This is a genomic window from Paenibacillus sp. NMA1017, assembly GCF_058895805.1.
This window is the reverse complement of sequence record NZ_JBZXYR010000015.1, coordinates 1-57,671: the sequence shown is the minus strand read 5'-3', so window position 1 is coordinate 57,671 and position 57,671 is coordinate 1. Positions and strand designations below refer to the sequence as shown.

Genomic DNA, 57,671 nt, shown 5'->3' with positions numbered 1-57,671 from the left:
GTATGAGATTGCTACAGGAGTAGCTAGTGCCGCAAAAGGAGGCGATTTTTTCTCAGGAGACAGCTACAGCATGATGGAGCTAGGGAATGGGACTTTTGCAGTCTCTTTAAGCGATGGGATGGGGAACGGAGAGCGCGCGCAGCAAGAGAGCAGTGCAGCACTTAACATTTTGGAGGAATTACTGCAATCGGGTATGGACGAAAAGTTGGCAATCAAGTCGGTTAACTCTGTCCTGATGCTGCGATCACCTGAGGAAATGTATGCTACGGTCGATATGGCGCTGATTGATCAGTATACGGCCCAGACAACCTTTATGAAGATTGGGTCTACGCCAAGCTTTATTAAAAGAGGGGAGGAGGTCATTCCCGTATCTGCCAGCAACTTGCCGATTGGCATTATACAGGATATTGAAATTGATTTGGTATCCCTGCAGCTTCAGCCGGGTGATATTCTCATTATGATTACAGACGGTATATACGACTCACCGGGTTATGCGGTTAATAAGGAAATATGGATGAAACGCATGATTCAGGAAATTGAAAGTGAAGATCCACAGCAGTTGGCTGACTGTTTACTAGAAAGGGTTATTCGATACCAACAAAATCAAATCTATGATGATATGACAGTAGTCGTTAGTAAAATAGATCACTTCCGCCCAGAGTGGGCAACCCTTCATGTACCTGGCATGAGCTGGATGGAGCGTCCACGGACGGTGAGTTAAGCCGCCATTGCCCGGGAAATTCCTTATTCGTTTTTAAAAATCCGCATCCTTCGTTTGAATCGTTCCGGATTAGGCAAAGATAGAATCTATCGGGATAGATTAAGAGGAAGCGGAGGTCAAAAAACGATGAAGCAAATTTTGATCATTACAGACGGATGCTCAAATGTAGGTGTTAGTCCAGTCATGGCGGCTGCCCAAGCTTTACGGGAAGGTATTACAGTGAATGTCGCCGGAGTCATAGATTATGGAACTATTGGCGAGCTTGGCAGCGCGGAGATTCAAGAAATTGCTAAAGCAGGGGGAGGGTTTAGCCAAATCGTAGGGACAAAGCAGTTGGCACAGACCATGCAGATGATGACGCGCAAAACGGTGGTTCAAACCATTCAGCAGGCGGTTAATAGAGAGTTAACGCACATTCTGGGTGAGGGTGGCGCCAAACATATCGGTGAACTTCCTCCGGCAAAACGAGCCCAAGTGGTTGAGGTGATGGATGAGCTGACAGAAACAAGTACCCTGGAGATTGCCTTGCTCATTGATGCAAGTGCGAGCATGAAGCCCAAGCTACCTGCTGTAGAGGACAGCATTCGCGATTTGCTGCTCAGTTTACAGTCCAGAAGCGGGCACAGCCGTATATCTGTATTTCATTTTCCGGGCGGCAAAATGGGAGAAGACGCAGTCATGGATATCGGTTGGACCTCTGAGCTTAACCAGATCAAATCGATATTTGGACGCTTGCGGATGAAAGGGGCGACGCCGACAGGTCCTGCCATTTTACAAGTGATTGATTATTACCGATATGTTACACTAGGAGAACAGAAAGATCTGGAAGAATCCTATGGCAAAGGAGAAGGGATGCTCGGTGACTACGTCGTCTGATCCCGTTCTTGCACCCGGAACGGTCATCAAGGGCAAGTGGAAGCGGAGCAGCTATGTCATCCAGCGCTTGCTGGGCCGGGGAGCGAACGGAACTGTATATTTGGTAAAAGAAGCACAGGCCGATCGGCAATTTGCTCTGAAAATGGGGAAGAACACGCTTGATCTGCAATCAGAGATTAATGTGCTGACCACATTGCAGTCTCAGGGGACTCAGGCCGCCCTTCAGCGAAATGGAAATCCTTCCTTTTTGTTTGAGGTGGATGATGTTGTGTTACGCAGCGGAGAAATCCCCTTTTATGTTATGCGATATGTTAAGGGTGATCCGCTTCATCGTTTTGTAGCAGCCAAAGGGCCGGAATGGTATGGTGTGGCTGGGACTGGCATACTGAATCGCCTAGCGGATCTCCATCAGGCAGGATGGGTGTTTGGCGACCTGAAGCCGCAGAATATTTTGGTCAATGCCTATGGAGAGGCTGAATTAATTGACTACGGTGGGGTCTCTCTTGCTGGTCGGAGTGTTAAACAATTTACAGAATGGTATGACAGGGGATTCTGGAATGCTGGCAGCCGAAATGCCGATTCCCAGTATGACCTGTTTGCCTTCGCTCTTCTAACGATTCATATATTGGAGAGCGAATCGTTAAAGGCGGCTGCGAGCAGGCTGCCACAGCTGCGTAATACGGCAGAATTGACGGTCATCATTCGCCGCAGCCGTGTATTACGTCCCTATGCCGAATGGCTGCTGGGTGCAGTGCGTGGAGAATATTCCGATACTCGTGCAGCTGCCCGATCTTGGTCACGTTTGGCTTCCGCACATGTCAGGCAATCGTCGGTCAAAAGAGGGAACCCACGCTGGTTGGGATATGCTTTCACGGTATCGCTTTTGCTGCTTGCCGGAGCGCTCTGGATTGCGTTAAGGTAGCAGCATGACTTACATAAGATAACAGATGATGATCATTTTTACGGTCGGGAGAAAAGAGGGTCGTGAATGGGAACAACAAAACCGACCGGTGTTGTACAGGAAGTACTCGCCTTGGCGCGAGATCATTCACTGTGGAGCCCCGGAGACCGCATTGTGGTTGCTGTATCCGGTGGGCCGGATTCGGTGGCCCTTTTGCACATTTTACACGAAATATCCGTTATACATATGCCTTTACAACTCGTTTGCGCTCACGTTCATCATGGCTTCAGACCAGAGGAATCGGATGCGGAGGCTGAAGTGGTACGCAATATCGCCCGAAAGCTTGAACTTCCATTTGAAATGACTCGGGTGGATGTACCCGCTTATATGAAGGAGAGCGGGAAGGGGCCACAGGAAGCAGCCCGCGAGATGCGCTATAGCTTTTTACATGATATGGCTACAAAATGGGAAGCGCAGCATATTGCAATGGCCCACCACGGTGACGATCAAGCCGAAACGGTTCTCTTGCACTTGCTGCGTGGTAGCGGCCCAGCAGGTTTGGCGGGTATGCGTTTGGTGCGCAGGGAAAAAAATGTGCAACTCATTCGCCCGTTGCTACGTATGTACAAGGCTGACCTGATTGAGTTTTGTAATTTTTATGGTCTTTCCTATGTGATAGACAGCACTAATTTATCATCCAAATACCGCCGTAACGCCATTCGCATGGATGTGCTTCCTTTTTTGGGGCAATATAATGAGCGACTGACACCGTCCCTGAACCGGCTGGCCGAAACGATGGCTGACGAAAATGACTTTATGGAGGCATCTACGCTGTCGGCATACGAGGAAATGGTGCGCTTGGATAATGGCAGGTACATGTTTCCCATCGCTTCATACCGTAAGCTATCCGTTGCTTTACAACGGAGGTTGATTAAACTAATATTAAATTATCTGCCTTCGGACAGTGAAAATTTTGATTTTCGTAAAATTGAGACCGTTCGACTAAAACTTCTCCAAGAGGCGTCGTCTACATGGAGTTTGGATTTGGGAGGCGGTGCGGTTGGAGTCCGCGAATATGACCAGGCGGTTTTGTTTGACCGTACGCAAGTCGTTATGGGCGAATGGTGCTATGGACTGAGCGTATTGCCTATTTCCGGTGAGCTAGAGTTGCCTGAGGCAGGTGGTATACTGCGGTGGCGAAGGGCTTCCTATTCCAATGGATATCATCCGACGAACAAGGAGGAAGCTTGGTTCGACGCAGAACAATTGAGTCTGCCTTTGACTGTACGCTCGCGATTACCTGGAGATACCATGTATGTAATGGGATTAAACGGAAGAAAAAAGGTTAAAGATATTTTTATTGATGAAAAAATACCTCCTTCAATGCGTTCCGTTACTCCCATCGTCTGCGACCACTCTGGAGCTATTCTCTGGATTCCGGGCGTACGACGTTCTGTACATGCCACGGTGCAAGAGCACACGTCTTCGGTTATATATATGTCATGGCAAAGACGAGAGAGTCCGGGGCACCGGTAATTGCGCAGGAACGGCTTTCATAGTATAAACTTAGGAGGTTTACACCGTTGCAAAATGATATTCAGGAAATATTGATCAGCGAAGAAGAAATTCAGAGTAAAATTAAGGAATTGGGTGCACAGCTCAGCGTAAAATATGAAGGTAAAAATCCATTGGTGATTTGCGTACTGAAAGGTGCGTTTATCTTTATGGCTGATTTGGTTAAATCCATTACAGTGCCGTTGGAGCTTGATTTCATGGCTGTGTCAAGTTATGGAGCGTCCACAAAATCCTCAGGTATCATCAAAATCATTAAGGATTTGGATGCATCTGTGGAAGGACGCGACGTTCTGATTGTCGAAGATATTATCGACAGCGGCCTGACGCTGACGCATTTGATTGAATTGCTTAAGAACCGTAATGCCAATTCGGTATGTGTCGTAACCTTGTTCGACAAGCCTGCACGCCGGACGGTTAATCTTGAAGCGGATTATACTGGATTTACGCTTCCAGATGCATTTGTTGTCGGCTATGGTCTGGACTATGCCGAGCACTACCGGAACCTCCCATACATAGGGATTTTGAAGCCGGAAATCTACACCAGCTAATCTCAGCCTCCAGTCCTAGGACTAAATAAGGCCCTTTGTTGAGAAGGACTTACAGGCTATGGTAAAATAACTTAAGTGTCTCGAGAGGAGGTAGGGGATGAATCGGTTCATCCGGAATTCTGGTTTTTATTTGATTCTTTTTTTAGTTGTGGTGGGTATCGTTCAGTTTGTTAGCAACAGTAACGAAGCCTCCGATCTCCCTAGATATGACCAATTACGGCAAGAGGTTAAAGCTAATAACATCTCTAAAGTAACGGTCCAATTTGACGGTTACGCCTATCTTGTAACCGGTGCATATAAGAAGCAGCCGGCTAATGCTAAATCGACCAATTTTTCCGTATATGTTCCACCAACGGATCAAGCACTAAGTGAACTGGTAAATGCCAGCGAAACGAACGGGTTTGAATACGTGCAGAAGAAAATGGAAGGCGAAAGCATTTGGCTGACGTTTTTGACTTCTATCATTCCTTTGGTGATCATGTTCCTGTTGTTCTTCTTCCTGTTTAATCAGGCACAGGGCGGTGGCGGCAAAGTTATGAACTTCGGCAAGAGCAAAGCCCGTCTGTATAACGAAGAGAAGAAGAAGGTTACGTTTGAAGACGTGGCAGGGGCTGACGAAGAGAAGCAGGAGCTTGTCGAAGTCGTAGAATTCTTGAAGGACCCACGCAAGTTTGCAGCTGTGGGCGCTCGTATTCCAAAAGGTGTTCTGTTAGTGGGCCCTCCAGGTACAGGTAAAACACTCTTGGCAAGAGCTGTTGCAGGCGAGGCCGGAGTACCGTTTTTCAGTATCTCGGGTTCTGATTTTGTAGAAATGTTCGTCGGGGTCGGTGCTTCCCGTGTTCGCGATTTGTTCGAGAACGCGAAGAAGAACGCACCTTGTATCATTTTCATTGATGAAATTGATGCCGTTGGACGTCAACGTGGCGCTGGATTGGGTGGCGGACATGATGAACGTGAGCAGACGCTCAACCAATTGCTCGTAGAGATGGATGGATTCGGCGCAAACGAAGGTATTATCATCGTAGCTGCTACAAACCGTCCGGATATTCTAGACCCGGCGTTGCTTCGTCCAGGACGTTTTGACCGTCAAATTACGGTTGACCGTCCAGATGTTAAAGGCCGTGAAGCAGTATTGTATGTACATGCTCGCAACAAGCCATTAACGAAGGATGTTAAATTGGACGTAATTGCGAAACGTACAACAGGCTTTACAGGTGCTGATCTGGAAAATCTGTTGAACGAAGCTGCCTTGTTGGCGGCTCGTCGTAACCGCAGAGATATTTCGATGCGAGAAGTAGATGAAGCTATCGACCGTGTTATCGTAGGTACAGAAAAACGCAGCCGCGTAATCAGTGACCGCGAGAAACGAATTGTTGCTTATCATGAAGCAGGCCATACGATTATTGGTTTCTTCTTGGAAAATGCCGACATGGTTCACAAGGTAACGATTATTCCACGTGGACGTGCAGGCGGATATGTCATCATGCTTCCGAAGGAAGACCGTATGCTGACTACCAAGCAGGAATTGCTGGACAAAATCACTGGATTGTTGGGTGGACGCGTATCCGAGGAACTGTTCATTGGTGAAATCGGAACGGGAGCCTATAGCGACTTCCAGCAAGCTACAAGCATTGCACGCAGCATGATCGTAGAATATGGTATGAGTGAGAAGCTTGGTCCGATGCAGTTCGGTACTTCACAAGGCCAAGTATTCCTTGGACGCGATATCGGTCATGAGCAGAACTACAGTGATCAGATCGCTTATCAGATTGACCAGGAGATGAATCGCTTCATCACTGAATCTTATGAGCGTGCTAGAGAACTCCTGACCAAGTATTCCAAAGAGGTTCATTTGATTGCTCAAACCTTGCTGGTAGAAGAAACCTTGGAACTTGAACAAATCAAACGTTTGATCGAGACAGGTTCTTTGGATGGTGGCACGACTGAGGGAGAAGGAACACCGGAAAACGGTGAGCCTGTGATCGACAACATTGGCGACGTCCGTGTACGTATTCAAGGTAAGGATGACGAGCCTAAGAATACAACGGATCAACCGAATGATATCCCTAATCTGCAAAAGCCAGAGGATGATAACAATTCGGGCAACTCCGGTGGTACTCCACCGACAACAACCTAATCATTCAATGGATAGTTGAATAAGCGTATATGCAAGCTCCGGGGAACCAGGTATTATTGGTTTTCCGGAGCTTTTTAAATGGAAGATTATTGCTAACGTGATTTGACAGACACCGGAACGTTGTGTACATTTATTGTTAAATAAACGGCTGTCGTCTTCTTAGCTTATAAAAGCCAACAGCCGCTGCAATCGACTTTCTATCATTTTGAACATATACGTGAGCGCATACTGTAGAACCTATGGTGTGCGCTATTCTTCTGTGAAATCAGGTGAAGGCATGATTCCAAGATATCTAGTTGATTTTGATGTAGCGGAATTGACCCGATTGGAAGCCGACGTGTTAATTATCGGCTCCGGCATTGCGGGCTTATATACGGCGATTAAGGCTGCGGAGAATCGGAAAGTGTTGTTAATCACCAAGAGGGCCTTGATGGAAAGCAACACACGTTATGCTCAAGGCGGCATTGCTGCTGTCACATCGGACGAGGATACACCTGCTTATCATATGCAGGACACCCTGATCGCTGGGGCAGGTTTGTGCGAACCAGAAGCGGTTAGAACGCTTGTCCATGAAGGTCCAGAGAATATTCGGGAGTTAATACGTATGGGGACGGCCTTTGATCGTGTGGATGGCGAACTAGCGTTGACACGGGAAGGAGCGCATAGCCATCGGCGTATTTTGCATGCGAATGGAGATGCTACGGGTTATGAAATTGCTCGTGCGTTGTCTAAACAGGTTGCTGCCCATCCCGCTATCGAAATATGGGAAGAGTGCATGGTAATTGATCTGCTGACGGAGCATGATGAGTGCATTGGAGCCCTCGTCCAAAAGCCGGATGGGGAAAGGTCGTATATAACTGCTAATGCAACGATATTGTGCTCAGGAGGCAGCGGACAATTATACCGTTATACGACCAATCCGGATATTGCAACCGGGGATGGTATCGCTATGGCATACCGTGCTGGGGCGGTTGTACGGGATATGGAATTCATACAGTTTCACCCTACGGCGTTGTGCCATCCAGGTGCTCCAAGGTTTCTAATTTCCGAAGCTGTACGGGGGGAAGGAGCCGTGTTACGGAACATTCATGGAGAACGTTTCATGGAACAGTATGATTCGCGGCAGGAGCTTGCACCCAGAGATATTGTAGCTCGTGCTATCATTCATGAGATGGAACGCACCCAAGCTACATATGTATACCTGGATATTACGCATGAGCCACCTGAGCGGGTGAAGCAACGTTTTCCAACCATTTATCGGACATGTCTGTCATTTGGTTTGGATATGACGACAGACTGGATTCCCATTGCGCCTGCTGCCCATTATATGATGGGTGGAGTTCAGACCAATTTATACGGCGAAAGCTCCATTGGGCGTTTGTTCGCCTGCGGGGAGACCTCTTCTACAGGTGTTCACGGAGCTAATCGTCTAGCGAGCAATTCATTATCTGAAGCTATTGTATTCGCCAGCAGGATTATTGAGCGACTGCATTCATTGCCACCGCTGGTCGGTCATACGTTGATTACTTATAGCGATAACCGTATAGAGTTCCTGGCATCGTCCGTCGTGGAGCAGCGGCATAAGCTGCAGGAAGCAATGGTTCGTTATGCTGGGGTTCGTCGGCACGGCGAGGGGCTGCAAGCAGCATTAGATGAGCTGCAAGGGCAAATGCCTATTTTTGAGACTATGATCGCCAGTCGGGAAGAGATCGAACTTGCCAATTTGCTCACCTGTGCTTTATTAGTAACAGATGGGGCGTTGCTGCGTGAGGAGAGCCGGGGAGCACATTATCGCGAGGATTTTCCTGAGAGAGATGATAGCGTCTGGCGAAAGCATGTTCAGCAGCGACGTGAGCAAGGCACAACGGAGGAGTACGTTCATGACATCTAACAGCGAGCTTTATGGAGAGTTTAGTGGATATCAGGAAGAACTGACGGCACAAATTCGCAGCTGGCTGCGAGAAGATACAGGCTCCGGCGATGTGACCACGCGCTGGACGATTGAGCAGGGCCATCAATCCAAGGCTGTCATTCATGCCAAGGAGCGCGGCGTGGTTGCCGGTTTACCCGTAGCTGCCCTTGTATTTCAAGTGGTGGACCCTTCCTTATCATTCGTTCCGCTGGTGACCGATGGACAGTGGATTGAAAAAGGAAGCGTTTTGGCGGAAGTGACGGGGAGTACTCATGCGATTCTGACTGGAGAGCGACTGGCATTAAATTTGCTCCAACGGATGTCTGGCATTGCCACGCGGACTCAAGCTTTTATAGATCAATTGCATGGTTTGTCCACCCGCTTGGTGGATACACGTAAAACAACACCGGGACATCGGCTGCTGGAGAAGTATGCTGTTCGTGTAGGCGGTGGCTCGAATCATCGCTTTGGCCTGTACGATGCTGTTATGATTAAGGATAATCATATTAAGGGCGCAGGTGGGATTGAACAAGCTGTGAGTCGAGCGCGCGCTAATATACCGCATACGATGACGATTGAAGTAGAGACGGAAAACATGAAACAAGTTCAGGAAGCCCTGGAAGCTGGGGCGGATATCATTATGCTGGATAACATGTCTGCCCCAGATATGAAGGAAGCCGTTCGGTTCATTCGGGAACGGGCCCCACATGTCAAAACAGAAGCCTCGGGCAATGTATCGCTGGATACAGTGCGTGAGATGGCTGAGAGTGGCGTAGATGTGATTTCTGTAGGCAGGCTGACATACTCTTTTCATAGTCTGGATATCAGTCTTGACCTTAACGCAAAGAAAGATAGGTGACACCCATTGATTCTTGTAGTGGATGTAGGTAATACCAATATTGTTCTGGGGATGTACGAAGGGCGCGAGCTGTTGCACCATTACCGGATTAGTACCTCCAGACAAGCAACCGCAGATGAATACGGCGTACTCATACATAATCTGTTTAGTATGGGTGGCGTATTAAAAGATGACATCCAAGGAGTTATTATTTCCTCTGTCGTTCCGCCATTGGTCCGTGTATTAGAAGAAATGTGCGATAAATACATAGGCAGAACGCCGTTAATCGTCGGACCGGGAATCAAGACCGGTCTTAACCTGCGTTATGAGAATCCGCGTGAAGTAGGTGCGGATCGGATCGTGAACGCTGTTGCGGCTGTCGAACGGTTTGGCGGGCCGCTGGTTGTGGTGGATTTTGGAACAGCGACGACGTTTGATTGTATTGACGATAAGGGAAACTACCTGGGTGGTGTCATTGTGCCGGGTATCGGGATTTCAACAGAGGCACTGTATCAACGGGCTTCCAAGCTGCCTCGCATCGAGTTGGAGAAACCCAAAAAGGTTATTGGTCGTAATACGGTTCATGCCATGCAAGCTGGGATTATCTTCGGTTATGCTGGGCAAGTGGATGGTATTGTGAGGCGCATTAAGGAAGAAATGCAGGCGGAGCCTACGGTTATTGCTACCGGAGGTCTTGCAGAGCTAATTGCATCAGAGACAGAGAGCATTCAGAAAGTGTTGCCGATGTTGACGCTCGAAGGATTACGTATCATTTACCAACGTAACGCTGAATAAAAAAGTAGATATAAGCTGCCGCTGAGTCCAACCGATGATCTTATCGGTTTGGATTAGCGGCGTTTTTCGTCTATACTGAAATATGTTACGTTTTTGAACAATTCGCGTGATCGGTCGATCAGGTTGTTTATATAGTAGGAAATTATGCTTCAATGATGAGCAATACTAACGAAAATGAGCAGCATAGCTGTCCAGGAGAATAGGGGAGGATATCAGTATGGAAAATAAGCAGGATCGACTTATTCGTGGCACAGCCATGGATGGGAGGGTTAGAGCTTTTGCTGTTCGGACAACTCAATTGGTAGAGGAATTGCGGAGAAGACATGATACGTATCCAACGGCTACCGCTGCTTTAGGGCGAACCCTCACAGCAGGTGCTATTATGGGTTCTATGCTAAAAGGCAAAGAGCGATTGACCATTCAAGTTAAAGGTGATGGACCGATTGGGCAAATCATCGTTGATGCCAATGCTGTAGGGGAAGTGCGAGGTTATGTTACTGAACCGCATGTGCATTTGCCGAGCAATAATATGGGCAAACTGGACGTAGCGGGTGCCGTAGGTACAGAGGGGTTCATTCATATCATCAAGGATTTGGGGTTAAAAGAACCGTATCGCGGCAGTACTCCGATTATTTCCGGCGAACTGGGTGAGGACTTTACCTATTATTTTGCCAAATCGGAACAGACCCCGTCAGCGGTGGGCTTGGGTGTGCTAGTAGATACTGATAACTCGGTTATTGTGGCTGGTGGATTTATTATTCAGTTGCTTCCAGGTTTGAATGATGATGAGATTACTGCGATCGAAAATGCAGTCAGCTCCATTCCACCCGTTACTGCTTTGCTGGATCAAGGGTTAGAACTTGATGAAATGCTGCGCTGGATGCTGCCGGACGTTCGGATTCTCGATGAATTGGATATCCATTTTCAATGTGAGTGCTCACGTGAGCGCGTGGAAAAAACATTGATCAGTTTGGGAGAAAGCGAATTAGAGCAGTTAATTGAGGAAGAAGGACAGGCTGAGGTCGTATGTCACTTTTGTAATGAGGCTTATCAATTTAATAAAGATGAGCTGCAAAATCTGTTAGATCAAGCCAAATCCTAACCGGATGGGCGGTGTAAGCGATGACTATACGGGAAAAAGGATTATGGACAGCTGTCATTATTCTGACCGTTAGCGTCGCCGCCTTGGGTGGTCTTATCATGCTTCGGGGGCTGTCAAAGCCGGGTGATGTAAGCAAGGATGACGGCGATCATACTGTGGCGGAGATGGGTCAGGAAGGCATATCGGAGGAACAGTGGGTAGCGGAACTGAAAAAGCGATATGGAACCAATACGCTGTTGCAAATGTTGAATCGTAAAGCCGTGCAGGCTGAAACCAAGCGTCTCGGTATCAAGATCACCCAAGAGGATTTACAGCAGGTGCTGGAGCAGGATAGTAAAGGGTATGACTCAGATCATGTCTACTTTGATGAAATGCAGCGACAGTTTGGCTTAGATCCGGTTGACTTGCGGAATGAAGCAGAATACCGGATTGGTTTGGAGAAAATAGCCACGCAGGGTATTCAGGTTCAGGAAGCTGAGATTGACGAGTATTGGGAGCAGCACCCCGAGGAGTTTGCCGTCGGTAGGCAGATCCAATTGGCAGCTCTTTATGTGGATAATGCGGAGGAAGCAGAAGCGTTGCTAGATCGGGTTAAGCAGGGGGAGAGCTTCGATATGCTAATTCAAGAGCATTCAGGTAAGCCTTTCGACAAAGATAGCAGTGGACAGCTGGGATGGGTGGATGAATATGATCCATTGCAACCGGAGGCGATCATGAAGGCGGCGAGAGAGCTAAACTCCGGGGATGTTGCAGGTCCGATCTCTGTTAACGATGGCTATGCTGTCATTTATGTACAGGATGTCCGGTTGAAAAATTCTCCGGATAAGCAGCAGATCCGGCAGCAAATTCGTCGATCTCTTGCGCTTGCACAAGCCGCTCCTTTGGAAGAGGTTGAGAAGAGTCTGCGTGATAAGTATGGAGCGCGTATTTTATCTGGAAAGAATGCATCCTCCGCTTCTCTGTAACGTAGTGAAAGAATATTGGTTCAAAGGAAGCGCGATGCTGATAACGCGGGTTGACAGCATCGCAGCTTACTCACTCGTATTGACATTGGAATTGAAGATTGTTATGATTAGCGTATAAAACCCACTATTTTTATCGGAAATTAAATGAACGGTACAAAATGAAAGTGATTGACTAAGAATGATCTACAATATGATTTCGCATTTTTTAATATATCATCTACAGTCAGGGAGGAATTATCATGGCTAAAGTTGTTAATAACATCACCGAACTTATCGGGGAAACACCCCTCGTTCGCCTCAACCGGATCGTACCGGAAGATAGCGCCGAAATCTATTTGAAACTGGAATATCAGAACCCAGGCTCCAGTGTAAAAGACCGTATTGCGATTAGCATGGTAGAAGAAGCTGAACGTGAAGGTCTGCTTAAGCCAGGCGGTACCATTATTGAAGCAACTAGCGGTAATACAGGAATCGGCTTGGCTATGGTTGCTGCTGCGAAGGGCTATAAGGCAGTCATCGTTATGCCAGAAACGATGAGCATAGAGCGTCGTAATTTGTTGCGCGCTTATGGAGCCGAACTTGTGTTAACACCAGGATCAGAAGGCATGAACGGGTCCGTTAAGAAAATGGAAGAATTGCTGAGTGAAAATCCGGATTATTTTGCTGCTGAGCAGTTCAAGAACAAAGCTAATATCAAAATTCACCGTGAAACGACTGGTCCTGAGATTGTGGAAGCCATTCGTTCCATTGGCGGAACTCTGGACGCTTTTATAGCGGGAATAGGTACTGGCGGAACCATTTCTGGTGCCGGTGAAGTGCTTAAGAAAGAATTCCCTGATATTAAAGTTGTGGCCGTAGAGCCTGCCTCTTCCCCGCTGTTAGCAGGCGGTAAGCCAGGACCCCACAAAATCCAAGGGCTGGGTGCCAACTTTATTCCTGAAATTTTAAACCGTGATATCTATGATGAAATTATTCATGTAGAAAACGATGAAGCTTTCGAGGTAGCACGTAGAGTGGCCAAGGAAGAGGGCATTTTGTCCGGTATTTCATCTGGCGCGGCGGTTCATGCGGCTTTGAAACTTGCTAAGCAATTGGGCAAGGGTAAACGGATCGTTGTCATTGTTCCAAGTAATGGAGAACGTTACCTGAGTACACCACTATACAATTTCGAGCTGTAATTATGTCGTAATTGTGTATACTATACGTAAGGATTCCCTCATTTCCCTGTTGCAGGGGGGTGGGGGTTTCTTTTTAAGGAGAGAATGTAGACTTATTGAAAAGTAGGGAAGGGGAAGCACACACGGATGAAATCGACAGCTAGAGTGACGGAGGCGCAGTGGCAGGTTTGGCAGGAGGAAGGTTGGAGCATACTTCCCTATATTGCTGAGTACCCATTACCCGTAGGAGGGCTACCGTCATCGTGGCGGAAGGCTTGGGAGGATTCGTCGCCATATGCCTTTTTGCTGGAGAGCGCTAAAGGTGGGAGGTACACCTATCTGGCCCTAAATCCGGTTGCTATATTGGAAGGCAAGGGAGAACATGCCGTTTGGACTGATTTGCAAAGTGGGAAGCATGGAGATATACATGGTCAACCTTTGAAAGTCATGAACAACTGGATCGCTCCTTACCGTGCACCGCGTGTACCTGGCATGCCTTTTTTCTCTGGAGGATTTGCGGGTTATCTTGGCTACGATGTAGCTCGCTCGTTGGAGCGTTTGCCATCCCAAGCTGCAGACGATACGGGCATACCTGATTATGTATGGATGAGGGTGGATGAGCTATGGATTTACGATCACGAAAAATCCTGCATATATTGTGCTGTTCATATGCCTGCTCCTGCGCATTCCGATAAAGTTAGCAGTGATGCCGATTTGACCAATCGCGTTATACTGGATGGGCTAAATCCCATACTTTGCAAGCATTACGCGGAGGCTGCCCAACGTGCAGAACGTATGCTGACTCAGTGGAATAACATCATAAATGCAGGAGAGATTGATCCTGCGTACCCTCGTCGTTGTGCTAGGCTTGCCGAAGAGGGGTTAGAGGCTGCTCATCAAGAATCTGAAGGTTGGACAGCGGCATTCAACCAACAAGATTTTGAACATGCCGTGAAACGTGTGCAGGAATACATTGCCCAAGGGGATGTATTCCAGGTTAACTTGTCGATTCGTCAGCAACGTGCGCTTACAGCCCTCCCTGAAAATATATATGAATGGCTTCGTCTGCTGAATCCTTCCCCTTATATGGGTATGCTGCGTATGCCAGATTTACGGATCGTCAGTGGTTCGCCAGAATTGTTGGTGAAGCTGGAGGATGGACGTGTGAGCGCCCGACCTATTGCAGGTACGAGAAGAAGGGGACTAACACCAGATGAAGATGCCGCTATGGCAGCAGAGCTTCTATCAAGCGAAAAAGAACGCGCCGAGCATATTATGCTCGTCGATCTGGAGCGTAACGATATCGGACGGATTGCCGAATACGGATCGGTCCATGTGCCTGAACTGCTAACTGTCGAATACTATTCGCACGTTATGCACCTGGTTTCTCAAGTTGAGGGAAAATTAGCCCCGGGTCGTACAGCTATAGATGTAATTGCTGCTACCTTTCCAGGCGGAACCATTACCGGGGCACCCAAGGTGCGCACCATGGAAATCATTGAAGAATTAGAGCCCGTTCGTCGGGGGCCTTATACAGGGTCCCTTGGATGGATTGACTATAACGGCAATATGGAATTAAATATTATAATAAGAACACTAGCTGTTAAAGGCAGCACTGCCTATTTACAGACAGGTGCGGGGATCGTCATTGATTCAGACCCGTACAGGGAATATCGGGAATGTCGGAACAAGGCCAGAGCTGTCATGAAGGCGGTACAATGTGGTGAAGAAGAAGCCGCTTTGAGCAGAAGCGGTATCACAGGAGGGTGAGTCGTATGATTTTGGTGATTGATAATTATGATTCGTTTACGTACAATCTTGTTCAATATTTGGGTGAACTTGGCGAAGAAGTAACCGTAAAACGGAATGATGAGATTGATGTGAAAGGCATAGAAGAGCTGGCACCAGAGCATATTTTGATCTCACCGGGTCCATGCACGCCGAATGAGGCGGGGATATCACTGGATGTGATCAGCCATTTTAAAGGTCGCATTCCGATTTTTGGCGTTTGCCTCGGCCATCAGGCCATCGGACAGGCTTTTGGCGGTAAGGTTATCCGGGCTGAACGACTCATGCACGGTAAGACATCACCGATTCTTCATCACAATACGTCAGTATTTGAAGGCTTGCCTTCTCCGTTCACAGCAACCCGGTATCACTCATTGCTGGTGGAGCGCGAGAGTCTGCCTGAGTGTCTAGAGATTACCGCTGAAACCGCAGAAGGTGAAATTATGGGTTTGCGGCATAAAGAATTTGCCGTAGAAGGAGTTCAGTTCCATCCAGAATCCATTATTACGGATTACGGTCATCAACTGTTACGCAATTTCCTAAAACGCAAGGTAGGCGTCTGATTCATGAAATATATCGGAGTCAACGGCGTCCTCACGGAAGCCGCAAAAGCCGTGATTCACGTAAGTGATCACGGCTTTTTATACGGAATGGGCCTGTTTGAAACATTCCGGACCTATAAGGGTGTTCCGTTCTTGCTGGATCGGCATCTACGTCGACTGGAGGAAGGCTGCCGAATGCTCGGCATTCCTTTTCAACCGGATGAGGAGCAACTTACGACACACATCCAACATCTGATGGTGGCGAATGGACTGGATGAAGCCTATATCCGCTACACCGTATCAGCGGGTGAAGAGGCGCTAGGCTTGCCGACGGGTGACTATACGCGCCCCAACCATATTTTGTTTGCCAAACCGTTGCCCTCTACCAATACACAAACCGGGCAATCCACTTCCCCATCGGCGCTTCAGTTGTTGCGAACCCCCAGAAACACTCCAGAGGGTGAGGTTCGCTTAAAGTCGCTCCATTATATGAATAACATTCTTGCGAAGCGGGAACTTCAGCAGTATGCCGAGGCTGTCCGTTATAAGGCTGAAGGAATGATGCTTACGGCGGATGGTTTTCTGGCAGAGGGAATGGTCAGCAATTTGTTTTTTGTGCGGAATAATACGCTGTATACCCCTGACTTGTCTACAGGGATTCTGCCAGGCATTACACGTGAATTCATTTTGGAGCTGGCGCATCTGCGAGACATTCCTTGTGAGCAAGGCTTGTACCGCTGGGACGAGCTGAAACAGGCTGATGAAATTTTTATGACCAACTCTATACAAGAAATACGGCCCGTGGATTTGTTGTTGGAGCCGGGAGGAGCAACCAACCATGTATCGGTTCTCTTGACGCACCCCAAGTCCATAACAGCTTTGCTGTTGCACGATTATAGACAGAAAGCAGGGATCAAGTGAACATACCGACCCTTTATCAACGTAGTTACCGAATGGGGGATGCCGAGCTTACGCTCGGACATTCTACACAGATCATGGGTATACTGAATGTGACCCCAGATTCATTTTCCGATGGAGGATTACATTATAACCCGGAGATTGCTGTTTTACATGCATTGAAGCTGGTGGAAGATGGAGCTGATATCATTGACATTGGCGGGGAGTCTACCCGTCCGGGTCATGATCCAGTAGGTGTGGAAGAGGAGCTGGCTCGGGTCATACCGGTCGTCGAGGCCATCCATCGTATCGCACCGCACATTCCGTTATCTGTAGATACTTACAAAGCCGAAGTAGCAAGAAAGGCACTTGAGGCTGGTGCACATATCATTAATGATGTGTGGGGGTTTAAGGCAGACCCTGATATGGCACGTGTAGCTTCGGAATTCGATTGCCCGGTCATTTTGATGCATAATCGTCATGACCGTAACTATAGTGATTTGGTTTCTGATATGCTGTCCGATTTAAAAGAAAGTATCCGATTAGCACTGGATGCGGGGGTACGTGAGGAACAGATCATTTTAGACCCAGGCATCGGTTTTGCCAAGGATTACGCTGAAAATATTCATGCCATGACTTCTCTCGATACATTGAGTCAGCTGGGCTTTCCGCTGTTATTGGCTACGTCGCGCAAAAGATTTATTCGTACAGCACTGGATTTGCCTGTGAATGATGTGGTGGAGGGCACGGCAGCTACTGTTGCTTTTGGCATTGTTCAAGGGTGCCAGATTGTGCGTGTACACGATGTGGCACAAATCAAGCGCACCGTACGTATGTGTGACGCGATGGTGTACGGGTCTAAAAATGCACTGAGTTATGGTGGTTAATAGACGCTCCACGAATGATTTGATCCTACGATCGCTGTTGCAACGGGATTCTTTGAATTGGTAAACATGTGACTGTTAGAATCCCGTTAAGTATATGCTTACGATGTAGCTTTTCCTTGAAAAGCTTTCAGGCGAGCGCTTCGCTTCTCCAGATTCAAATCCTTCGTTCCGCTACCACCAGCATAAAGTCACTGTATTTTTAGAGAGAAATGTATGTAAGATGAACGAAAAAAAGAACGAGAACGAAGTGGACGGAATGGTGCTGTACAAGCAAAGCGGTCGCTTTAAAAGCTTTCCGTAGGAGAGCTGGCTTCGGAAGCATCACTTCCCCGGGTTTCTACCTTGGTTATGGGTTTTATTCAAGAAATCTGGGGGGCGGTGGCGATAGGAAGCACCATCCGACTGCGCAGTGGCACGATATGAGACTTTTAAGTTGAGCTTATATAGAAAAAACCAAGTTAAAAAACAGGGGGTCTATCCACGATGGATAAAATGGTTTTGCATCGTATGGAGTATTACGGATATCATGGCGTTTTTCCAGAGGAACGTAAGCTGGGACAACGTTACTATATTGATTTGGAACTGGAGCTTGATCTGCGTGAAGCGGGTGAGCAGGATGCTTTGGACAAAACGGTTAATTACGCCGAGGTGCATTACACCGTTAAAGATATTGTAGAAAAGGAATCTTACCAATTGATTGAAGCTTTGGGCGAACGTATTGCATCTTCCCTACTGGACACTTATACTAGTGTCAATGCACTGACTGTCAAAGTCACGAAGCCGCATCCGCCGTTTGATATTCATTTTCAAGGCGTGACGGTTGAGCTTTATCGCGCAAGAAAGTAGGAACGATACATGAATGCACATTCGACCTCTGAGGCATCAGAGGCTTATATTGCTTTAGGGGCTAATTTGGGGGAGCGCGAGCATACCCTGTATGAAGCCATTACGGCGCTGGACGAACATCCGGGTATCCGGGTAATACGGTGCTCCAGCCTGTACGAAACAGAGCCTGTTGGGTATCTGGATCAACCTTCTTTTTTGAACATGACGGTAGCCGTATCTACAACACTTGCTCCGGAGGAGCTTCTGGTATATATGCTGGAGGTGGAGAGTCGTCTGGGGAGAGTAAGACATATTCCTAATGGTCCACGAACCATTGATCTGGACTTGTTATGGATGGGAGCGGCACAACTGGCTACACCGGATTTGGAGCTTCCTCACCCTCGTATGTTGGAGCGTGCTTTTGTGCTGGTTCCTTTGGCAGACATCGTTCCGAACCAAGATCCGTCCGGTCTGTACAGTATCGTGCATACTGCATTGAATTCTGTGGATGGAAAGGACGGCATACAGCTTTGGAAAACATGCAGCTGGCGCAACGACTCCGCGCCTTTCGGAAGCTAAAAGGGTTCACACAGCAGGAGTTGGCAGAGCGTACTGGTATATCTTTGACTGTATTAGGTGCTGTGGAGCGAGGCAATCGTACAATAGACTTAGACATGCTGAACATTATCGCCCAAACGCTAGAAATTGAAGTCCGGGAACTGACGGAATGACGATAAATAATGATACAAAAGAAAGAATAAAGGGGTGAACAGATATGTTGAAAATCGGCGGTATTGAAATGAAAAACCAAGTCGTTCTGGCTCCGATGGCAGGCGTGTGCAACCCTGCTTTTCGCCTGATCGCCAAGGAATTCGGTACAGGTCTGGTATGTGCAGAAATGGTTAGTGATAAAGCGATCATTCACGGCAACAAGCGTACGCGCGAGATGCTGTTTGTAGATGAGCGTGAGAAGCCACTTAGCTTGCAAATTTTCGGGGGAGACCGCGAATCTTTGGTGGAAGCAGCGAAGGTCGTAGATCAGGAAACGAATGCAGATATTATTGATATTAATATGGGTTGCCCGGTTCCCAAAGTGACCAAATGTGATGCAGGTGCTCGTTGGCTGCTCGATCCAAACAAGATTTATGAAATGGTATCGGCGGTAGTGGAATCAGTAAGCAAGCCGGTTACTGTGAAAATGCGTATTGGTTGGGACAGTGAGCATATTTATGCCGTAGAGAACGCTCGCGCGGTTGAACGTGCCGGAGGACAGGCCGTTAGCGTACATGGCCGTACACGGGAGCAACTGTATACGGGACATGCGAATTGGGATATTATAAAAGAAGTTAAAGAAGCAGTTTCCATTCCTGTAATTGGAAATGGCGATGTGGCATCACCGGAAGATGCTCGCCGTATGCTGGATTTGACCAATTGTGATGGCGTTATGATCGGACGCGGTGCTCTGGGGAATCCGTGGATGCTCTACCGTACGATAGAGTACTTGCAATCAGGCGAGCTGTTGCCCGATCCTTCACCGGAAGAAAAAATTCGTATTGCCATTCTGCATATGGATCGTCTGGTTGCGTTGAAGGGTGAAGCGGTAGCTGTCCGTGAAATGCGCAAGCATCTGGCTTGGTACCTCAAGGGCCTTAAAGGCTCTGCACGTATTAAGGATGTCATTATGGAAGAAACAAAGCGCGACGATATGGTACGTATTTTGGATCAATTTGTATCTCAATTGCACATGGTAGAAAACGATGAGCCTTCTACAAGCGCTGCTTCTCCTGCTGCTGTTGCGCAATAAGGTAAGCTGTTCCGGCCTGTGCACGCGATTGACTTTTCCAATTGCTTGCCCTATAATCGTTCAGTATAAAATCTTGATGTATGCTACAAATTGTGTGCAGCTCTCAAGACAACAGCAGGAAATGTTCTCATTCCCTCAGAGTGGCATATTATGTTTTGAAAGCGTGCATTCCGATGCACTTTTAAACTTTTCCCATGACAGGAGAATCGGTTAAGATGAGCGATAAAGAAGTCATTCTGACACAGGAAGGTCTTAGAAAGCTCGAAGATGAGCTTGAGAACTTAAAGTCTGTCAAACGCCGCGAAGTGGCTGAACGGATTAAGGTAGCCATCGGATACGGAGATATCAGTGAAAACTCCGAATATGAGGATGCGAAGAATGAGCAGGCCTTTATTGAAGGCCGTGTAATTACGTTGGAAAAGATGCTACGCAATGCCCGCATTATCAATAGTGATGAAATTGACACCGATGTTGTGGGAGTAGGCGCAACTGTGACTGTTGAAGATTTGGAATTCGGAGATATTACAGAGTATGCTATTGTAGGTTCTGCCGAATCCGACCCGCTACAGAACAAGATTTCGAATGAAAGTCCGGTTGGCAAGGCAATTCTCGGTAAGAAAAAGGGAACTGTAGTGGATGTCACCGTTCCAGCAGGCGTTATTCAATATAAAATCGTGGATATCAAGAAATAAGACACGGACTTTGGAATTTAATGTAAAAGCTTCCTGGTGGAAGCTTTTTTTCTCTACACCCGGACGGACCCCGGCCCGTCTATTCATATTGAAGGAGCTGATTTAGCACCATGTCGGATGAAACTACTAACCAGGAATCACAAGAAAATCGCGAGGAATTAAGTGAATTATTGCAAATTCGTCGTGCCAAATTGGACGAGCTTCGCTCATTGGGCATTGATCCTTTTGGACGCAAATACATACGCACGGCTGAAGCGGGCGTACTACTGAGCAAGTATGACAGCTTGACCAAGGAAGAACTGGAAGAAAAGAATATTGAAGTTAGCATAGCAGGCCGTATTATGGCTAAACGTGTGATGGGGAAAGCCAGCTTTGCTCATATACAGGATCTTAGCGGACGTATTCAAATTTATGTTCGTCAAGACACGGTACCTGAATCCAAATATAAAGCATTTGGTATTTTGGATCTGGGCGATATTGTTGGTGTTAAGGGTGTACTCTTTAAGACCAAAACAGGCGAAACGACAATCAAAGTGCTGGATATTGAGGTCTTGTCCAAATCCTTGTATCCATTACCGGAGAAATATCATGGTCTGAAGGATGTTGAATTGCGTTACCGTCAGCGCTATGTCGATCTAGTTATGAACCCTGAAGTACAAAAAACGTTCATTACACGGTCCCGTATTATTCAATCCATGCGTCGTTACCTCGATTCGCTCGGCTATCTGGAAGTTGAAACCCCAACATTACATTCCATTGCTGGCGGAGCGGCGGCGAAGCCATTTGTTACGCACCATAATGCATTGGACATGCAGCTTTATATGCGTATTGCTATTGAACTCCATTTGAAACGACTAATTGTCGGCGGAATGGAGAAAGTATATGAGATCGGACGTGTATACCGTAATGAAGGTATCTCGACCCGCCATAACCCTGAGTTTACGATGATTGAGCTGTATGAAGCGTATGCTGATTATAAAGATATCATGCAATTGACGGAAAACATGGTTGCACATATTGCGCAGGAAGTACTGGGCACACAGCACATTCAATATCAAGGCCAGGAAGTGGATCTGACGCCGCAATGGCGCAGAGTCTCCATGGTTGATGCTGTTAAAGAAGTAACAGGCGTAGACTTTAGTGTGCAGATGAGTAATGAAGAAGCTCATCGCCTTGCGAAAGAGCATAAAGTTCCGGTTGAACCACACATGACATTTGGCCATATCCTGAATGCATTCTTTGAGCAGTTCGTAGAAGAAACGCTCATTCAGCCGACCTTTATTACTGGACATCCAGTTGAAATCTCGCCGTTGGCTAAGAAAAACGAACAAGATCCGCGGTTTACGGATCGCTTCGAGCTGTTCGTGGTTGCTCGTGAGCATGCGAATGCGTTCACCGAGTTGAATGATCCAATCGACCAGCGCCAACGTTTTGAAGCACAATTGCTGGAACGTGAGCACGGTAACGACGAGGCACATGAAATGGATGATGACTTTATCCGCGCCTTGGAATACGGTATGCCACCAACAGGCGGACTGGGCATCGGCATCGATCGTTTGGTTATGTTGCTGACAGATGCGCCTTCCATTCGCGATGTGCTGCTTTTCCCGCATATGCGTAACCAACAGTAGAATAACATTATGAATACAGAGGATCAGCCGGGCTTCCCGTGCTTTGTTCCTCTTTTTCATAAGAACGGATGGAGAGAATACTTCTAATGAAACGCAGCGTCAAGCTTAGTCGGTTCGCATCGCCTCCTTTTATATTGGTCATCGGATATTTATTGATTATTGCATTAGGTACTTTGCTACTGATGCTTCCTGTTGCCAATCATAGTGGACATGCTCCGCATTGGATTGATTCGCTTTTTACGTCCGTCTCAGCCGCTTGTGTCACAGGACTGGTCGTTGTTGACGTGGATTCAACGTATACGATGTTTGGCGAAACCGTCATTTTGGTGCTGATGCAGCTAGGCGGGCTGGGGTTTATGACCTTAGCGACCTTGTTTGCGCTGTTGTTGGGGCGGCGATTATCGTTAAAGGATCGGTTGCTGCTTAAGGAAGCTATTAATGCCGATAGCATGGAAGGGATCGTGCGCATTATTCGCAAGGTGCTGATCTTTTCTTTTACCATTGAGGCGATAGCTGCCGTCGTCTTAGCTTTGCGGTGGATGCGAGAAATGCCTGTCGGACAAGCGATCTATTATGGAATATTCCATTCCGTATCCCTCTTTAATAACGGGGGATTCGATCTGTTCGGGACTAGCTTTCAGCAGTACGCTGGAGACTTTGTTTTCAATATGATTGCATCAGTGCTCGTTATATCAGGAGGCTTGGGTTTCCTTGTACTTAGCGACCTGTTCGATTTTCGCCGTACCCGAAGACTGTCTCTACACTCCAAAATGGTGCTTAGCGTGTCGGGAGTGCTCATTGTGATTGGTGCGCTGGTTATATTTATTTTTGAGTTTACCAATGCACGAACCTTGGGTGCGTTGAACTGGGAAGGCAAAGTATATGGAGCTGTCTTTCAATCGGTGTCCACGAGATCATCAGGTACGAGCACAGTCGATATCAGCGGGTTAAGGCAGGCAAGTCAGTTTTTTATTATGTTGCTGATGATTATCGGTGCTTCTCCGGGCTCCACGGGAGGAGGAATTAAAACGACAACGTTTCTGCTTATGGTAGGTGCGCTAATCGCCGTCATGCGAGGACAGAAGGAAATTGTGTTTTTCCGTCATAGGGTCCCCAAAGATATCATGATGCGGGCGCTGACCATTATTGTACTGGCCCTATTTATATTCTCGATTGTGGTTATACTGCTCTTAATGACAGAGGATGCCCCATTTCTCTCCCTTGCATTTGAGGCTGCTTCCGCAATCGGAACGGTAGGCTTGTCCGTAGGAGTGACGCCAGGATTGTCTGACGCAGGCAAGCTGATTATTTGTGTGACTATGTTTATTGGTCGGATTGGTCCTCTTACGATTGCCTATGCCATTCGTCCACGCTCGACCAAGACATTGTACCGTCGTCCCGAAGGGCATATTGTAATTGGATAGTGTATCTGTAAAAAAAGGTGTACCCGTGCTAATTAGCATAGGTACATCTTTTTTCATTTCAGATCATCATAATTCTTTATCGGTAGCATATCATGTAAAATGCCCATTTTGAGAACAAAACGAAATGATCTGAACAGATACTGTTTTTTGCAGAAAAAACGGCTATTTGTTTCCTTTTATGTAATTATAGACAAAATACTAGGAATATTATGTATAATATTGTATGATAGTGGGCATGAAAGGGGGATAGTTTTGGTAAATACCAATTTCTAATTTGAAAGGAATCATCTATTATGTATTTGTTTATTATTAGTGCTGAAGTTTTATTTTGGGTTTTTGTTGTTGCAGGCTTGATCGCAAGGTATATGTTTGGCTTGAAGAAGTTAGGCGGTCTTCTTTTACTATTTACCCCCATTATTGATATCCTGTTACTGATTGCGGTGTTCATCACGGTGAAAAGTGGCATGGAGATTACGACTGCTACTGGCTTGGCGGCCTGTTATTTTGGTATTACAGTAGCATTTGGTCATAGGTTAATTAAGTGGGCGGATGTACGGTTCTCCCATTGGTTTGGTAAGGGACCCAAGCCTGAACGCAAGTATGGTGCTGCTCATGCAAAAGAGGAACGGATAGGTTGGTTGCTTCACCTTTTGGGCTGGGCTATAGGTAATGCTTTGTTGCTCGCCATCATTGTGTATGTTGATGATCCGCAGCGTACTGTATCTTTGCAGGGCATTATGCAAACATGGGCGATCGTTCTGGCAATCGACTTTGTTGTCTCCTTTAGCTATACTTTAGCTCCCAAAAAACAAAAGCGTAGTCTATAAAGGTTAAAGCTTTACACTTAGATGATATCTGGCTGGTCACTCAGGATGTTCAAATCGGGAGAGTCATTGTTGGTGAAAATGAAGTGGTTACTTCCGGTAGTGGGGTGAGTCTGTCATCGGAATGTAAATATTTACAAAAATATGCGGATTTTATGTTTAACTCGCTTTGACAGTCACCTTATTTTTGCCGCGCTACCTTTTTTCACACACATGTATCCCTTTCGATTTGAACACAGACCAACAGAAGCAACACAACTATTTTTTGTGAGATGACAGACAGCATACATGATGTGTTACACAAATTTTAAAATAAATTTTGTGATTTGCCTAAAACGTCGCCTATCCAAGTTTGGCAATTAACGCGATAATATTCCAGGAAAGATTACATATGTCTATAAATGTAGACATACGCAATTAAGTTGTTATTTTGTTTAAAAATGTAAAAAAGAAAGGTGGTTTCTGTGGCAGTACTACTGAGCGGTAAGAACATTTTGATTATGGGCGTGGCTAATAACAGGAGTATTGCCTGGGGGACAGCTCAATCTTTAGCTGCTGAAGGAGCACAGCTCATTTTTACTTACGAAAATGAGAGGGTTGCAGAGCGGGTACTAAAGCTCGCTGAAACCATTCCGGGAGCACTGGTCTGTCCTTGCGATGTACAAAGCAATGAAGAGCTTGATGCATTGGCGGATTTTCTAAAAGAAAAAGTAGGCGTGTTGCATGGTTATTTTCACAGTGTGGCCTATGCTAAGGCTGAGGATTTGGATGGCTTATTCGTTGACACTTCTCGCGAGGGATTCGCCGTTGCACAAGAAATCAGTGCCTATTCTTTGGCTGCTGTCTCCCGTCGAGTATACCCACTGATGACAGAGGGTGGAAGTATCGTCACCATGACGTATATTGGCGCAGAAAGAGCGATCAAAAATTACAACGTTATGGGTGTGGCGAAGGCTTCACTGGAAGCCAGCATGCGTTATCTGTCGAATGATCTGGGCACATATGGCATTCGCGTAAATGCGATTTCCGCTGGTCCGATACGGACCCTGGCTGCCTATGGCATTAAAGATTTTAACACAATGCTCAAACATATTGAAGAAACTACGCCCCTACGCAAGACGGTTGATACGTCGGAAGTCGGAGATACGGCGTTATTCCTATTTTCCCATTTATCGAGAGGCATTACGGGTGAAGTTATCCATGTAGATGCTGGATACCATATTACGGGGATGTAAGGAGGGAACGTTGTGCTTATTACGCATACGGATTGCCGTATTATCTCACCTGAAGGAATTATGACTAGGGAGCGTCTGGAGCGAGATGTTACGATCTTCTCCCGGATGTTGACGCTCAGAGGAATTCCCGAAGACGGTAGAGTGATTCTAAAAGCGGCCAATTCCTATTGGTTTGTTGTGTCTCTGTTCTCCCTGTGCAATATCGCTGTTTCGGTGACTGTGGTGGACGAGCAGACTGTGCTCGATGAGGTGGCCCAAATCTATGATGAAGCGGGTGCCTGTTGCATCCTTACGGATTCCGATTTAGAACTTCCTCATGCACTCGTTATTCTGATTCAAGATCTGATTCAAGAAGAAACAGTACACCCGGATTGGGTGGGAGAGCCAAAGCTTGAAGCCCTCGACTTTAACAAGTGGTGCGAGAGGCCAGATGCGCTCATTCTGTATTCTTCAGGTACGACGGGAAAACCCAAGGGAATCGTGAAAGCTGGTTCAGCTTTTATGGAGAATATCAGGCATTCCATACACGCCATGAACTACCTACCGTCTGACCATATGCTCCCCGTTGTGCCTTTCTCTCATTTTTATGGAATCTCACTTATCTTCTCCTGGTGGTTAACCTCATGTTCTCTCATCATCTGCAATCCAAAAAACCTCTGGAGCGTCATTGCAAGTATTACGAAAGACCGGGCGACGGTCGTAGACGCTAACCCCTCTGCTTTTTACACCTTGTTGCGTATGCTAAACCGAAAACCCGAACAACTGGAAATGGTCAAGGAAGCTCCGGTGCGCATGTGGTGCGTAGGCGGTTCTCCACTTACCCAAGACCTTGAAGAGAAATTCAACAACATATTTGGACAGCCCCTGCTGAATGGTTACGGCCTTTCTGAACTGGGCAACGTTACGCTGGGGACGCTAGAGTGTCCTAAGGGTTGTGGTCTACCATTACCTGGTGTGGATTTGAAAATACTAGATTCTACAGGCAACCAGCAGGCGGACGGTATCGTAGGCGAGGTGTGGATACGCAGTGCTGGATGCATGGAAGGTTATCTGAATCGTCCAGACCTGACGCAATCCGTTCTACAGGACGGTTGGTTCAAGACGGGGGATCTGGGCTATCTGGATGACGGAATGCTGTATGTCATTGGACGCAGCGGCAAGACGGTCAACCGGATGGGCTATATGGTATCTCCGGTCTATATTGAGGACCGAATTGGTTCGCTAGGTTACCGATCCTGTGTGATCACCTTGGAGGATGAGGCTAAAGGGACATTGCTTGTTGCCTTCATCGAAGGCGAATCCTCGCAAGCCTTGTCTGTACTCCGCAAAGAAATAAATCGTGTACTCCCTTCATACATGTTTCCCGATCTTTTGCTTCCGCTCGACCACTTTCCTTTAAACCGCAATGGAAAAGTGGATCGTCTGGAGATGGAGCATATTGCCCTGGAAAAAGTTGCTTCTCGCAAGGTATAGCAAGATATTTACCAAAACCGCATATAGGAAAGGGAGAATGTGCCATGAATATAAATCCAGAATTGGCAGAAAACAAACTGTTTTTGGAAAGGCATGAATCTATTCTGAAATGCCTCAATTATTTGATTGAAAATCGGCAGGAAGTGATGGATATTCTCACGCAATTTTCATCCTATCGGGCCGCCAATGCAGAAATTGACTCCACGATCCTCACACTTCAAGGTGCTCTGCAAGAAGTGCAGACCTATCAGCCAAGCTGGCAACGATCTATGGCTGTATTCATGCCTTCCAACGTCATTTTGTACTCCTATGCATTATACCTCTTGATTCCGTCCTTGTACGTTGAAAATATAGACTTTCGCCCTTCTTCTCACGTAAATGAGTACGTCAACATGCTGCATGAAAAGCTTCAGGCTGTACATGGATTACCCATCTATATTCGTAAAGTTAGCCAGAAGGTGTTCATGGAGAATTCCGTGATGCCAGCTGATATTGTGGTGTTCACCGGGAGCTATACCAATGCAGAGAAGATTAAAAAACAGATTCGAAAAGATCAGCTCTACATTTTTTACGGACAAGGGCTAAATCCATTCATCATCGGACCTGATGCAGATCTGGAGCTGGCGGTTACCGATGTGATCCGAATGAGATTGTTCAACTCTGGACAAGACTGCCTAGGCCCCGACATCATTCTGGTACATCAAGATGTGAGTGAGCATTTCAAAGATCTGCTGATTCAACAGCTTGACCAACTCGTGTTTGGAGCCAACGATGATCCGAACGCAAACTATACCCCTATATTCTATAAAGACACGCTATATTCGGTTTCCGAATATTTTAACACGAACGATAAGTTTATTATTTACGGCGGCGGCATTGATTTCCGTACAAAAAAGATGGAGCCAACGGTTGTATATAGTGAATTAGATCAGAATCTGGAGATTATTGAGTATTTTTCGCCAGTCTTCAATGTAGTTAGCTACCAAGACGACGAGCAACTGATCAAACGTATCTCCTCCAGTTATTTCAGTGAACGTGCAATGGGTTGCAGCTTATACGGATCGGAGCACCTGACTGACGTTCTACGAAAGAAGCATACATTGACCATTAACCAGACACTTGAGGATGTGGATCAAGGCAATAAGCCTTTTGGTGGCTACGGCACGATGTCGAACTATATTTTTTATGATTTCAAGCTCATTTCGAAGCCAATCTTGATTTCAGAAATTGTCGCAGAATATTTGTCGGAAAAGAGGAGTTTGGTATGACTGCGAGCTTCTTTCCCTGGGACGCCATCATTGGCTACTTAAAATCGGCTGGGGTTCAGCATCTCTTTGGATTACCAAGTGATGATCTCAAAATCGTATCGTCACTCCCCTCATCCGGTATGGATTTTATCCTGTGCAAAGATCAACGTAATGCTGTGTTCATGGCAGCAGGTTATGCGCTCACCACCAACCAGATGTCCGTATGTGTTGTGGGGAAAGGCCCTGCGCTCAGTAATACACTCACAGGGCTGCTGGAGGCCAAGAACCTGGGCGCTCCGCTCCTGCTTTTGGCGCTTGGCACTGGCGGAGACAAGCTGGGTACCCGATCCTTTCAGGAAGCCGATCAAATCTCACTCGTGAAGCCGCTCGTAAAATGGGCTTATCGTGTCGAGCATGTGGATCGGCTTGTATGGGCGATGGAGCGGGCTGCCTTTTTGGCTATCAATGGAGCACCGGGTCCTGTCTATATCGAACTCCCTGAAAACCTGATGGACCAGCCTGTGCCAACAGGGCTTCAGTTTACCCCACCAGAAAAGCTGTCGTGCTCTCCGTCTCGTCGGGAGTTGGATGCGGCGTGGGGGATTATTGAGACCGCCCGCAGGCCGCTCATTCTAGTCGGAGGCGGAATGAAGTCAGGTACAGGTGATGTGATTGAGCGGTTCGCTAGCCAACATGGAGCGGCCTTGTTCGCAACAGCCTCGGGACGGGGTGTAGTTAATGAAGACCACGAACTTTTCTGCGGTGTTGCCGGACTCTATACGGATCTCAGTCTAAGACAAATCTGGAAGGAATCTGATGTGGTGATCACACTGGGCAGCCGCTTGGAAGAAACGGCTACGTTCGAGTGGGATATTCTGCTACAGGATACACCTTTGATTCAAGTTAATGTGGAGCTGGAGGATTTTGCCCACGAATACAGGGGTATCAAAGTGCTTGGTGATGGATATGCAGCGGTGGAGCAGTGGCTTGAACGGCGCGGACAGGAGCCTGATGGAGTGTGGCTTGAAACGATTAGGAGCTGTAAACAGGAGGCTTTTTCTCACAGGGCTATTTATCTGGAGGAGTTGAAAAAGACCCCTGGAATCCACGTTCCTGAACTGTTGGACATGATTCAGACGGAGTTTCCTGAAAATCTAGTGCTTCTTCAAGAGAATGGATTGCAGGATATGTGGTCCTACTTTTATCCATATTTCCGCTTTACTCAAGGCTCTCTTTCGATTGTTCCCAGTGATCAAACAAGCCTAGGATTCGGTGCGGCTGCTGCTCTGGGAGCAAGTGTGGCAACGCAACGTCCAGTAGTGGCACTTGTAGGTGATGGTGCGTTCAATCTCTTCTTTTCGGATTTTATGACAGCGGTAGAATATCAAATACCGTTAATCTATATCGTACTCAATAATGGTGGCTATGGTTGGTTGCAGAATCAGATGAATTATAAACATCTCACAGGGCAGTCCCTCCCATTTGTTTCTGAGGCGGCTAAGACAGGGATTCAAATTCCCCAGTATGAGTTTGTGGAAAGCCTCGCAATTCGGAGTAAGGGAGAGGCACGGGAACAGCTTCAGCTTGCTTGGCAAAAGTATCAGGAGAACAAGCTTGTGGTCGTCGAGGTATATGCTGATCTTGCGGATGTGCATGAAAAAATCAGTCATGTGTATGGCGACTTTCCTCTCTACGAGCAACAGGCTTCCAAGAATTAATTTCAACGAAGGACGTGGATACAGTGAGAAGACGTGTTGTAGTGACTGGACAGGGAGTCGTAACGCCGGTCGGGCTTAATCTTACGGATTTCTGGAATTCACTGTTGGAAGGAAAAAGCGGAATCGGACCTGTCACTGCTTTCGAGACAGCGGACATTCCGACAAAGATCGGTGCACAGGTTACGGGCTTTGACCCATTGCAATATATGAGCAAGAAGGAAGCTAATAAAGTCGCACAGTTCACTCAGTTTGCTTTAGCGGCTGCCCGGCAGGCAGTGGATCAATCGAAATTAGTGATTGATGAGCGGAATGCAAGTCGCGTGGGGGTCATTGTCGGCTCTGGAGCAGGTGGCCTTGACGTTATAGAGGAGAACTATGGGAAATTAACAAAGCTTGGTCCCAAAAGAGTTTCTCCTTATTTTGTTTCCTCCATGATGATCAATTCAGCGCCTGGCGAAATCTCCATTGCTATCGGAGCCAAGGGGCCTTCTTTTGCTGTGGTTACGGCTTGTGCCACAGGAAGTAATGCCATTGGTGAGGCATTACGTACGATCCAGTACGGCACGGCTGATGTCGTGGTTGCTGGTGGGTCAGAAGCCAATTTTAGTCAGCTTGATCTGGCATCTTTTGCGAATATCCATGCTCTCTCCAGACGTAATGAAGAGCCGCAGAAGGCCAGTCGTCCGTTTGATGTGGATCGTGATGGATTCGTCATCGGTGGAGGAGCAGGAGTCTTGGTGCTGGAGGAGTTGGAGCATGCTTTGAACCGCGGAGCCACCATTCTGGCCGAAGTTGTGGGTTATGGATGCACAACGGATGCGTATCATATCACGGCTCCAGATCCCTCAGGCTCCGGCCCGGCAGAAGCGATCAACATCGCACTGCAAGATGGTGGCTTGACACCGCAGGAAATCGACTATGTCAATGCCCACGGTACGAGTACGCCATTTAATGATCGTATGGAGATTAATGCTATTCAAAAAGTATTCGGGGAGCATGCCCCCCGTTTGGCGATATCGTCTATTAAATCCATGACTGGTCATTTAATGGGCGGTGCAGGGGCAGTCGAATTAATTGCGACTGTGCAGAGCATGATTCACAGCAAAGTACCACCGACACTCAATTGTGACAATCCTGAAGCTCCTGAATTGAACTTTGTGCCGCATGTATATCAGGAACGCGAGGTCCGCGCGGCGATTAGCAATTCATTTGGTTTCGGAGGGCACAACGTCTGCCTTGCTGTTCGCAAGTGGGAAGGGGAATAAGCCTGTGAGCGAAGAGCTAATCCATATCCCGGATGTGCTTCCGCACCGGTACCCATTTCTGCTGTTGGATGGCGTAACCGGATACGAAACGTCGCAATGGGCGAAGGGATACAAACTTGTCACCTGGAGTGAATGGTTCATTACAGACACTAACCCATACATGCCTCCTATGTTGATTGTGGAGTCACTTGCACAATTGGCGGCATTTGCTGCGATTGATAAAAAAGGTATTTCATACCTGACTAACCTCAATGGAATTCGATTCCACAGCTTGGCCAAGCCTGGGGACCGAATTGATCTCTATTTTGAAGTGATCAAGCGTCGGCGGGGCTATATTCTCGGAAGCGGTCGGGCTTCTGTAGGCGATCGATTGGTGGTTGAGGCGGAACAAATTGTTTCACTGGATCAATGACGGGGTGGAAGCGCACGTTGAACTGTCCTTTTGTCCTCCTGACTGCCAGGTGCAGCGGGAGGATATTCACATCATGGAATAGGAGTGAATGAGATGAATGACATGCAGTTATATGATTTAACAAATGCGCAGAAGCGTATATGGTATACCGAATTACTCTACCCAGATACGTCAGTGTCACAGCTTTCCGGTACAGCTAAGATGAAGGGGCATATCCATATCGCTGCCTTCATGCAGTCCATTAATTTGATTATCAAACAGTATGATGCGTTCCGCATTCGTATTACCTCAGTGGACGGAGTACCTCAGCAGTACGTCGTTCCTTATGAGGAGAGACAGTTGGAGTGCCTGGATCTTACCCACTATGAAAGTGCATCTGAGGTGGAAGCCTTACTTGAGCAACACAAAAGCAAACCCTTGCGCCTGCTGGATTCTGAGCTATTCCAGTTTTTAATTGTGAAGATTAGCGAGGAAGAGTATTGGATAAATATCAAGATGCACCATATTATTTCTGACGGAATATCAATGGTGGTCTATGGCAATCAGCTGACAACGTTTTACATGGAGTTAATTCAAGGAAATGAACCGAAGTTGGGCGACGATTGCTCGTATATTCAATATATTGCAGATGAGCATGCATACGAACTTTCTGACAGATACCAAAAGGATAAGGCATACTGGCTGGATCAATTTTCTGATTTGCCTGAGCTTACGGGTTGGAAGTCATATAATCCGTTATCTTTAAGCACCCACGCCGTTCGGGAGCATTTTACCGTACCAGAAGTGCTATATCACGAGCTGCAATCATTTTGCCAACAGAACAGGATTTCTTTGTTCCAGTTCTTCATGGGTGCGATGTATATCTACATACACAAAATGACGAATCAGCCGGATGTGGTGATTGGAACTTCGTTCGCTAACCGGGGGAACAAAAAAGAGAAGCAAAAGATAGGTATGTTCGTCAGCACCGCTGCTGCCAGAACATATGTTAAAAAGGATATGGATGTGTTGAGTTTCCTGCAGGATGTAGCCAGAGATCAGATGTCGGTCCTGCGGCATCAGAAGTATCCATACAATCAGTTAATTCAGGATCTTAGAGAAATGCATGGTAACAAGGATATTCAGCGGCTTTTTGGCGTTTCAATGGAATATCGCCTTATCAATTGGGTTGATTTGGATGATGTGCGTATTTTGACGGATTATGATTTCTGCGGGGACGAAGTGAACGATTTCGTGCTTCATATTGTGGAGATCCTGGATGAAGGCGAACTGGTACTGGATGTCGATTATCGGACGGAGCTGTTTGAACGCAGTGAAGTTAAGGACATGGTTTCCCAGTTGCTTACGATCGCCGAACAGATCATTCATTCACCTCAGCTTTCTATCGCAGAGGTAAACCTATTGGGTGAACCCGAAGAGCAATCCATTTTGGCTCTTTCGGAAGGTGATGCAGTCGATTATCCACGTGAGAAGACCATCCATGGCTTATTCGAAGAACAAGCCGAGCGCACGCCAGATCACGTAGCCGTTCAGATGGACGAGCAGAGCATTACATACCTAGCTCTAAACGAGCAGGCTAACCAGCTTGCGAGATATTTGCGTTCTGAGAGAGTAGGAGCAGATACGCTCGTAGGGATTATGGCTGACCGTTCCTTGGAGATGGTCATCGGGATGTTGGCCATTTTGAAAGCAGGTGGCGCCTATGTACCGATTGACCCTGATTATCCCGAAGAACGTATCCATTATATGCTGGAGGATTCAGGTGTCCGTCTGTTGCTCACCCAAAGTCATCTATGGGAGAGCACCACGTTTGACGGAAAGCTTGTGAGCCTGGACGATTCTGCAACGTATACAGGAGATGCCTCCAATCTGGAGAGCATTTCGGGACCCAACCATCTGGCCTATGTCATCTACACGTCGGGTACAACCGGCAAGCCGAAGGGCACGCTAATTGAGCACAAAAATGTAGTTCGACTGCTCTTTAACGATAAAAATTTATTTGATTTCACCTCTCAGGATACGTGGACGCTATTCCATTCGTTCTGCTTCGATTTCTCCGTTTGGGAGATGTACGGAGCGCTTCTTTACGGAGGGAAATTGGTGATTGTTCCATCTCTCACAGCCAAAAGCCCAGCAGCTTTCCTGGAGTTGTTGAAAGATAACCAAGTCACCATTTTAAATCAGACGCCAACGTATTTTTATCAGGTGCTACAGGAAGAGCTGACGCACTCTTCAACAGAGCTTAGCCTTAGAAAAATCATTTTTGGTGGAGAGGCTTTAAGTCCGTCTCTTCTGAGAAACTGGCGGGTCAAGTATCCTGATGTGCAGCTGATTAATATGTACGGAATTACGGAAACAACGGTCCACGTCACCTACAAGGAAATCACGGAACATGAGATTGAAGCGGGGAAAAGCAATATTGGCAGAACGATTCCCACACTTAGCGCTTACATTCTCGATGAGCAAAGACGCCTGCAGCCTGTTGGGGTTCCGGGAGAGCTATACATTGCGGGGGATGGTCTTGCCCGTGGGTATTTGAATCGGCCGGATTTGACGTCTGAGAAATTCGTTGAACATCCGTATCGGGCGGGAGAGCGGCTGTACCGAACGGGGGATCTTGCTCGTTGGTTGCCTGATGGCAATATTGAATATTTGGGGCGGATCGACCATCAGGTCAAAATTCGCGGCTACCGAATTGAGCTTGGTGAGGTAGAAGCCCAAATTCTCAAGGCTCCGAACGTACGGGAAACGATTGTCCTCGCACGGGAAGACGAACAGGGCCAAAAATTGCTGTGCGCCTACTATGTAGCCTCCAGTGACCTTTCGCCGGGGGAATTGCGGTCTCAGCTGGCGGCGGAACTCCCCGCTTACATGATTCCTTCTTATTTTGTCCGGCTGGAGCAAATGCCGCTTACGCCAAATGGCAAACTGGATCGCCGTGCGTTGCCGGCTCCTGAAAGCAGCGTACAATCCGGCGAGGCTTATTTGGCTCCGAGAACTGCTGTGGAAGCTCAGATGGTACTCATCTGGCAAGATATCTTGGGCGTTACCCGCGTTGGTGTCAGGGATAATTTCTTTGAAATTGGGGGTCACTCTTTGCGGGCAACAGTGCTCGTTTCACGGATTCACAAAGAGCTGGGATGTAGCATTTCGCTACGTGAGGTATTTCAGTCACCTACGGTCGAATCCTTGGCGCAACTTGTGAAAAAACATATTCCAACCATGTACGAATCCATCCCACAGGCGGCGGAAAGCGAAGCTTACCCAGTGTCCTCAGCGCAAAAGCGGTTATACGTGCTGAGACAGATGGATGGGGGAGAGCTCAGCTACAATATGCCAGGGGTCTTCACGGTGGATGGACCGTTGGATCGCACGCGGCTGGAGTCTGCGTTCCAGGCACTGATCCAGCGTCATGAATCTCTGAGAACCGGCTTTTATATGCAGGATGGAGAGCTTGTTCAGCGTGTACATAGGAATGTGCCGTTTGCGTTGAACTACACAGAGGCTTCTGTGGAGGAGACGGATACGCTCATTCACAGCTTTATTCGTGCCTTTGATCTGAGCCAGGCTCCATTACTGCGTGTTAGCTTGGTGAAGCTCCAGGAGGAGCGTCATCTGTTGCTGTTTGATATGCATCACATCATTTCAGATGGGGTTTCTATTCAAATATTGATAGAGGAACTTACTCATTTGTATCAAGGAGAACAGCTACCAGAGCTGCACATCCAGTACAAGGATTATGCCGTATGGCAACGGGAACAGTCAGAGAACCAATGGCAAGATCTTGAGAATTATTGGCTGCAATCCTTTGAAGGAGAGTTGCCGGTATTGGATTTGCCTACAGACTTCCAACGACCTTCGGTTCGGAGCTTTGAGGGTAGCCGAATTGATTTTACATTGGATGAGTCTGGCAATAAGGCGATACAAGAGCTTGCATCCCGTACAGGTACTACACTGTACATGGTATTACTGGCCGCTTATTCGGTACTACTGCACAAATATACAGGACAGGAGGACATCGTCGTAGGTTCTCCAGTGGCTGGAAGACCGCAGGCTGAGCTTGAGGGCATCATCGGGATGTTTGTCAACACACTGGCCTTGCGCAGCTACCCGGCAGGAGATAAAACCTTTCAGGATTACCCTTTTGAAAAATTGGTCGAAAAGCTGGGCGTAGGACGTGATGTCAGCCGCAATCCGCTCTTTGACACCCTATTGGTATTACAAAATACCGAGCAGGAAGAGCAGGAAATGGACGGAGTGCACTTTACTCCTTACTTGATGGACACCGTCACAGCCAAATTTGACCTGTCCCTCAATGTAGAGGAGAAGGGATCAAAATTAGCCTTTGGCCTCGAGTATAGTACGGCTTTATATCGGCGTGAAAGTGTAGAGCGACTTGCAACGCACTTGCTCCGGGTTCTGCACGCAGTCGCGGCCAATCCCCAGTTGCAACTGGCCGAGATAGAAATGATCACACCGGAGGAGAAAGTACAGATCGTTGAAGTATTTAACGCGACATCGGCTCCTTATCCAAGGGACAAGACCATTCATGAGCTGTTCGCAGAACAAGTCAAGCGTACACCGGAGCAGACGGCGCTTGTATTCGGCGATGTCCAGCTAACGTACCTTGAATTGGAAGACAAGGCGAGCCGACTGGCCCAAACACTGCGTCGTTTGGGAACGTTGAGGGAGCAGCCTGTGGCCGTAATGGGCGGACGAAGCATCGAGATGGTCATTGGTATGCTCGCGGTGCTTCAGGCAGGTGGAGCCTATGTGCCGATCGATCCTGATTACCCGGAAGATCGGGTTCGTTATATGCTTGATGATTCCGACGCCAAGCTATTATTGGTGCAAAAGCGCGAGCTTATAAGTGTAGACTACGGTATACCGATTGTCGATCTCAGCAGTGAAGAGGCTTATGCTGCTGAACCTGCCCAGCTGGAGATTGTTCAGGGATCACAGGGGCTTGCTTATGTCATCTATACATCGGGTACTACCGGTAGGCCAAAGGGCGTTATGGTTGAACACCGGAACGTGGTCCGTCTGGTCAAAGAGACCAACTATGTGGAGCTGAATGAATCCACACGAATTTTGCAAACAGGAGCCGTGGCCTTTGATGCTTCTACATTCGAAATATGGGGGGCGTTGCTTAACGGTGGACAGCTCTATTTCGTAGAGAATGACGACATTCTGATTGCTGATAGGCTCAAAGCGGCTATTGCCAAGTACGGGATTACGACATTGTGGCTTACTTCACCGCTTTTCAATCAGCTTTCCCTGCAGGATGAGTACCTGTTCAGAGGGCTAAAAACATTGTTTGTCGGCGGTGACGTACTGTCCCTATCTCATATGAACCGTGTGATCGAGGCTAATCCTGATCTTGTCCCTATCAATTGCTATGGCCCGACAGAAAATACTACATTCTCAACCACCTACAAGATTCCGGGTCGTGCCGAAGGCGTGGTGCCGATTGGTCGCCCGATTCGTAATTCGACCGCTTATGTAGTCAATGGATCGCTTCAATTACAACCCATTGGTGCTTGGGGGGAATTGATTGTCGGCGGAGAAGGTGTAGCGCGCGGATATCTCAATCGTCCCGATCTCACAGCAGAAAAGTTTGTCCCTAGTCCCGTGAAGGACGGAGAACCCTGCTACCGAACGGGTGACCTCGTACGCTGGCTTCCAGATGGAAATCTGGAATTTAAGGGAAGAATTGATGAGCAGGTCAAAATACGCGGTTACCGCATCGAACTCCCAGAAATCGAGGCCCAACTGGCCAAGGTGGAGTCAGTAATCGACGCCGTAGTGGTCGTTCGCGCGGATGAGCTTGGAGAGAAGCAGCTTTGCGCTTATTATGTGGCGGATCGTACGCTCACGGCAGGCGAAGTACGTCTTTCCCTATCGCAGGTGCTTCCGAGTTATATGATCCCGTCCTATTTTGTGCAGCTGGATCGTATGCCATTAACGTCAAACGGAAAAGTGGACCGTAGGTCTCTGCCAGCCCCTCAAGTAGGCGCGCATACAGGACGGAAGTATACAGCTCCTCGTACACCGGCTGAAGAAGCTTTGGCATCTGTCTGGCAAGGGGTGCTGGGTGCCGAACAGGTGGGTATCCATGACAATTTCTTTGAATTGGGCGGAGACTCCATCAAGGCCATTCAGGTGTCATCACGGCTACTACAGGCTGGCTATCGGTTAGAGATGAAGCAGCTGTTCAAATCGCCAACCATTGCCGAGCTAGGCGCGGAAATACAAACGGCTGTGCATATGGCTGAACAGGGAGTTGTGCGTGGAGCGACTCGCTTGACTCCAGTCCAACAGTGGTTCTTTGGACGGAAGCAGGCAGAGCCTCATCACTTCAATCAAGCGGTTATGCTGTATCGTGAACAGGGATTTGAGGAAAAGGCCTTGCATCAGGTGCTGAGAAAACTTGCTGAGCATCATGACGCCCTTCGTATGGTTTTCCGTCAGACAGAGCATGGCTACGAAGCTTGGAATCGTGATCTTGAAGAAGGAGAGCTTTATAGCCTGTTCACCGCTGATTTACGAAATGAATCTGATCCGACTGCAGCCATTACATCGTTGTCGGATGACATTCAGCGCAGTATCCATCTGGCAGAAGGCCCGCTGCTGAAGTTAGGACTTTTCCATTGTCAGGATGGAGACCACCTTCTGATCGTGATCCATCATTTGGTGGTGGACGGAGTATCCTGGCGGATTTTGTTCGAGGATATTGCAGCAGGCTATGAGCAGGTGATTCAAGGACAAGCGCTGACATTCCCGCAAAAGACGGATTCCTTCCGTGACTGGGGAGACGCCCTTGCTCGTTATTCGGAAGGTCCTGAAATGGAGACTCATCGGGCGTATTGGAGAGAGCTGAAGGATCAGCCACTCGAACAGTTGCCGAAGGATGAGGCTGTGGAAAGCCTCCTTTTACAGGATAGCAAAGTAGTAACAGCACAATGGACTATAGAAGAAACCGACCAATTGTTGAGAAAAGCCCACCGTGCTTATCAAACAGAGACAAATGATCTGCTATTGACTGCTCTGGGCATGGCGGTATCCAAATGGTCTGGCATCGGAAAGGTTGCTGTGAATCTGGAAGGACACGGTCGTGAGCCGATTATACCGAATATCGACATCACCCGTACCGTCGGCTGGTTTACAAGTCAATATCCGGTGATTTTAGACTTGGGGGATGCCTCGGAAGTGGCCTCCTTGATCAAGTCTGTGAAAGAGGGGCTGCGCCGAATTCCGAATAAAGGTATTGGCTACGGGTTGCTCAAAACGATGGCAAGTCAGTTGGATGAAGACAGCTTCAGCTTGCAACCTGAGATTTCTTTTAACTATCTGGGGCAATTTGATCAGGATTTGCAAGGAGGCTCGTTGCAGATCTCTCCTTATCCGACCGGATGCGCCCAAAGCTTGTTGGAGAAACCGGCCTATACGCTAGATATCAATGGCATGGTGACAGACGGAGCCCTGACTCTAACGATGACTTATAACGGAAAGCAGTATAAGTCATCTACGATGGAACAGCTCGCTGGATATATTGAAGAAAGCCTGCGGGAGCTTCTCCAGCATTGCGTAACCCAAGAAAAAACCGTATTGACGCCGAGCGACGTACTTGCGAAGGGTTTAAGCATTGCCGATCTGGAGGAGCTTTCTAAGCAAACCAGCCACATTGGCGATATTGAGAATGTATATAGTCTGACACCGATGCAGAAGGGCATGCTGTTCCATGATATGTTTGAGCCGCATACAGGTGCTTATTTTGAGCAGGCTGCCTTTGACTTTAAGGGTAGCTTTGATCCGACCGCCTTCGGACACAGTCTGGATGCAGTGGTGGAGCGTCATGCCATCCTGCGTACGAACTTTTACAGCGGATGGGGCAGCGAGCCTTTGCAGGTTGTTTTTCGGCACAGAGGCGCTAAATTGGTGTACGAAGACCTGCGCGAGATGAATGAATCGCAGCGCGAAGCTTACCTGAAGACATTTGGTGCTAAGGACAAAGCACTGGGCTTCAACCTGGCTGAAGACGAGCTTCTCCGTGTATCCATTTTACAAACAGATGAAGAGAGCTTCCGTCTCTTATGGAGCTTTCACCATATCGTCATGGATGGCTGGTGTGTTCCGTTAATTACGCAGGAGGTATTTGAACACTATTTTGCTCTTCTGGAAGGAAGAGAGCCGCAGCTGGCAGAGGTTCATCCGTACAGTCGATATATCGAATGGCTGGAACAGCAGGATGAAGCAGCCGCGTCCAACTATTGGAGCCGATATCTGGCCGGTTACGAGCAGCAGACGCTTTTACCTCAAGTCGGTGGAGCAAGTAGGGGAGAAGTCTATGTAGCAGAAAAGCTGAATTATCCTCTCAGCAGGGAATTGACTGAGCGCCTTGAAAAGGTGGCCAGGGATGCTCATGTCACGATGAATATATTGCTGCAGTCCCTCTGGGGCATTGCGCTTCAACGCTATAACGGTAGCAGGGATGTCGTATACGGAAGTGTAGTATCAGGCAGACCAGCAGAAATTCCGGGCATTGATCGGATGATCGGTTTGTTCATCAATACGATTCCCGTTCGTGTGAAGACAGAGGAGAATCTCCCCTTCACCGTTCTGATGAAGCAGCAGCAGGAACAATATATGGCTTCTCATATGTATGACACCTATCCGCTGTTTGAGATCCAGGCTCAGACGGATCAGAAGCAGGATCTAATCTCACATATTATGGTGTTCGAGAACTATCCTGTGGAGGAGGAGGTAGAGCGTCTGGGGGGTGGCGAGGCTGCCTTTGAGATTGAAGAGGCGGAGCTCCTTGAGCAAACGAATTACGATTTTAATTTAATTGTCCTCCCTGGCGAAGAGATGAGATTGCTGTTCCAGTACAATGCACTTGTTTATGACCCAGTGACAATTGAGCAAATCAAGGGCCATCTGGTTCACCTTATGGAACAAGTTGTAGAGAATCCTGCTATTTCCGTGGATGCTCTAGAATTAGTCACGCCGCAGGAGAGAGAACAGATTCTGAGCGTATGGGGAAATACAACAGGCATTTACGAGTACTGTAACACGTTCCATGGGCTGTTGGAGGAACAGGCGGGACGAACGCCGGCTGCGACTGCTATTTGGTTCGAGGACGAGAGTCTGACCTATGCCGAGCTCAATGCAAAAGCCAATGGACTGGCGAGAAGGCTCCGTACTCAGGGAATCAAGACGGGAGATCTGGTGGGACTGATTGCTGAACGGTCGCTCGAAATGATCGTTGGAATCTACGGCATTATGAAAGCCGGGGGTGCCTATGTACCAATCGATCCAGAGTATCCGAAAGAACGAATCAGTTACATGCTTGAAGATTCCGGGGCGAAGCTGATCCTTACACAGGCCCATCTCTTGGAGCATCTCGGATGGACGGAAAATGCTTTGCTGCTGGATGAATCATCGACCTATGATGCCGACACCTCGAATTTGGAGGATACTGCTGGCCCGGATGATCTGGCTTACGTGATCTACACTTCAGGTACGACGGGCCAGCCTAAGGGAGTATTAGTCGAGCATCGGGGACTACCCAATCTTTCGGACGTATATGGGGCACACTTCGAAGTTACACCGCAGGATCGGATCGTTCAGTTTGCAAGCCTGTCGTTTGATGCATCGGTTTCGGAAATTTTAACGGCCCTGAGCCACGGGGGTGTTCTGTGCATCCCTTCTACACAAGATATTTTAGATCATGCCCTGTTCGAGCAGTTCATGAACGATAAGGGAATTACGGTAGCGACTTTACCACCCGCTTACGCTATCCACCTTGATCCAGAGCGTTTGCCAACACTACGGTGCCTGCTAACCGCTGGATCGGCTGCATCGGTCGAGTTGATTGAGGAGTGGAGGAAGCATGTACGTTACTCTAATGGCTATGGCCCAACGGAGGATTCCGTATGCACCACAATCTGGTCTGTCCCGGACAGTGAGGAAGCAACGGATATTGTATCTATTGGACGACCTATTGCTAACCATAGTGTGTACATCTTGGATGACCATTTTAGATTGCAACCTGTCGGTGTAGCTGGAGAGCTATGCATTTCGAGTATCGGATTAGCACGGGGGTATCATAACCGGCCTGAGTTAATGGATGAGAAGTTCGTGGACAATCCGTTTGCTCCAGGAGAGCGTATGTATCGGACGGGTGACCTGGTTCGCTGGTTACCGAATGGAACCATCGAGTACTTAGGCCGAATAGATCACCAAGTCAAAATTCGCGGCTACCGTATCGAGCTGGGCGAGGTAGAAGCACAAATGCTCAGAGTGCCGTCCGTTCAGGAAGTCGTGGCCATGGCTGTAGAGGGCGAAGACGGCTACAAAGATCTAGTCGCTTATTTCGTAGCTGCTCAGAAACTTGAGGTATCCGAGCTTCGGGCCGTCCTGTCGGAGATGTTACCTGGATATATGATCCCTTCCCGCTTCATACAATTGGACGATATGCCTCTAACGTCGAACGGAAAAATCGATCGAAAAGCGCTGCAGGGCGAGCGTGGATGGGCAGCGGCTTCATCTGAGGCTCCAAGGACACCTGTAGAAATCCAATTAGCCGAAATCTGGCAAGAGGTGCTGGGTGTAGAGAGCGCGGGAGTGAAGGATAATTTCTTCCATTTTGGAGGTCATTCACTGCGTGCAGCCCTGCTAGTCTCACGAATTCGCAAGGAAATGAATCGTGAGATTAGTCTGAGAGCAGTGTTCGAGTCTCCTACTATTGAAGGATTGGCTCGTGCCATTGAGGGCTATACACCGCTGAATTTCGAAGAAATTCCTACAGCGGGAGCGAGAGAGCATTACCCATTGTCCTCGGCTCAAAAACGACTGTTTATTCTAAGTCAGCTGGAAGGTGGAGAGCTGAGCTACAATATGCCGGGTATCCTTACGGTTGAGGGAGCTTTGGATCGGGAACGGCTGGAGCAGGCATTCCGTCGTCTGATTCATCGTCATGGTTCGCTGCGTACTCGTTTTGTGACCGTGAACGGTGAACCTGTACAGCAGCTCTTGACGGATGTTCCGTTTACTGTGGAATATGCGGAGTTGAGCGAGGAAGAGGCAGGAGCTACGCTTCAGCAGTTTGTCCGTCCTTTCGATCTGGGTGTAGCTCCATTGCTGCGGGTCGGCCTCATTCGAATTGCACATGAGCGCCATTTACTATTGTTTGACATGCATCATATTGTCTCAGATGGGGTTTCTATGAATATTCTCATAGAAGAGTTTCTTCGCTTCTACCGAGAGGAGGACGTATTTCCTGAGCTACAGATCCAGTACACAGACTATGCTGTATGGCAGCAAGAGCAGCTCGGAAGCGAGCGTCTTAAGGCCCAGGAAGCTTACTGGCTGGATGCTTTCCGCGGAAGCTTGCCAGTGCTGGATTTGCCAGGAGATGAAGTTCGTCCTGCGGTGCGAAGCTTTGCGGGCGATCGAATCGACTTCCAAATTGATTCTTCTCTGAGTGCTTCACTTCAGGAGCTGGCTACCCGAACGGGTTCCACTCTGTTCATGGTACTGCTGGCAGCCTATACAGTGCTCTTGCATAAGTACACAGGTCAGGAAGATGTCATTGTCGGTTCACCTGTGGCAGGAAGATCCCATGCGACACTCGAAGGCCTCATCGGTATGTTCGTCGGCACAGTGGCACTTCGTACTTATCCAGAAGGAGAGAAGCCTTTCGAGGCTTATCTGCAGGAAGTGAAGGAAACAGCGCTGCGGGCCTATGAAAACCAGGATTACCCGTTCGAGGAGCTGGTAGAAAAGCTGGAGCTTCAGCGTGATTTGAGCCGTAACCCACTATTTGATACCATGTTTGTCCTGCAAAATATCGAGCAGGGAGAACAAGAAATAGAAGGATTGCGCTTCACTCCTTACGATAATGTACATCCGGCTGCCAAGTTTGATCTTACGCTGACCGTGAGTGAAGCAGACGAGGCATTGAACTGCACGCTTGAGTACGCGACTGCGATCTACAAGCAAGAGACTGCTGAGCGGATGGCAGGCCACTTTGTACAGCTTATTCGGGAAGCCCTCGCCAATCCGGCACTGCCGTTGTCATCTCTTGATATCGTGACGCCTCAGGAAAAATCAAAGCTGATGAAAGCGCCGGACGAAGCCAAGGCAGATTATCCTCGTGACAAGACGATCCATGCGCTGTTCGAGGAACAGGCTGCACGTACTCCGAATGCAGTGGCAGTCGTATGTGAAGATGCAGCCCTGTCCTACAGCGAGCTGAACGAGCGGGCCAATGGACTTGCCAGAACGCTGAGGGAACGTGGTTTGCAACCAGACGGTTTGGCTGGAATCATGGCGGATCGTTCCCTTGAAATGGTGGTCGGGATTTTAGCCATCTTGAAGGCAGGCGGGGCCTATGTCCCTGTAGACCCTGAATATCCAGAGGACCGCATTCGCTTTATGCTTGAGGACTCGGGAGCCAAGCTACTGCTGACACAAGCGCATCTGGAGCAACGTGTCTCCTTCGCCGGGGACATCGTAAGTCTGGACAAAGTGGCTTCCTACAATGAGGATGTCTCAAACCTGCAGCCTGCAGCCGGACCGGAGCATCTTGCCTACGTCATCTACACATCGGGTACGACAGGCAAGCCAAAGGGAACGTTGATCGAGCATAAAAATGTAGTTCGCTTGCTCTTTAATGATAAAAATATGTTTGACTTTGGTCCTCAGGATACATGGACACTGTTCCATTCATTCTGTTTTGACTTCTCTGTATGGGAAATGTACGGGGCCTTGCTGAACGGAGGCCGGTTGGTCATCGTTCCATCGCTTACCGCGAAGAGTCCGGATCGTTTCTTGCAACTGCTTAAGGATCAGAAGGTCACCGTTTTGAACCAGACACCGACGTACTTCTACCAGTTGCTACAGGAAGAGCTCGGTCATCAGGCGGCAGAGCTGAGCCTCCGTATGATTATCTTCGGTGGGGAGGCATTAAGCCCGGCCCTGCTCAAAGACTGGAGAACGAAGTATCCGCAAGTGCAGCTCATTAATATGTACGGCATTACCGAAACGACTGTGCATGTAACATACAAGGAAATTACAGAGTTGGAAATCGAACAGGGCCGCAGTAATATCGGCACCACGATTCCGACGCTGCGAGCGTACATTTTGGATGAACAACGCCGTCCACAGCCGATTGGCATTCCGGGTGAACTCTATGTGGCGGGCGTAGGCCTGGCGCGAGGCTATCTGAACCGACCGGAATTGACGGAAGAGAAGTTTGTCGCTCATCCGTTTGAAGCGGGCGAGCGCATGTATCGCTCGGGTGACTTGGCACGCTGGTTGCCGGATGGCAGCATGGAATATTTGGGACGGATCGACCATCAGGTTAAAATCCGTGGTTACCGTATCGAGCTGGGCGAAGTGGAAGCGAAGCTGCTCCATGCTCCGTCTGTAAGGGAGGCCGTTGTGCTCGCCCGGGAGGATGGAAGTGGACAAAAAGTGCTTGTAGGCTATTTCACTGCTGATCAGATGCTGACGGTAGGCGAGTTGAGAAAAGCCTTGGCTGCTGAACTGCCTGCTTATATGATTCCATCTTACTTTATGCAATTGGAACAGATGCCTTTGACGCCAAATGGCAAGTTGGATCGCAAAGCGCTTCCGGCTCCGGAGGCCAATGTGCAGACTGGAGCGGTTTATGAACCGCCAAGGACGAAGGCTGAGGAAGCTTTGGCTTCCGTATGGCAAGGTGTGCTGGGAGCGCAGCAGGTCGGCATCCATGATCATTTCTTCGACCTGGGTGGTGACTCCATCAAGGCGATCCAAGTGTCCTCGAGATTGTTCCAAGCCGGATATAAATTAGAGATGAAGGATCTCTTTAAATATCCGACAATTGCCGAGCTAAGCCCGTATCTTCAAGCAGCCGGACGTACAGCAGAGCAGGGCGAAATAAAAGGTGCAGCAGAGTTAATGCCAATTCAGCGCTGGTTCTTTGAGCGCCATACAGCGGAGCCGCACCATTATAATCATGCCGTCATGCTCTATCGGAAAGACGGCTTTGATGAGGCTGCACTCCGGTTGACAATGGACCAAATTGCAATCCATCATGACGCGCTGCGCATGGTTTTCCGGCCTACAGAAGCTGGATACGCAGCTTGGAACCGGGGAACGGACGAAGGCGAGCTCTACACATTGGACATTGCCGATATGCGGCAGGTGGAAGACCAAACAGCTGCGGTTCAAGCTCAAGCCGATGTCATCCAGGCAAGCTTTGACTTGGAAGGTGGCCCATTGTTCAAGTTAGGTCTGTTCCATTGTGACGATGGTGATCATTTGTTGATTGTCATTCATCACCTTTTGGTTGACGGCGTATCCTGGCGCATCCTGTTTGAGGACATTGCAGCAGGGTACGAGCAGGCATTAAATGGACAAGCAATCGTCCTTCCACAAAAGACCGATTCGTATCTTGTATGGTCTGAGCAAGCGACGAAGTATGCGGCAGGGCCTGCTCTGGACAAGGAGCGTGCATACTGGCAGCTGATCGAGGAGGCGATTTTGGCCCCACTGCCGAAGGATGAGGATCAGAAGCCGGGCACCATTCGGGATACTGAATCGGTTACGGTAACGTGGTCTGCGCAGGAAACAGACCTGCTGTTGCGACAAGCGAACCGGGCGTATCATACGGAGACGAATGACTTGCTCTTGACTGCTCTGGGGGCAGCCATTCAGCGCTGGACAGGCATGGAGCAGATTTTGGTCAATCTTGAAGGGCATGGACGGGAAATGATCGTACCGGACCTGGATATTACCCGTACCGTGGGTTGGTTCACAACCCAGTATCCGGTTCTGCTGAACCTGCAAGGCAGACAGGAAGTATCTGCGCGCATCAAGCGCATCAAGGAGAATTTGCGAGAGGTTCCGCATAAAGGCATCGGCTACGGTCTGCTGAAGTATATGGCACCGGAGAAAAGTGTCGGATTCGGCGTGGAGCCGGAAATTTCCTTCAATTATCTTGGGCAGTTTGATCAGGATTTGGAGGGTAATGCCCTTAGCCTATCCACACATTCAGTTGGTAAGGCGCTCAGTGATCTCACACCTCAGCAATATGCTCTGGATGTGAATGGCATGATTGCCGAAGGCCAGCTATCACTGACGATTACGTACAGCAACAGGCAGTATCGTAACGAGACGGTGAGTCATTTTGCTGAGTTATTACAGTCAAGCCTTAGTGAGGTCATCCGTCATTGTGTGGCTCAGGAGCGTTCACAGCTTACACCAAGTGATGTTCTGTTCCAAGGATTAACATTGGAGCAGCTTGATCGACTCACGGCGCAGACGGCTCACATCGGAGAGATTGAGGATGTGTACAAGCTGACGCCAATGCAGAAGGGAATGCTGTTTCACAGCCTGATGGAGCCGGACTCCTCTTCATACTTCGAACAGGCGACGTTTGAGCTGCATGGCAGCTTCGATGTAGATATCTTCTTCGAGAGCTTCCAGGCTTTGGTGCAACGACATGCCATACTACGTACCGGCTTTTACAACAATATCGCGGATGTACCGCTGCAAGTTGTCTTTAAGCAACGGTTAATCCCTCTGCACTACGTAGATTTGCGCGACGCATCTACGCAGGAACAAGAAGCCCGAATCAAGGCTTATATTGCTGAGGATATGGTTAAGGGGTTCAGCTTGTCAGAAGATCCGCTGATGCGAGTGACCGTCTTGCAGAAGGATCAAAGCTGTCTTGTATTGTGGAGCTTCCACCATATTGTCATGGATGGCTGGTGTATCCCGATCATTACACAGGAGCTGTTCGATTATTATTCTGCCAAGAAACAGCAAGTACAGCCTGTCCTGACGCCAGCTCAGCCCTATAGCCGTTATATCGAGTGGCTTGATGCACAGGATGATCAAGAAGCTTCAACATATTGGAGCCAATATCTCGAAGATTATGACGGGAATACCGTATTGCCGGAAGGTAAAACGAAATCTCAAGCCAAAGAAGCGGGCTATGTTCTGAAAGAGCATGTTCTCCATCTGGGTGCATCTCTGACCGGTAAAATGGATGTTGTCGCGAAGCGCAATCACGTAACCGTCAATACACTCATGCAGACAGCCTGGGGACTGATTCTTCAACGTTATAATGCCAGCTCGGATGTGGTTTTCGGCGGCGTTGTGTCGGGTAGACCTGCTGAGATTGCAGGGATCGAGAATATGGTGGGTCTGTTTATTAATACAGTACCTATCCGTGTACAGTCATCCAAAGACGAGGCCTTCGTCGAGGTAATGGAACGTACACAGGCACATTCGTTGGCTGGTCGTGCCTACGACACCTATCCACTGTATGAGATTCAGGGGAAAACAACCCAAAAGCAGGACCTGATTTCTCATATTATGATCTTTGAAAATTACCCGCTCGACGAGCAGGTGGAGCAATCCGGTAATCAAACGGAGGACAATCTCGAAGTCGCCAACTTCACCATGTTTGAGCAAACCAACTATGACTTTAACCTGGTTGTGATTCCAGGCGAGGACATTAAGGTCTGCATTCGCTATAATGCTTCGGTCTACGAGCAAGAAAGCATTGCGCGAATCGGAGGACACTTGTTGCAAATGCTCGATCAGGTGGCTGCTCGTCCGCAGGCGACGATACAGGAACTGGAGATTGTAACATCTGAGGAACGGATGAACCTGCTTGACTGGGGCGGCAAGGCCCATACCTATCCAAGTGATCAGGGTTTGCATACCTTGTTTGAAGAACAGGTTGTCCGTACGCCGGATAAGATTGCGGCTGTAAATGGGGACACTCAGATCACGTATCGGGAGCTGAACGAGCAGGCGAACAGACTAGCTTCCACCTTGATAGACCAAGGACTACGGAGTGAACAAGTGGTAGGTCTGTTGGCAGATCGGTCTGTAGAGCTGCTTGTCGCTATCATGGGCGTACTCAAAGCGGGCGGAGCCTATGTACCTATTGATCCTGAATATCCGCAGGAGCGGATTCAGTATATTCTGAAGGACTCTGGCGCTGAGATTCTGCTCACACAGAGCCACCTGACGAAGCTAGCTTCCTTTGAGGGAATGGTTATGGAATTGGATTCTCCGCACATCTACGGAACTGGGGTGGATAATCCTAATATTCCTGTGAGAGGAAACGATTTGGTGTATTTAATCTATACCTCAGGTACAACAGGAAATCCGAAAGGAACCATGATTAACCATAAAGGGATTGTGAACTACATCTGGTGGGCCAATAAGGTCTATTGTGCCGGGGAGCCAACGGATTTCCCGCTTTACTCATCTATTTCGTTTGACTTGACGATGACATCAATGTTTACTCCGTTAATAAACGGAGGAATAGTACGGATTTATGATGGTATAGATAAAGCAGAGGTCGTTCAGCATATTTTACGCGAAAATGCGGTCGATATTCTCAAGCTGACGCCGACTCATCTCAGTCTGATTAAAGATATGACCATCCCGACAGAAAGTCGCATTCAGCAGCTCATTGTGGGTGGAGAGAATCTGACCACACATTTATCGAAAACCATCACAGATCTCTTTGGCAGCAGCATCAAAATCTACAATGAATATGGTCCAACTGAAACGGTCGTCGGCTGCATGATTCACCTGTACAATCCTACGAAGGATACGCGTGAATCTGTACCGATTGGATTGCCAGCAGATAATATATACATCCATATCCTGGATGATCAGCTTCGTCTCGTACCGTTAGGTGTGGAGGGCGAAATGTACATCGCCGGGGACGGAGTAGCCCGTGGATATCTGAACCGTCCTGAGCTTACCGCAGATAAATTCATTAGAAATCCGTTCGCTGCGGAAGGAAATATGTATCGCACCGGGGATTTGGCTCGTCGCCTTCCTAATGGAGACATTGAGTACATTGGACGCATTGACCATCAAGTTAAAATACGGGGCTATCGTATTGAGCTTGGTGAGATTGAGGCCAAGCTGCTGGATATGCCACTTGTCGAGGAAGCTCTCGTTGTTGCGTGGGCAGATGCTCATGGGCAGAAATCGCTGTGTGCTTACTTCGTAGCTGATCGCGAAATGTCTGTCAGCGAGCTGAGGAACGAACTGTCTGCCGGACTGCCTGCATATATGATTCCGTCTTACTTCGTCCAACTGGACGTGATGCCTCTGACACCGAATGGTAAGCTGGATCGCAAGGCACTGCCTGAACCGAACTCGGGTATAAAGGCGGGAGCAGACTTTACCGCTCCGCGGACGGATGTGGAGAACATTTTGGCTTCGATCTGGCAAGGTGTACTCGGCGTGCCGCTTGTCGGCATACATGATAATTTCTTTGAGCTTGGAGGTGACTCAATCAAATCCATTCAAGTATCTTCAAGGCTTCTCCAAGCAGGCTATAAGCTTGAAATGAAGGATTTATTCGGTTATCCGACAATTGCAGAGCTGGCACAGCGCGTTAGGGTGGTCAGCCGAATTGCGGACCAAAGCGAGGTGCACGGAGCGGTAAGACTGGGACCTGCTCAGCACAGATTTTTCGATGAACAGTCGATGGATCTGCATCACTTTAATCAGTCGGTCATGTTGTACCGACGGGATGGATTCAATACTGATGCGCTCGCCGAGGTTGTTCGGAAAATTGCAGAGCATCATGATGCTTTACGACTGGTGTTCCGCCAAGGAGAGCAGGGATTGGAGGCCTGGAACCGGAGCGTAGGTGAGGGTGAGCTCTATAGCCTCCAGATCCACGATCTGCGGGATGAGACAGACCCGGCTTCAGCAATAGAAGCAGGTGCGGAAGCCATTCAGCGCAGCATCTCTCTGGAGGATGGACCTCTCTTTAGACTGGGTCTGTTCCGCTGCGCGGACGGCGAACATCTGTTGATCGTTATTCATCATCTGGCTGTGGATGGCGTATCCTGGCGTATTCTCTTTGAGGATCTTCAGGAAGGCTACGAGCAGGCAGCACGTGGAGAAGCAGTCAAGCTTCCGCAGAAGACGGATTCGTACCGTGCATGGGTTGAGGGAATCACACAATTTGCAAACAGCCCGGTGGCTGAACAAGAACGCAGCTATTGGGCAGAGGTAGAAGGAGATGGCTTTGTCCCTCTTTCCAAAGACAAGGTAGACGGCGCTCTTCTCATCAAAGACATCGAGGCTGTCACGGTGAGATGGTCACCAGAAGAGACAGAGCAGTTCCTGAAAGAAGCGAACCGCACCTACAATACGGAGGTTAACGATCTGCTCCTGACGGCTCTGGGTATGGCTGTTCACGAGTGGACGGGAATCGAACGTGTAGGCATCCTTCTGGAGGGACATGGGCGGGAGCCTGTTGTGCCGGAACTGGATATCACTCGCACAATAGGCTGGTTTACAAGTCAATACCCAGTCGCCCTTGAGATGAAAGGGGAATTGGAGATCGGCGCCAGAATCAAGCATGTCAAGGAAGGCTTGCGTCGTATTCCGAACAAAGGTGTCGGTTATGGTATTTTGAAATATTTAAGAGACGATTCCGACGTCTCCTCCTTCTCGGCTGAACCGGAGATCACCTTCAACTACTTGGGGCAGTTCGACCAGGATCTTGCAGGAGGGACGATGGAAGTATCGCCTTACTCCGTAGGGCCTGAGGTCAGTGAGCAGATGGTGCAGCATCAGGCATTGAACATTAATGGACTGATTGCCGAAGGACAGCTTCAACTTTCGGTCAGCTATAACCGTCATCAGTTCCACGGGGAGTCCGTGGCTAAGTTTGTTGGCATTCTGAAGAACCGTCTCAGCGAAGTCATTGGACATTGCGTAAGTAAGGAAAGAACAGAACTTACACCAAGCGATGTACTCCTCAAAGATATCAGCTTAGAAAAGATTGAGGAGCTAGAAGAGCAGACACGGCATATCGGCAGTATTGAAAATATGTATAAACTGACGCCGATGCAAAAAGGAATGTTGTTCCACAGCTTGCTGGAGCCTCATTCAGAGGTCTACTTTGAGCAGGCCAAATTTGAAATTCAGGGAGTATTCTATCCTGAGGATTTCAAACGCAGCTTACAGCATCTGATGAAACGGCATGCCATATTGAGAACGAATTTCCATGCCGGGTGGGGCGATTTCCCTATTCAGATTGTGTTCAAAGAAAGAGCGTGTGACTTCGTATACGAGGATCTGCACGAGCTGGAAGCCGATGAAATTCAAGCGCGTCTTGCAGCTTATACTGCTCAGGACAAAGCAAGAGGCTTTAATCTTGCTGAAGAAGCGTTGCTGCGCGTTGCTATTCTACGTACAGCAGAAGGGGCTTACCATCTGCTGTGGAGCTCTCATCACATCATTTTGGATGGCTGGTGTATGCCGCTTGTGCTCCAGGAAGTGTTTGAGACGTATGGGGTTCTGCGTGAGCAAAGGGAGCCTGAGCTTCCTGCAGCTGTATCGTACAGCCAGTATATTCAATGGTTGGAGAAGCAAGGCGAGGAAGAGGCATCGTCTTACTGGAGAGGGTACCTGGAAGGCTACGAACAGCAGACGAAGCTGCCACAAGCCATCACACAGCCATCGGCAAAAGCAGAAGCCTATGTGTCGGAGAAGCTGGTATTCACGTTGGATGCGGAATTGACCGATCGCCTGGAACAGGTGGCCAAACAGCATCAGGTGACGATGAATACATTGATGCAAGCAGCCTGGGGAATCGTGTTGCAGCGCTACAATAGAAGCCAGGATATCGTCTTCGGAAGTGTAGTATCGGGGAGACCTGCCGAAATTCCGGGTATCGAAAGTATGATCGGTCTCTTCATTAATACAGTTCCGGTTCGGGTTCAGGCCGAGGGAAGCGATACGTTCTCCCATGTGATGAAAAGACAGCAGGAATTATATTTGGCAGGACATGCTTATGATTCCTATCCGCTCTATGAGATTCAAGCACAGAGCGAACAAAAGCAAGATTTGATTTCTCATATTATGGTGTTCGAAAATTACCCGGTAGAAGAGCATCTGGAAGAGAAAATTGCCAGTGAAGAGGCTGAATACAAAATTACGGATGTTCAGATGTTTGAACAGACGAATTATGATTTTAACCTCATTGTGCTGCCGGGTCGTAATCTGGAGTTCTTGTACCGTTACAATGCCCGCGTCTATGATCGGGAGAGCGTGGAACGCATTCAAGGACACTTGACGAGAATTCTGACAAGCGTTGCTGTTCAACCTACCATCCGTATTGATGAACTAGAGTTGATCACGCCAGAAGAGAAATCGCAGATTATAGAGGTGTGGGGCGATACAGCAGCTCCTTATCCGCGTGAGCAGACCCTTCACGGTATATTTGAGGAAAAAGCAGCGCTCACACCGGATCGTACAGCACTTATTTACGGAGAAACGAAGCTTACCTATGGAGAACTCGATCAGCAGGCGAACCGTCTCGCACGTACGCTGCGTGCCCAAGGGGTCGGACCGGACCAACCAGTCGGCATCATGGTCGAGCGCTCGCTTGAGATGATCATTGGTATTCATGCCATTCTAAAAGCTGGCGGCGCCTATGTACCGATTGATCCGGAGTTCCCAGAAGATCGTATTCACCACATGCTGGAGGATTCGGGAGCGAAGCTTCTGCTGACTAAGAACCATCTCAAGGATCGTTTTCCGTTCACTGGCACGATCCTGGCACTTGATGATCCGCAGGCGTATCATGCGGATAGCTCCAATCTGGAGCCAATTGCGGGGCCGGAGCATCTGGCTTATATCATTTACACGTCAGGTTCAACCGGTAAGCCGAAAGGTGTAATGATTGAACACCGCTCTGCCGTCCATACGATGAGTCAGTTGGAAGCTGAATATCCGATGTTGGCAGGCGACCGTTTCCTGCTCAAAACGACATTCACCTTTGACTTCTCCGTGCCGGAGCTGTTCTGTTGGTTCTTTGGACAAGGGACTCTCGTGATCCTGCCGCAAGGTGTGGACAAAGACCCGATGGCGCTGCTAGAGGCCGTGGATACAAACCGTATCACGCATCTCAATTTGGTGCCGTCGATGCTCAGTGTGCTCGTTCAATACTTGAAAGAGAGCGGCAACCAAGGATTCCTTACTCTGAAATACCTGTTTGCCTGCGGCGAGACGCTACCTGCCAAACTTGTGGAAGAGTATTATAAAGTATCTCCTCACGCAGTACTGGAAAATATCTACGGTCCTACGGAAGCAGCCGTATATGCGACTCGATATACAACGAGCCTTGAGACTGCGGCTTTAACGCATGTGCCAATCGGCAAACCGTACGCTAACGTCCAAGTATGGATGATGGACAGCGCTTCTCAGGTATCACCTGTGGGGGTACCAGGAGAACTCTGCATTGCAGGCGAAGGGGTAGCGCGGGGGTATTTCAACCAGCCGGACCTGACGGCAGAGAAGTTCATTCCTCACCCGTACAAACCGGGAGCACGGATTTACCGAACGGGCGATTTGGCCCGATGGCTGCCGGACGGGAATATTGAGTATTTGGGACGGATCGATCACCAGGTAAAAATCCGGGGTTACCGCATTGAGCTGGGAGAAGTGGAAGCCCAAATGTTGAAAGTGCCATCTGTGCAGGAAGCGGTTGTTCTTGCACTGGCTGATTCTACTGGAAGTACTCAGCTTTGTGCATACTTTGTGGCCGAAGAGGGGCTTGCAGCGGCCGTATTACGCGAGGCACTGGCCAGCGAGCTGCCAAACTACATGATTCCGACTGCTTTCGTACAGTTGGCACAAATGCCTCTGAATCCGAATGGCAAATTGGATCGCAAAGCGCTACCGGCACCGGAAGTACTTCTGCGGAGCACAGCGGAGTATATCCCGCCGCGTACGCAGACAGAAGTAGAGCTAGCGCAGATCTGGTCCGAGGTACTCGGCGTGCAGGAAATCGGGGTCAAGGATCATTTCTTCGAGCTTGGGGGCCATTCCCTGAAAGTATTGGGATTGATCCAAAAGATCTCAACCGGCATGGGTGTGCAGCTTCCACTCCAACTCGTGTTTAATCTTCCGACTGTTGAGCAAATGGCCCATGAAATATCCAAGCTGCGGGCAACAGCTGCTCCTGATGAAGAGGAAATGGAAATTATCCACTTCCCAGGGAAAGGAACGCTTAAAGTGTTTTGCTTCCCTCCTCGGGTAGGCTACTCTCTGGGGTACTATGAGATGGCCAAGGAGCTAGAAGGACATTGCGAGGTGTTCGGGCTGGAATTTATCGGCGATCGTTTCCAGGGCCAAGATATGCTGGATCGATATATGGACGCCATCGTGGATATTCAAGCTGAGGGCCCATATGTCTTCCTGGGATACTCACTCGGAGGAAATCTGGCCTTCGAGGTAGCCAAAGCCATGGAAAGCCGAGGTCACCATGTCAGCGACCTTATTATGGTGGATGCTATGAGAAAGATGTCCAAGGATGAATCGACACCGGAGCAGCTTGAGGAGATTGTCGAGACGGTGCTGGACAGCATTGGGGAGCAGTACAAATCATTCCTCGCCGATCCAGCTGACAGAGCGCGAGTCAAAGACAAAATGTTGATTTACTCCATCTACCGCAATGAGCTTATTAACACAGGTGGAGTTCAGGCGAATATCCATGCCTTGATTGCAGAGGACGATAGTATTGGTCCGGTGACATCATCAGATAAACTGCTATGGCAACAGGCAACGCTTGGTCAATACGAAGAGTATGGAGTCATCGGTACGCACGATGTGCTGCTTGATTCCGGTTATATCGGGGAAAATGCTAAAGTGCTGAGACAGATAATTGGCAAGGTTGCAGAGGCCTCATCTAAAAACAAGCCCATTTTGTCCTAAGCTCAATCAAGCATAATAAGTGTTAGGCAGCAAAGACGCCCGGATTCCTTTATATAGAAGGATCTCGGGCGTCTTTTATTTTTTATGCAGTTCTTAACATATAAAGTCCCTAATCATCTGTGTATGCTTTAGACATGGTTGACTGAAAGTGTCTTGTGTCGGTGATGAGTTCACGGATGACTTGGATGACAAGCTCCGGTTGATCATGGATGATCATATGCTCGCTCTTCTTGGCAACAATAAATTTGCTGTTTGTAGAGATGTTAAGCATCTCGCGCTGTCCCATTTGCCAGCTTTGTTCGATCTGATCATTTCCGCGTTTACTAATACCGAACTGAGTCAAATCTTGTTGAATGCCTCGAGCAATTACACGTACAGGGAGGTTACCCAGATTCTGTCCCCGTATGGCATCTTCGGTAGTGCTCGCCAGATCACCCTCCTCCGCAACAGATCGAAAGTATTTAGAGGAAGCGACAATATTCACAAAAGATTTTCTATCTTGATATTCGACCCGACCCGTTAGCATAAAATTGGGAAACAGGCGAAAAGCTCCTGACTTTTCTAGGAGAATAGATATTAACGGGGAGGGATTGACCTTAGGTTTTTCCTTGGCATAAATCTCATTTGTCCGGCGAGCGTCATTCTCAGGCCTGGCGTCCACCAGAACCAATCCTGCCACTTCGTCTTTGTATGTCTGCGCGTACAGTCTTGAGTACATCCCTCCGAGGGAATGGCCTACCAGAATATAAGGAGCTTGGATGTCTGCGTTCTTTAAGGCGACATGAAGCTCTCGAACGATGTTTTCTCCGGTTCGTGGAGTAGCAGCCTCCTCGCTCCAGGCATAGCCTGCCCGGTCATAGGATACAACAGTGGCGAATGATGACAGCTTTTCGGGAATATCTCTCCATGACAGGCTGCTTTCCCCGCTCCCTGATTCAAGCAATATTGTCGGAGAGCCGTTACCGAGTTTACGAATATGAAGTCGATAGCCCCCGGCATCAACTAATTCCCCCGGAGGTCGGTATTGTGATTTATCCTTTTTGGATGCAATCCACTCATACACAAATCCAGAGATCACGACAAGCATTAAGCAAGAGATGATAAGAAACACAATTCTCGTCCATGTTCGCCTTTGTTGCTTCATTAGAAAATCTACTCCTCTATACAGCTATAATTAATCATTACCTAAAGTTGCGTGAAACAAAGCTGTTATCGCATGGTTAGTGGCTAGCTCCTTATCTTTTTTACCCATCCTTTCTTTGTCAAATCATCAATATTAAAGAAAAAGTAGAATATGCACTTATGTTGTAATGAGCAACACGCGTGTTCGAGATCATTGAATGGATCTAGCGTCTTTCTTGGATGCGGATAACTAAGCTATTTGGCAAAAGTACAGAGTATACAGGGTGTCATTAGAACAATAAAGATAGTAAAAACAATTCTTTAAAAAAAGGGTTGCATTTAAATATACAGAATGGTATACTCTAATTCCGGCCAAGAAATACAAATTGCGAGCGAGTGGTAAAAAAAGATTTAAAAAAAAGTGCTTGCAAAGTTGGTTCGGACATGATATGATATAAGAGTTGATGAAGCGACGAGCTGAATCAGCGGAAAATGAATGTTTGATCTTTGAAAACTGAACAACGAGTGAGTAAAACGATTTTGTTCGCAAAATCAAACAAGAGATATTTTTATCTCGTCAGTTTCAAAA

At 48.2% G+C, this 57,671-nt stretch carries 32 protein-coding genes (1 of these 32 running past the window's edge); 31 read left to right on the top strand and 1 reads right to left on the bottom strand.

The window, feature by feature from the left end:
- The 31 genes from spoIIE to AC5ELV_RS23945 all read left to right on the top strand — a co-directional run.
- Positions 1 to 721, top strand: the 3' portion of a protein-coding gene (gene spoIIE, locus AC5ELV_RS24095; protein WP_493432191.1) for a stage II sporulation protein E. The gene continues 1,787 nt to the left of window position 1, outside the view; 721 of the gene's 2,508 nt are visible here — the last part of the coding sequence; the start codon falls outside the window, past its left edge; it ends in the stop codon at positions 719 to 721.
- A 126-nt stretch (positions 722 to 847) separates the two neighbouring features.
- The gene (locus tag AC5ELV_RS24090; protein ID WP_023986444.1) at positions 848 to 1,597 is read left to right on the top strand and encodes a vWA domain-containing protein; all 750 of its coding nucleotides are present in this window, start codon (positions 848 to 850) and stop codon (positions 1,595 to 1,597) included.
- Positions 1,581 to 2,519 carry a protein kinase domain-containing protein gene (locus AC5ELV_RS24085; RefSeq protein WP_023986445.1) on the top strand — a complete coding sequence of 313 codons (939 nt, stop codon included), beginning with the start codon at positions 1,581 to 1,583 and terminating at the stop codon, positions 2,517 to 2,519. The genes AC5ELV_RS24090 and AC5ELV_RS24085 overlap by 17 nt, the downstream gene beginning before the upstream one ends.
- A gap of 66 nt (positions 2,520 to 2,585) precedes the next feature.
- A complete protein-coding gene (tilS, locus tag AC5ELV_RS24080; RefSeq protein ID WP_493432190.1) occupies positions 2,586 to 4,034 on the top strand; it encodes a tRNA lysidine(34) synthetase TilS in 1,449 nt (482 codons plus the stop codon).
- Positions 4,035 to 4,081: 47 nt separating this feature from the next.
- A complete protein-coding gene (hpt, locus tag AC5ELV_RS24075; protein ID WP_023986447.1) occupies positions 4,082 to 4,621 on the top strand; it encodes a hypoxanthine phosphoribosyltransferase in 540 nt (179 codons plus the stop codon).
- 97 nt (positions 4,622 to 4,718) lie between these two features.
- Entirely contained in the window at positions 4,719 to 6,758 is a 2,040-nt protein-coding gene (gene ftsH, locus AC5ELV_RS24070; protein WP_028542511.1) for an ATP-dependent zinc metalloprotease FtsH, read from the top strand.
- A 277-nt stretch (positions 6,759 to 7,035) separates the two neighbouring features.
- Entirely contained in the window at positions 7,036 to 8,649 is a 1,614-nt protein-coding gene (gene nadB / locus AC5ELV_RS24065) for an L-aspartate oxidase (RefSeq protein WP_493432189.1), read from the top strand.
- Complete coding sequence (gene nadC / locus AC5ELV_RS24060; protein WP_493432188.1) at positions 8,639 to 9,529, top strand: carboxylating nicotinate-nucleotide diphosphorylase; 891 nt, start codon at positions 8,639 to 8,641, stop codon at positions 9,527 to 9,529. Before nadB ends, nadC begins: the two co-directional genes overlap by 11 nt.
- 6 nt (positions 9,530 to 9,535) lie before the next feature.
- Positions 9,536 to 10,303 (top strand): type III pantothenate kinase, encoded by a 768-nt coding sequence (locus tag AC5ELV_RS24055; RefSeq protein ID WP_493432187.1) that lies wholly within the window; start codon positions 9,536 to 9,538, stop codon positions 10,301 to 10,303.
- A 217-nt stretch (positions 10,304 to 10,520) separates the two neighbouring features.
- A complete protein-coding gene (gene hslO / locus AC5ELV_RS24050; RefSeq protein ID WP_493432186.1) occupies positions 10,521 to 11,405 on the top strand; it encodes an Hsp33 family molecular chaperone HslO in 885 nt (294 codons plus the stop codon).
- 20 nt (positions 11,406 to 11,425) lie between these two features.
- Positions 11,426 to 12,370, top strand: coding sequence for a peptidyl-prolyl cis-trans isomerase (locus AC5ELV_RS24045; protein WP_493432185.1), 945 nt, complete (start codon positions 11,426 to 11,428; stop codon positions 12,368 to 12,370).
- Positions 12,371 to 12,609: 239 nt separating this feature from the next.
- On the top strand, positions 12,610 to 13,548 hold the full coding sequence (cysK, locus tag AC5ELV_RS24040; protein ID WP_061831241.1) for a cysteine synthase A: 939 nt from the start codon (positions 12,610 to 12,612) through the stop codon (positions 13,546 to 13,548).
- A 126-nt stretch (positions 13,549 to 13,674) separates the two neighbouring features.
- Positions 13,675 to 15,297 (top strand): anthranilate synthase component I family protein, encoded by a 1,623-nt coding sequence (locus AC5ELV_RS24035; protein ID WP_493432184.1) that lies wholly within the window; start codon positions 13,675 to 13,677, stop codon positions 15,295 to 15,297.
- Positions 15,298 to 15,302: 5 nt separating this feature from the next.
- A complete protein-coding gene (gene pabA / locus AC5ELV_RS24030) occupies positions 15,303 to 15,878 on the top strand; it encodes an aminodeoxychorismate/anthranilate synthase component II (RefSeq protein WP_013308153.1) in 576 nt (191 codons plus the stop codon).
- Positions 15,879 to 15,881: 3 nt separating this feature from the next.
- Positions 15,882 to 16,778 (top strand): aminotransferase class IV, encoded by an 897-nt coding sequence (locus AC5ELV_RS24025; protein WP_493432183.1) that lies wholly within the window; start codon positions 15,882 to 15,884, stop codon positions 16,776 to 16,778.
- Positions 16,775 to 17,641, top strand: a complete 867-nt coding sequence (gene folP, locus AC5ELV_RS24020) for a dihydropteroate synthase (RefSeq protein ID WP_493432182.1) — start codon at positions 16,775 to 16,777, stop codon at positions 17,639 to 17,641. Before AC5ELV_RS24025 ends, folP begins: the two co-directional genes overlap by 4 nt.
- A gap of 483 nt (positions 17,642 to 18,124) precedes the next feature.
- Entirely contained in the window at positions 18,125 to 18,487 is a 363-nt protein-coding gene (folB, locus tag AC5ELV_RS24015; RefSeq protein WP_250241533.1) for a dihydroneopterin aldolase, read from the top strand.
- Between the two features lie 9 nt (positions 18,488 to 18,496).
- Entirely contained in the window at positions 18,497 to 19,045 is a 549-nt protein-coding gene (gene folK, locus AC5ELV_RS24010; RefSeq protein WP_493432181.1) for a 2-amino-4-hydroxy-6-hydroxymethyldihydropteridine diphosphokinase, read from the top strand.
- Positions 18,997 to 19,197 carry a helix-turn-helix domain-containing protein gene (locus AC5ELV_RS24005; protein ID WP_185156379.1) on the top strand — a complete coding sequence of 67 codons (201 nt, stop codon included), beginning with the start codon at positions 18,997 to 18,999 and terminating at the stop codon, positions 19,195 to 19,197. Before folK ends, AC5ELV_RS24005 begins: the two co-directional genes overlap by 49 nt.
- 44 nt (positions 19,198 to 19,241) lie before the next feature.
- Positions 19,242 to 20,270: a tRNA dihydrouridine synthase DusB gene (dusB, locus tag AC5ELV_RS24000; protein WP_493432180.1), complete on the top strand. Its 1,029-nt coding sequence runs from the start codon at positions 19,242 to 19,244 to the stop codon at positions 20,268 to 20,270.
- A 215-nt stretch (positions 20,271 to 20,485) separates the two neighbouring features.
- Positions 20,486 to 20,962 (top strand): transcription elongation factor GreA, encoded by a 477-nt coding sequence (greA, locus tag AC5ELV_RS23995; RefSeq protein ID WP_013308160.1) that lies wholly within the window; start codon positions 20,486 to 20,488, stop codon positions 20,960 to 20,962.
- A 110-nt stretch (positions 20,963 to 21,072) separates the two neighbouring features.
- The gene (lysS, locus tag AC5ELV_RS23990; RefSeq protein WP_322157883.1) at positions 21,073 to 22,593 is read left to right on the top strand and encodes a lysine--tRNA ligase; all 1,521 of its coding nucleotides are present in this window, start codon (positions 21,073 to 21,075) and stop codon (positions 22,591 to 22,593) included.
- Positions 22,594 to 22,679: 86 nt separating this feature from the next.
- A complete protein-coding gene (locus AC5ELV_RS23985) occupies positions 22,680 to 24,017 on the top strand; it encodes a TrkH family potassium uptake protein (protein WP_493432179.1) in 1,338 nt (445 codons plus the stop codon).
- Between the two features lie 293 nt (positions 24,018 to 24,310).
- Positions 24,311 to 24,844, top strand: a complete 534-nt coding sequence (locus AC5ELV_RS23980; RefSeq protein WP_493432178.1) for a hypothetical protein — start codon at positions 24,311 to 24,313, stop codon at positions 24,842 to 24,844.
- Between the two features lie 461 nt (positions 24,845 to 25,305).
- Positions 25,306 to 26,076: an enoyl-ACP reductase FabI gene (gene fabI, locus AC5ELV_RS23975; protein ID WP_029514642.1), complete on the top strand. Its 771-nt coding sequence runs from the start codon at positions 25,306 to 25,308 to the stop codon at positions 26,074 to 26,076.
- A 12-nt stretch (positions 26,077 to 26,088) separates the two neighbouring features.
- Complete coding sequence (locus AC5ELV_RS23970; protein ID WP_493432177.1) at positions 26,089 to 27,549, top strand: class I adenylate-forming enzyme family protein; 1,461 nt, start codon at positions 26,089 to 26,091, stop codon at positions 27,547 to 27,549.
- A 44-nt stretch (positions 27,550 to 27,593) separates the two neighbouring features.
- Positions 27,594 to 28,817, top strand: coding sequence for an aldehyde dehydrogenase family protein (locus AC5ELV_RS23965; RefSeq protein WP_493432176.1), 1,224 nt, complete (start codon positions 27,594 to 27,596; stop codon positions 28,815 to 28,817).
- Positions 28,814 to 30,514 (top strand): thiamine pyrophosphate-binding protein, encoded by a 1,701-nt coding sequence (locus tag AC5ELV_RS23960; RefSeq protein WP_493432175.1) that lies wholly within the window; start codon positions 28,814 to 28,816, stop codon positions 30,512 to 30,514. Before AC5ELV_RS23965 ends, AC5ELV_RS23960 begins: the two co-directional genes overlap by 4 nt.
- A gap of 23 nt (positions 30,515 to 30,537) precedes the next feature.
- On the top strand, positions 30,538 to 31,779 hold the full coding sequence (gene fabF, locus AC5ELV_RS23955) for a beta-ketoacyl-ACP synthase II (RefSeq protein ID WP_493432174.1): 1,242 nt from the start codon (positions 30,538 to 30,540) through the stop codon (positions 31,777 to 31,779).
- 4 nt (positions 31,780 to 31,783) lie between these two features.
- Positions 31,784 to 32,191 carry a 3-hydroxyacyl-ACP dehydratase FabZ family protein gene (locus AC5ELV_RS23950; RefSeq protein ID WP_493432173.1) on the top strand — a complete coding sequence of 136 codons (408 nt, stop codon included), beginning with the start codon at positions 31,784 to 31,786 and terminating at the stop codon, positions 32,189 to 32,191.
- A gap of 93 nt (positions 32,192 to 32,284) precedes the next feature.
- Positions 32,285 to 55,960 (top strand): non-ribosomal peptide synthase/polyketide synthase, encoded by a 23,676-nt coding sequence (locus AC5ELV_RS23945; protein ID WP_493432172.1) that lies wholly within the window; start codon positions 32,285 to 32,287, stop codon positions 55,958 to 55,960.
- A 109-nt stretch (positions 55,961 to 56,069) separates the two neighbouring features.
- On the opposite strand, the gene AC5ELV_RS23940 is transcribed toward AC5ELV_RS23945, so the two are convergent.
- The gene (locus AC5ELV_RS23940) at positions 56,070 to 57,104 is read right to left on the bottom strand and encodes an alpha/beta hydrolase (protein WP_493432171.1); all 1,035 of its coding nucleotides are present in this window, start codon (positions 57,102 to 57,104) and stop codon (positions 56,070 to 56,072) included.
- Between the last annotated feature and the right edge of the window lie 567 nt (positions 57,105 to 57,671).

Coding starts and splice junctions, on each gene's coding strand:
- AC5ELV_RS23965 (WP_493432176.1), top strand. CDS start 27,594: ATGAATATAAATCCAGAATTGGCAGAAAACAAACTGTTTTTGGAAAGG.
- AC5ELV_RS24035 (WP_493432184.1), top strand. CDS start 13,675: ATGAAATCGACAGCTAGAGTGACGGAGGCGCAGTGGCAGGTTTGGCAG.
- nadB (WP_493432189.1), top strand. CDS start 7,036: ATGATTCCAAGATATCTAGTTGATTTTGATGTAGCGGAATTGACCCGA.
- folK (WP_493432181.1), top strand. CDS start 18,497: ATGAATGCACATTCGACCTCTGAGGCATCAGAGGCTTATATTGCTTTA.
- greA (WP_013308160.1), top strand. CDS start 20,486: ATGAGCGATAAAGAAGTCATTCTGACACAGGAAGGTCTTAGAAAGCTC.
- AC5ELV_RS24045 (WP_493432185.1), top strand. CDS start 11,426: ATGACTATACGGGAAAAAGGATTATGGACAGCTGTCATTATTCTGACC.
- AC5ELV_RS23945 (WP_493432172.1), top strand. CDS start 32,285: ATGAATGACATGCAGTTATATGATTTAACAAATGCGCAGAAGCGTATA.
- AC5ELV_RS24090 (WP_023986444.1), top strand. CDS start 848: ATGAAGCAAATTTTGATCATTACAGACGGATGCTCAAATGTAGGTGTT.
- hslO (WP_493432186.1), top strand. CDS start 10,521: ATGGAAAATAAGCAGGATCGACTTATTCGTGGCACAGCCATGGATGGG.
- pabA (WP_013308153.1), top strand. CDS start 15,303: ATGATTTTGGTGATTGATAATTATGATTCGTTTACGTACAATCTTGTT.
- AC5ELV_RS23940 (WP_493432171.1), bottom strand. CDS start 57,104: ATGAAGCAACAAAGGCGAACATGGACGAGAATTGTGTTTCTTATCATC.
- nadC (WP_493432188.1), top strand. CDS start 8,639: ATGACATCTAACAGCGAGCTTTATGGAGAGTTTAGTGGATATCAGGAA.
- AC5ELV_RS23985 (WP_493432179.1), top strand. CDS start 22,680: ATGAAACGCAGCGTCAAGCTTAGTCGGTTCGCATCGCCTCCTTTTATA.
- tilS (WP_493432190.1), top strand. CDS start 2,586: ATGGGAACAACAAAACCGACCGGTGTTGTACAGGAAGTACTCGCCTTG.
- AC5ELV_RS24025 (WP_493432183.1), top strand. CDS start 15,882: ATGAAATATATCGGAGTCAACGGCGTCCTCACGGAAGCCGCAAAAGCC.
- AC5ELV_RS23960 (WP_493432175.1), top strand. CDS start 28,814: ATGACTGCGAGCTTCTTTCCCTGGGACGCCATCATTGGCTACTTAAAA.
- cysK (WP_061831241.1), top strand. CDS start 12,610: ATGGCTAAAGTTGTTAATAACATCACCGAACTTATCGGGGAAACACCC.
- AC5ELV_RS23980 (WP_493432178.1), top strand. CDS start 24,311: ATGTATTTGTTTATTATTAGTGCTGAAGTTTTATTTTGGGTTTTTGTT.
- lysS (WP_322157883.1), top strand. CDS start 21,073: ATGTCGGATGAAACTACTAACCAGGAATCACAAGAAAATCGCGAGGAA.
- ftsH (WP_028542511.1), top strand. CDS start 4,719: ATGAATCGGTTCATCCGGAATTCTGGTTTTTATTTGATTCTTTTTTTA.
- dusB (WP_493432180.1), top strand. CDS start 19,242: ATGTTGAAAATCGGCGGTATTGAAATGAAAAACCAAGTCGTTCTGGCT.
- folB (WP_250241533.1), top strand. CDS start 18,125: ATGGATAAAATGGTTTTGCATCGTATGGAGTATTACGGATATCATGGC.